Raw genomic sequence first — 56,162 nt, 5'->3', positions numbered from 1 at the left:
GCCATCGCCAGTGCTTCCCACGCTGCCAGGACGAACATCGTGAACAGGCTCGATATCAGCCAGGTCCGTTCGCGCGAGGCGCCCGGGAAGGATTGCCTGCGCATCAGTTGCGCGGCCATGCTGCCCGACGTGCTCATCGCCCGGCCTCCGCCATCGCGGGCGTGCTCCGCGCCGACTCGCGGCGCAGCACTTCCCACAGGTGCGAACGATATTCGAGAATGCGCGGATCGGCCTTGGTTTCCGACGAACGCGGCCGGGCGAGCTCGATGGCGCAATCCTCGACCACGCGTCCGGGCGAGGCCCCCATCACGACCACCCGGTCGCCCAGGAAAATGGCCTCGTTGATGTCGTGCGTGATGAAGACCACCGTCAGGCCCGAGGCCTGCCACAGCCGGGTCAGTTCCTCCTGCATGACCTCGCGCGTCTGCGCGTCGAGCGCGCCGAAGGGCTCGTCCATCAGCAGCACGCTGGGCTCCATCGCCAGCGTCCGCGCCAGCGCCGCGCGCTGGCGCATGCCGCCGGACAGTTCGCCGGGATAGGCATTGCCGAACCGCGCCAGGCCGACCCTGGCCAACAGTTCGTCGGCCCGCGCATGCGCCTCGCGCCTGGGCGTGCCGGCCACCTGCAGCGGCCAGGCCACGTTGGCCCGCACCGTGCGCCACGGGAACAGCATGGCCTCCTGGAAGACCATGCCGCGATCACGGCCGGGACCGGTAATGGGCCGGCCCTCGATCTCGACACTGCCCTCGGTCGGGAACTCGAAGCCCCCCAGCATGTGCAGCAAGGTCGTCTTGCCGCACCCGCTGGGACCCAATATGGTCAGGAACTCGCCCTTGCGAACCGTCAGGTCCACCGCGCTCAGCGCATTGACGACGTGCTTGCCGCGACGAAACGTCTTCGTCACCTTTTTGACTTCTAACAAAAGAACTCCTCGAGCGAAAACACCCACACAACCTGAATGCCCCAGGGCACGGCGGATCTGGCTTTGCCAGTCCGCCCGTGCCGCCCCCTTGAGGGGGCCCGCGCAGCGGGTAGGGGGTGAGCCTATTTCCTGGTCAAGGAATAGCCCGGCATCACCAGCTTGGCGGCGGGCTGCACCATGGACGGCGGCAGGAAGCGGGAAGTCGCCATGTCCTTCATCGTGGCGTCGAACTCGGCCAGCGAAACCGCGCCGTCGGGACTGCGTCCGCCGTCGGCACCGGCCTTGGCCGAGAACGGCGTCACGTACTTGGCGGCGATCAGCTTCGGATAGGCCGCCTCGCGGTTGGCCGACCAGTTGGCCAGGGCCTGCTGGTAATCCTTGCGCCACGCGCAATAGGCCTGAGGATGGGCCTTGATGAACCTGGGCGAGAAGAAGATCAGCAGGCTGGGCTGGCTGGCTCCGCCCGTGGCCTGGAACGGCGTCATGATGGTTTCCACGCCGCCCGCGGACTTCGCCTTGAACAGGAACTGGCGGGCCAGCCAGGCCACGTCTATCTGGCCGTTGCGCAAGGCCTGCTCCTGGGCGGGCGGCGGCAGCGATACGAACGAGACGTCGTTCGGCTTCATGCCCGCGCGCCGCAGCGCGCTCTTGACCCAGTATTCACTGATGGTATTCGGCCCGTAGTAGCCGACCTTCTTGCCCTTGAAATCCTTGATGTCGCGGATGCCGCCGCTGGACAACGATGCGAACGCGCCTTCGTTGTCGGCCTCGTTGACCTGGACCAGCGAGGCGACCGCCCGCGCGTCGATGCCCACGTGCACCGCCGTCACCAGCGAGGGAAAGCTGATCGTGCCGGCGTCGATCTGCCCGGCCTGGAAGGCCGTCATGCGGTCCGTGGACGTGAACTCCGTGACCTGCATGGTGTAGAACTTGCCATTGCCGGGATAGCTGGCCTGGTCCGCCCACAGCAGCGCCAACGGCTCCTCGCCGCCGCCGGTCGTGCCGTAGCGGATGGCGACCGGCGAGGACTTGGCCCCGGACAGGTCCACCGCCGCGCAGGCATCGCCTTCGGCGGCAAGCGCGGGCAAGGCACCGGCCGACAGCGCCAGGATCAACACTCCTCGCGCGGCGGTGATCGATGAAGGAAAAGCACCAAGGGATAAAACCGGCATCGCAGGGCTCCTGGATCGAATGGAACGCAACAGGAGGCATTCTGCGATTTTTTATTTGATATAGTCAAACATAAAAGCGCTGGAGTTTTCCCTAACACCACCTCCAGCCAACCCTATGAATTTCGTTATTTCCCGTTAAATCAAGGACTTCACGAAAAACAGCAAACCCTTAAGCCTCTGCACAATTAAATGAATAAGTCATACTTCAAGGCTTGAACCGTCAGTCCACCAACTGCCGGGCCCGGGCAATGAAGCCATCCAGGCGGGCATAGACGACGGCAAGCTCGCTTTCCGGCAGGTCCCCGACCACGTGCCGATTGCGGGCCGCCGCCGCGTCCGCCAGGCGCCGGCGCATCTCCTCGCCTTCCCCGGTCAGCGTCAGCACGGTCTCGCGGCTGTCTTCCTCGCTGCGCCGGCGTTCGACGAATCCGCGCTCGACCAGCCCGGACACCGTCCGGCTCATCTGGCCGGCATCCAGCATCGCGTGGTAGGCCAGTTCGCCGATGGAGACCGGCTCGAACGCCCCCAGCAGCGTGACCGCCAGCCATTCGACCTGCGAAAGCCCGTACTCCGCCTTGGCGAACTGCACCGCGCTGCGGGTCAGCACCCGGCTGAGCGCATTGACGCGCGGCGCCAGCAGGCCGAAGCGATGGAACGAAAACTCCTTGAGATGGGACACGCCGCGGCCGCCGGCCGCCGGCTCAGCTCCGGACGTCTCGGCGCGCAGCCACAGGAATTCGCGCACCTCGTCGGGGGTCGGCCGACGCCCCGCCAGCGTGGGCAGCAGCCTTTCGTAGTAACGCAGGCGGGCCGCATGATCCCGGCGCGCCCCACCTTGAGCCGCCACCAGGCTGCGCCCGGCGAAACGCCCGAAGCGCCGCATCTCGCGCACCAGGAATTCCGCGATCCGCAGCAACTCGGGCTCATGGACCGCATCAAAACCGGCAAACCGCAGCTCCGCGGGCCGGCGCGCACCCCGCCCGCGCCGCTGCGCGCCTTCGCCGCCCAGCACCTGTGCCCGCTGGGCCTCGGAAAAATCCTCGAACGCGGACTCGAACACTTCCCACATTTCGAGCACCGACAGCACGAAGCGAGCGTCGTCCGGCGATGCCGACGAGGACGCCGGACTGTACAGCCCGCCCATCTCCAGATCAGCGGCCCAGTGATTGCCGGTCGCGAATCCCCGGCATACGGCATCCACCCGCTCCGCCGGCGCGCCCAGGTGGCGAAACAGGTCGCCCATGAAGGCCATCAGGGTCTTCTCGCCGTCGCTGAACCGGGGACCGCCGGCAGGCGCGCCCGCCAGGCCGCGCTCGATCAGCGCCCGGACCGCCTGCGCCCGCGATGCGCCCGCCATGTGCGCGTCGCGCCAGGCGTCGATGGCGGCCCCGGACGACTCGTCCAGGCGCATTTCGAATCGTTCGGTCTTGGCCATGCCGACTATCTCCGTAATTTGTACGGCATTCTACCGTATTCCTTACGGGAACCACCGGGAGAGAACATGGAGGCCGAATTAAGACTCGCCTAAGCCGGCGGCCGCAGCATGATCCCGTCATCGAGCGTTTCCTCAATCAAGGCTTGCGACTTTTTGCCTGTGCCCGGCGCACGAGGAGATTCACCATGAAGACGACCGCATTGCTCCAAACCCCTGCCGAACGCAACACGCGCGGCGGATGGATGCACGGTCCCCGCCGCTGACGAGACGGGCCCGGCGTCAGGCGGCGTCGATGCGCACCTTGCCCGAGCGGACCAGGTCGGACACCGCCTTGACCTCGGCCAGCAGGCTTTTTTCAAGGTCCGCGGGCGCGCCGCCCACGGGAATGAAACCCTGCTCGATCAGCTTGCCGCGCACCTCCGCATCGGTCAGCGCCTGGTTGATCGCCCGGTTCAGGCCGCCTATCGCCGCCGCCGCGGTGCCCGCCGCGACATAGGTGCCGAAGGCGATCTCGGCCACGAAGTCCGGGATGCCCGCCTCCGCCACGGTGGGCACGTCGGGCAGGCGATCCAGCCGGTCGGCGCTGGTCACCGCCAGCGCGCGCAGGCGGCCGGACTTCACGTGCTGCTCGGCCGCCGCCACCGTCGCGAACACCAGCTGGATCTGGCCGCCCAGCAGGTCGGTCATCATCGGCCCCGTGCCGCGATACGGCACGTGCAGGATGTCGATGCCAACCTGCGAACGGAAACGCTCCGTCGCCAGGTGCTGCGGCGTGGCATTGCCCGGCGAACCGAAAGTCAGCGTGCCGGGCTTGCTCCTGGCCAGCTGCACGAACTCGCCCAGCGTCTTCGCCGGCACGCCGGGATTGACCGCGACCAGATAGGGCGAACGGGCGATCATGCACACCGGCGCCAGTTCCGCGCCGATCTGCGACAGCGGACGGCTGTAGTAGCGCACGGACGGCACCAGCCCCGAGAACAGCAGCGTGTTGCCATCGCGATCGGACTTGGCCACGTATTCGGCGCCGACGATGCCGCTGGCCCCGGGCTTGTTCTCGACCACGACCGGCCGGCCCAGCAGTTTTTCCAGCCGGTAGCCGATGGCCCGCCCCAGCACGTCCGTGCCGCCGCCGGGCGGGAACGGCACCACCACGTGCAGCGGGACGTTGCCGCCCGCGCCTTGCGCGTGCCCCTTCCCCAGGTAGGCCGAGGACGCCAGCGCGGCCATCGCGCCCAGCATGTGTCTGCGTTGCATGTCTTGTCTCCTTGCTTGGTATGGGTGCGGGCCGCTCAGGCGGCCCTTCGCGTACCGCCGGGCCCCAGGAAGTCCCTGAGCGCCGCCGCGGCAGCCATCACGCCCTCGACGGGCAACATGTGCTTCTGTCCCGGCACGATCCGCAGCGCGGCGTCGGGAATGGACCGCGCCAACTCCTCGGCCATGCGGGGCGTGGACCCGGTATCCTGGTCGCCCGTCAGCACCAAGGCCGGACAGCGGATCTGCGGCGCCGCCTCGGGCAGAACGCCATCCGCGCCGGCGAAGATGCGATAGGCCGCCAGGAAATCCTGACGCCGGTTGGCCAGCAGCCGCTGCCGGATCGCCTCGACACGGCCCGGCGCCGCCTGGATGAAGGCGGGCGAGAACCAGCGCTCGACGGATGCCTGCGCGCCCGCCACCTCGTCCCCGTCCTCGGCCTGCTCCAGCCTGGCCCGCACGGCGTGGCGCTCGGCTTCGGTACGGCGAAAGACCGTGCTCATCAGCACCAGCTTCCCCACGTCGCCAGGATGGCGCGCGGCAAAACGCCCGGCCACCAGCCCCCCCATCGAATATCCCACCACGCAGGGCTGGCGCAAGCCCTCCGCGCACAGCACCTCGCCCAATTGCGCCACGTACCGGTCCAGCTCCGCCTCGCCCGCCGGCAGGGGCGTGCCGCCGTGCCCCAGCATGTCATAGCGGATCAGTTCGAACTCCCCGTCCAGCGCCCGCGCCAGTTCGTCCCACATGCCCAGGTCCAGGCCGACGCCATGGATCAGGACGACGGGGGCCCCCGCGCCGCTGCGGACCACGCGGGTCGGCCAGATCACGAGGCCTCCTTCCCGGACGGGTCCAGGCCCATCTCGCGCATGTCCTGGTAACGGTCGCCGATGCGGTGGTGCGGCCGGCCGCCCACGCTGGCGCCCAGCGCGACGACGACTTCATCCGCCGCCGGCGCGTCGGCGATGGTCGCCTGCACCGTCAGGTAATGGGACCGCATCCCCTCGTCGTTCTTGTGCATCATCGGCACGACGATGGGGCAGCCCATCGCGCCCCGCGAGTTGGTGAAACTCAGATAGCTCGTGCCGCCCACCGCGTTCCGGTACGTGTTCCCGAAGCGCAGCGTATGGATCAGCGCCGAGGCGTGCTCGACCTCGCCGTCGGCCCCGACCACGGCGGCCTTGCCATAGCCTTCCACGCGCTCGCCGGATCCCGTGTGCTTCAGGATTTCCCCGACCAGCAGATCGCCCAGCGGCGGCGCGATGCGCAGGATCTCCGGGCGCAGGTCCTCGGTGTATGGCTTTCCCGCCCACGGATTCTTCAGGACCGCGGCGCTCAGCACCATCAATAGGGGCCGCCCGGCCTTCCTGCCCCCTTCCACCCGCGTTTCCTCGACATACGAAACGACCTTGCGCACTTCCAGCGTCATGCGACCTCCTTCTTGTCCTGGGGACATGGTCGCCACGGCTCCAGATTTTGCCAAGGCAAATTTGTGGAAATAAAATTCGGAAAACCTGAATTTCCGGAACCCGCATGGACCCATTCAAGATCCAGCACCTGCGGCAATTCGTGGCCGCCGTCGACAGCGGCAGCTTCCTCGCGGCGGCCCAGGCCACCTTCCGTTCGCAGGCCGCCGTCTCCGCCGCCATGGACGACCTGCAACGCCAGGTGGGCGCCGCCCTGTTCGAACCCGGCAAACGGGCCCGCCCCACGCCGCTGGGCTGGAGCCTGCTGCCCCTGTTCCGCGAACTGCTGGCGATCCACGACCGCGTCCGGCTGGAAGCCAACGAACTGGCGCAGGCGCGCCACGGCTCGGTGTCGCTGGCGGTCATGCCTTCGCTGGCGGACGAATGGCTGCCCGACATCCTGGACCGCTACACCCGCCGGTTTCCCCAGGTCCGCCTGCGGGCCATCGACATGCCTTCGCAGGCCGTGCGCCAGCTGGTGCTGAGCGGCGAAGTCGACATCGGCATCGCCGGCCTCCTGGCCGACGAACCCCGGCTGGACTTCCTGCCCATCGCGCGCGACGAATTCGGCATCATCTGCCCGCCCTCGCATCGCCTGGCCGGACGGCGCAAGCCCGTGGACTGGAACGAACTCCAGGGCGAACGCCTGATCGCCAACGCCACCTTCGAAGCCCTGCGCCACCCCGACATCCCGCCATGGGTGGCCACGCCCAGCATGACCGTCACCAACCGGACCTCGCTCATCGCCAGCGTGCGCTCGGGCCTGGGCATCACCATCCTTCCCACCCTGGCCCGCCCGGCACGCCGCCACAAACTGGCCTTCGTCCGCCTGCACCGCCCCGTCATCGCCCGCACCGTCGGCCTGGTCACCCGCCCCGGCCAAAGCCTCTCCCCCGCCGCCCGCCACATGCACGAGCTGCTGGTCGAACTGATGCGCGAGCTCGCCGCCGACAAAGGCGGTGAACTCCTCTCCTGACTGGCAAAAGAAAAACCCCCACGCAAGCGTGAGGGTTCAAGACCCAGGATGCGGTGGATCCGGCTTTGCCGGTCCACCCGCATCGCCCCCTGGGGGGCGCGCGCAAGCGCGTAGGGGGGGGTTCTAGTTCTTGCTCTGATCGACCAGCTTGTTCTTGCGGATCCAGGGCATCATGTCGCGCAGCTTGCCGCCAACCACCTCGATATCGTGCTCGGCGTTCAAACGACGGCGCGACTTCAACGTCGGGGCGCCGGCCATGTTCTCCAGCAGGAAGCTCTTGGCATATTCGCCGGTCTGGATGTCCTTCAGGACGGCGCGCATGGCGTTCTTGGTGTCTTCGTTCACGATGCGCGGGCCGGTGACGTACTCGCCGTATTCCGCGTTGTTCGAGATCGAGTAGTTCATGTTCGCGATGCCGCCTTCGTAGATCAGGTCGACGATCAGCTTGAGCTCGTGCAGGCACTCGAAGTAGGCCATCTCGGGCGCGTAGCCGGCTTCCACCAGCGTCTCGAAGCCAGCCTTGATCAGCTCGACGGTACCGCCGCACAGCACGGCTTGTTCGCCGAACAGGTCCGTTTCGGTTTCTTCGCGGAAGTTGGTCTCGATGATGCCGGCACGGCCGCCGCCGTTGGCCATGGCGTACGACAGGGCGATGTCGCGGGCGGCGCCGGACTTGTCCTGATGCACGGCCACCAGGTGGGGCACGCCGCCGCCCTGGGTGTACGTGCCGCGCACGGTATGGCCGGGGGCCTTGGGAGCGACCATGATGACGTCGATGTCTTCGCGGGGCACGACGGCGCCGTAGTGGACGTTGAAGCCATGGGCGAAGGCCAGCACGGCGCCCTTCTTCATGTTGGGGCCGACGTTCTCGGCGTAGACCTTGGCGATGTTCTCGTCGGGCAGCAGGATCATGACGACGTCGGCATCCTTCACCGCCTCGTTCACTTCCTTGACCGTCAGGCCGGCGTTGGCGGCCTTGTCCCACGACGCGCCACCCTTGCGCAGGCCGACCACGACCTTGACGCCGGAGTCGTTCAGGTTCTGGGCATGGGCATGGCCTTGCGAACCGTAGCCGATGATGGCGACGGTCTTGCCCTTGATCAGCGACAGATCACAATCTTTATCGTAGAAAACTTTCATGAGATTCTCCGGAATCAATTCAAAACTCAAGATTCAAAATTCAAAAAAACACAACCGCCCCCACCCCAACCCCGAAGTAAAAAACCTCCGGAACCCAGGGCACAGCGGATCCGGCTCCGCCGGTCCGCCAGTGCCGCCCCCTGGGGGGCGCGCGTAAGCGCGTAGGGGGGGTCAGATTTTCAATACCCGTTCGCCACGACCCACGCCGCAGCTGCCGGTGCGCACCGTTTCAAGAATGCTGGCACGATCGAGCGCCTCGATGAAGGCGTCCAGCTTGCCCTTGTCGCCGGTCAGTTCGACGGTATAGCTCTTGTCGGTCACGTCGACGATATGGCCGCGGAAAATATCGACCATCCGCTTCATTTCCTCGCGCTCCTTGCCCACCGCGCGAACCTTGATCAGCATCAGTTCGCGCTCGATGTGCGGCGCCTCGGTCAGGTCCACCACCTTGACCACCTCGACCAGGCGGTTCAGGTGCTTGGTGATCTGCTCGATGACGTCGTCGGAGCCCGAGGTGACGATGGTCATGCGCGAAAGCGTGGCATCCTCGGTCGGGGCGACGGTCAGGGTCTCGATGTTGTAGCCGCGGGCCGAGAAAAGCCCAACCACCCGGGAAAGTGCGCCGGCTTCGTTCTCCAGGAGCACGGATATGGCATGTCTCATGTGCGCTCCTTAAAGGTCTTCGGAACCGAGCAGCATCTCGGTCAGGCCCTTGCCGGCCTTCACCATGGGCCACACGTTTTCCGTGCGGTCCGTGATGATATCCAGGAACACCAGGCGTTTCTTGTGCGTGGTGAAGGCTTCGCGCAGCGCGCCCTCGACGTCGCGCGGGCTTTCGATGCGCATGCCGACGTGGCCGTAGGCCTCGACCAGCTTGACGAAGTCAGGCAGCGAATCCATGTACGACTCGGCATAGCGCGAACCGTAGTCGATCTGCTGCCACTGGCGCACCATGCCCAGGTACCGGTTGTTCAGGCACAGGATCTTGGGGCTGAGATGGTACTGCTGGCAGGTCGACAGCTCCTGGATGTTCATCTGGATCGAGCCTTCGCCGGTGATGACGGCGATGTCGGCATCCGGATGCAGCATCTGCACGCCCATGGCGTACGGCAGGCCGACGCCCATGGTGCCCAGGCCACCGGAATTGACCCAGCGGCGCGGCTTGTTGAAGCGGTAGTACTGCGCGGCCCACATCTGGTGCTGGCCCACGTCCGAGGTCACGAAGGCTTCGCCGCGGGTGATCTCGCACAGCTTCTCGATCACGAACTGCGGCTTGATGACTTCGTCGGAGGACTTGTACTTCAGGCACTCGCGCTCGCGCCAGGCACCGATCTGCTTCCACCATCCGGCGATCTGCTCGGGATTGCGCCGGGTTTCCTTGAGCGAGGCCTCGACCTGCGCCAGGAAGTCCAGCAGCACGTCCTTGACGTCGCCCACGATGGGCACGTCGACCTTCACGCGCTTGGAGATCGACGACGGGTCGATGTCGATGTGGACGATCTTGCGGGCGTTCTGCGCGAAATGCTTGGGATTGCCGATGACGCGGTCGTCGAAGCGGGCGCCGATGGCCACCAGCACGTCGCAGTGCTGCATCGCCATGTTGGCTTCGTAGGTGCCGTGCATGCCTGGCATGCCCACGAAGCGGCGGTCATCCGCGGGGAACGCGCCCAGGCCCATCAGCGTGTTGGTGCAGGGCATGTCCAGCATCTGCACGAGCTTGGTCAGCTCGGGCGCGGCGTCGGACAGGATCACGCCGCCGCCGGTGTAGATCATGGGGCGCTCGGCCTGCAGCAGCAGCTGGACCGCCTTCTTGATCTGGCCCTGGTGTCCCTTCACGACGGGCGAGTAGGAACGCATCTTGATCTCGCCCGTGGGCGGGGTGTATTTCCCGCGAGCGATCGTGATGTCCTTGGGAATGTCGACCAGCACGGGACCGGGACGGCCGGTGCGGGCGATGTAGAAGGCCTTGCGGATGACGTCCGCGAGGTCCTTGACGTCCTTGACCAGGAAGTTGTGCTTGACGCACGGCCGGGTGATGCCGACCGTGTCAGCTTCCTGGAATGCATCCTGGCCGATGGCCGAGGTGGGCACCTGGCCGGTCAGCACCACCATGGGAATCGAATCCATGTAGGCGGTGGCGATGCCGGTGACCGCGTTGGTCACGCCGGGACCGCTGGTGACCAGCGCCACGCCGACGCGGTTCGATACGCGCGAATACGCGTCCGCGGCGTGCACGGCTGCCTGCTCGTGACGCACCAGGATGTGCTTGAATCTGTCTTGCTTGAAGATCTCGTCGTAGATGTACAAGACCGAGCCGCCCGGATAGCCGAACACATGTTCGACACCTTCGTCGGCCAGGGCGCGCACGACGATCTCTGCGCCTGTGAGTTCCATTGGATTTTCGTCCATTCAAGTTCGCGCTGACGCCCCGGGCGGTACTGCCATCGGCAGGGAAACCAAACCTGCGCGGGCACCGGCAACATGCGGCGACGCTTCACGGTTCACGGAACCGTTCCACTCGCCCACCCTGCCGACCTCGCGCACGTTCACCGGAACGAGCACTGAAGGTTGAAACGGAAGGCCGGGACCGGACTGCCTTCGCCCCTGGGGCTAAGGCCGCCACAACGCTTTTGGCGCGGGCCAGGCTTGGTTGACTGCACTGCATGGCGCGCAGGGGTGCCTGGCGCCAGATGAAGCTCTCTGCCGTTGGCTTTTGTAACGCTTTCGGCGAGCCCGCTAGGCTATCAGGAATGTTGCGGTGCGGTCAAGGCTCGCCGCAGCGACTGGGACTTTCCCCCGGGTCGCGGGCGCGGCCGGGCGTAGCCGGCCGCGCTCGGGTTATCGTAGCGCCCCATGAACGACACCCCATCCGCTTCCCCCGCCCCCCAGGCCGCGCCGGGCCGCTGGCGCCGGTTCGCCTGCATGATGTACGAAGCCATCCTGCTGTTCGGGGTGGTGTTCGTGGCCGACTACCTGTTCGACACCCTGACCCAGAGCCGGCACGCGCTCATGCTGCGGCACGAACGCCAGGCGTGGCTGTTCTGCGTCATCGGCGTCTATTTCGTGCTGTGCTGGCGGCTGGGCGGTCAGACCCTGCCGATGAAGACCTGGCACATCCGGCTGGTCGACGCCAACGGCGGCCGCCCCCCAGTCTGGAAGGCCGTGCTGCGCTACGTCCTGGCCTGGCCCTTCACCCTGACCGGCCTGGGTTTCGTCTGGACCTTCTTCGACCGCGACCGCCAGTTCCCGCACGACCGCCTAGTCGGCACCCGTCTCGTCTCCACCCGTTGACCCATCCCTCATCAGGCGCCGCAAATCCGGCGCCTGATGTTGCATTTTTCCCGAAATCCCCTGCCGGCCAGTCGATGTTCAGCTTTCTGTAAGCCGACGACGCCTATCTTCCCTGGTCATCGAAGAATGCGAATCATTCTTCGTTAGAGTTTCATCTCATTTCATCGAGGGTGGGGGCCAGGCACCCCGCCCCGCATTCATGACGGGCCTCGCGCCCAGCTTTGGGGGATTTCACGGTGATACCTACGAACCAGTTCAGGTTCAATACCTTGGCGGCCGCCATCAGCGCGCTCACGTTCGTGCCGGCCGTCCAGGCCCAGGCGCAGAACACCACCTCGGCCGACGCGCCCCGCACCAGCGGCCAGCTCGCGCCCATCACGGTGCGCGGCGAAGCCGAATCGGCGTACAAGGCCGACCAGTCGGCCTCGCAGAAATTCACCGCGCCGCTGCTGGACACGCCCAAGAGCGTCACCGTCATCCCCCAGGAAATCATCGAGAACACGGCGTCCACCACCCTGACCGAAGCGCTGCGCCTGACACCCGGCATCTCGTTCGGGGCCGGCGAAGGCGGCAACCCGCTGGGCGACCGGCCGTTCATCCGTGGCTACGACGCGCAATCGAGCACGTACGTCGATGGCATGCGCGATATCGGCGCCGTGACGCGTGAAGTCTTCAACCTCGAACAGATCGAGGTCATCAAGGGTCCGGACGGGGCCTACGGCGGCCGCGGTGGCGCGGGCGGCAGCATCAACCTGATCACCAAGACGCCCAAGGCCGAGAAGTTCACCAATGCCACGCTGGGCCTGGGCACGGACAACTACAAGCGCGCCACGGTCGACGGCAACTGGTTGCTGGGCGACAACATGGCCTTCCGCCTGAACGCGATGGCGCACGATGCCGACGTGGCGGGCCGCAACGGCGTGGACGTGTCCCGCTGGGGTATCGCCCCCTCGTTCACCTGGGGCCTGAATACGCCCACCCGCGTCACCCTCAGCTATTCGCACATCCAGACCGACGATACGCCGGACTCCGGCATCCCGTTCATGTACGGCAACAAGGTTCCGGCCGGCGTCACCGCGATCCGCCCCGTCACCGTCAACATGGACAACTTCTACGGCCTGAAAAGCGACTTCTACAAGACCCGCTCGGACGTCGCCACCGCCCGCGTCGAACACGACATCAGCAGCAATCTCACGGTGCGCAACACGCTGCGCTACACGTCCGTGGACCAGCGCTATGTGTGGACCAATCCCGATGACAGCCAGGGCAACGTGAACGACGGCCGCGTCTGGCGCAACGCGAAGTCCCGCACCGGCGGCGTGCACACCATCGCCAACCAGACCGAACTGTTCGGCCAGGCCAACCTGGGCGGCTACGAGCACAGCTTCAACACCGGCATCGAGATCTCCCGCGAGAAATCGGATACCGGCTCGTACACCGTGGCACGCACGCTGCCGAGCCCCAACAACACCGGAGCCGCGACTTGCGCGGCGGGTGTCGGCGCGCCGTCCGGCTACAACTGCACGGACCTCTACAATCCCAATCCCAACGATCCGTGGAACGGCTCGACGGTCGAAGGCGAGCGCAACAACCACTTCAAGGCCACCACCTTCTCGGTCTACGGCTTCGACACCATCAAGCTGAGCGAGAAGTGGCTGACCAACCTCGGCGCGCGCGTGGACAACTACAAGACCGGCCTGGTCAGCCCGACCGCCGACGTGGGCCGCAGCGATACGCTGTTCAACTACCAGCTCGGCCTGATCTACAAGCCGGCCAAGAACGGCAGCGTCTACGTGTCGTACGGCACGTCGTCGACGCCGGCGAACTCCACCCTGGGCCAGGGCTCGGAATCCCAGGGCATTGTCCCGGGGCGTGGCGGCGTGGGCGTCAACGCCAAGGACATGGCTCCGGAAAAGAACCGTTCGCTGGAAATCGGCACCAAGTGGAACGTGCTGGACAACCGCCTGGCGCTGTCCGGGGCGATCTTCCGCATCGACACCACGAACGCCCGCGTAACCCAGCCCGACGGCACCTACGCCATGGCCGGCAACCGCCGCATCAACGGCTTCGAAGTCGGCGCCTCGGGCAGCATCACCAAGGCCTGGCAAGTGTTCGGCGGCTACACGTTCCTGGACAGCGAAGTCCGCGACCTGGGCCGTGACACCGCGGCCGCCAGCGGCCAGGCGTTCCCCAACACGCCCAAGCACACGGCCACGCTGTGGACCACGTACGCCATCAATAGCGACTTCTCGATCGGCGGTGGCGTGTTCATCTCCAGCAAGCAATACGGCTCGAACGCGGCGGTGCGCCGTTACATCCCCGGCTACACCCGCTTCGACGCGATGGCGGCCTATCGGATCAACCGCAACGTCAGCCTGCAGCTGAATCTGATGAACCTGACCGACAAGCGCTACTTCACCACGACCTACTCGACGCACTACGCGTCGGTCGGCGCGGGCCGCGCCGCGATCCTGAACCTCAACTTAAAATATTGACCCCCCCTACGCGCTTACGCGCGCCCCCCAGGGGGCGATGCGGGTGGACCGGCAAAGCCGGATCCACCGCATCCCTGGAAACTACCGGGCTGGCGGGGGGCGGCTATTCTGCGTGTCCTGGTTTGTCTGTGGGAGGTGCCTTGCGTAAGCAAGGCGCCTCTTTTCTTTTCCGCCCTACCCCGCTCCATGTGAGCCACGCTTCGCGACGTTGCAGGCCGTGTCCGGGGGCGCGGGGCCGCATGGGGCGCATTGGAGCCGCCGGCGTTCAGGTGCTTGGCGGGGAAGCAAGGGCGCAGCTGTTTGAGGGCGGCAGTAGGCACAGTCCGGGGGACTGTGCCCGCCCGAGTTCTGCGCCCGCCCCGCCAAGTGCCTGAACGCCGGGAAGTCCCGGCCAAAGGCCGGGACCGGCTCCGTTGCGCCCCATGCGGCCCCGCGCCCCCGGACACGGCCGTGTTTGGAACCCAAGTTCTTTGATGCACAATCCCATGAGTCCCATCAACACCCCCAAAACCATGGAGCCCATCTCTCCACAGCAACTGAACGCCGCCACCGCCGACGACCTGGCCGAGATCCTTCGCGGCCCGCGCGAGCGCGCCGCGGCGTGGGTACGGGCCGCGGCCGAGGGGGGCGTCGTCGAGGCCCAGGCGGTGTTCGGACAGATGCTGCTGGACGGCCAGGGCCTGCCCGTCGATCGGGAACAGGCCGTGTACTGGTTCAAGCGCGCCGCCGACGCCGACCATCCCATGGCCATGAACATGCTCGGCCAATGCCACCACCACGGCTGGGGCGTGCCGGTGAACCTCGTGCTGGCGACCTACTGGTACCGGCTGGCCGCGCAGCAGGGACTGGACTGGGGCATGTACAACTACGCCACCGCCCTGGCGCTGGGCGAAGGCGTTTCCACCGACCGGCCCCAGGCGCTGGCATGGTTCGAAAAAGCGGCGGCGCTGGGCCATGCGAAATCGATCAACATCATCGGCGGCTTCCACGAAGACGGCTGGGAAGTCCCGGTCGACAAACAGCAGGCCCTCGAACACTACCGCCGCGCGGCCGAGGGAGGCGACTTCCGCGGACAGTTCAACTACGCGCGCCTCTTGATCGAGCGCGGCGACATCGACACCGCACTGCCCTGGCTCGACCGCCTGCCCGCAACCGCCACCCCGGCCTTTCTCGCCAAGGCCCGCGCCTTCCTGGAACAGGTCGCCGACGCACGCGTGCGCGCCAAGGCCGCCGAACTGGCCGTACGCCCGGCCACGCGAGGCCCCGCCGCATGATGGCTTGGGCCATGCGCGGGTTCACGCTCGGCGTGGCGCTCCTGGTGGCGCTGACCTCCTGGGCCCTGTCGGCCTGGCTGCCCTGGCCCGCCGCCCTGCTGGCCGCGCTCTTGCTGGCCGTCGTCATCCACGCGGCGGTCGTCGCCCTGGGCTTCGCGCTGGCCAGGCTGCTGACCGACCGCGGCGGCCCCGCCGGCCCGCCCGGCTGGCTGGCCGCCATGCCCAAGGAAATCTACCTTTCCCTGCGCAACATGTACCTCGACATCCCGTGGCGGCACCGCTGGCCCATCCGCATGCCGGCCCATGCGCGCGGCGCCGTGCTGCTGGTGCACGGCTACGGCTGCAACCGCGGCGTCTGGCGCGACTTCGATACCTGGCTGGCCGCGCGCGGCTGGATCGTCGCCGCGCTGGACCTGGAACCGCCCCGGGCCGGCATAGACGGATTCGGCAAGCAGGTGGCCGCCGAGGCCGCCGCCCTGGCGCTGCGCACGGGCCACGAGCGAGTGACCGTGATCGCGCACAGCATGGGCGGCCTCGCGACGCGGGCCGCGCTGCGCCTCGCGCCCGACGCGCCCATCGGCCACGTCATCACCCTGGGCACGCCGCACCGGGGTACCTGGCACGCACGCTTCGGGCGCGGGGAATGCGCGGCCCAGATGCTGCCCGACAGTCCCTGGCTGTGCGACTTGCAGACCGCCGAGACCCCGGCGGTGGCCGGCCGGTGCACCTGCATCGCCTCGCACCACGACAACATCGTCTGCCCCGTCGATCGCGCCCTGCTGCCGGGCGCCGCGGCCCGCCTCGTGGTGGCCCGTGTGGGACACATGGCCCTGGCCCACGATGCCGGCGTGCGGGCTTTCATCGAACAACGCCTGTCGGCCCTGCACGCCCTGGAAACGGCGGAAAGCGACGCGGCCTGACAACGGTCCGGGACCGTCACAAACACGTCATCGCGGCATGTTTCCATTCATTCCATGGAAACATCCTCCCGGCCAGCGTGACGACATCGCTCCCTACCCAATGGCGCACCATCTGGATCTCGGATCTGCATCTGGGAACCGCCGGCTGCAACGCCAGCCACCTGCTGGATTTCCTCAAGCACAACGAGGCCGAGACCCTTTACCTGGTCGGCGACATCATCGACGGCTGGCAGCTCCGCAAGAGCTGGACCTGGCCCCAGGCCCACAACGACGTGGTGCAGAAGGTATTGCGCAAGGCGCGCAAGGGGACGCGCGTCGTATTCATTCCCGGCAACCACGATGAATTCGCCCGGCAGTTCATCGGCTATGCCTTCGGCGACATCCAGGTCCAGGAAGACGCCGTCCACGTCACGGCCGACGGCAAGCGCTTGTGGGTCACCCACGGCGACCAGTTCGACGGCGTGATCCAGCACAGCAAGTGGCTGGCCCACCTGGGCGACACGCTATACACCTTCGCGCTGTGGCTGAACCTGCACTTCAACCGCGTGCGCCGCCGCCTGGGACTGCACTACTGGTCGCTGTCCCAGTACCTGAAGCACAAGGTGAAGAACGCCGTGTCCTTCATCACCAACTTCGAGGACGTGCTGGTCAACGAGGCCAGGCGCCAGGGCTACGACGGCGTCGTGTGCGGCCACATCCACAAGCCGGAGATCCGGCATGTGGATGGGGTGCTGTACTGCAATGACGGGGATTGGGTGGAAAGCCTGTCGGCCCTGGTCGAGGACGAGCACGGCCAGCTGCAGCTGGTGTACTGGACCCATCTGACCGACGCGGGCGAGCCGGCGGCGGTCAAGTCCAGGCGGCGCCGGCCGCTGGAACTGCCCGCCCTGCCCTCGGCCTTGGCGCCCCGCCCCGCGCCCCAGCCGGCCCGCGAAAGCTCGCAGACCGAAACGGCCGACGTCTGACCCGCCCGAAGGCGGCGATCAGCGCCTGCGTCCCAGCACGATCACCGCGGCGCCGACCACGATGGCGGCCACGCCGGCCCAGGTGGGAATGGGAACCGTCTTCCGGGTATCGGCGGTGGCCTCGACCGGACCGACCTTGAGCAGCGTTTCTTCCGACGTGTACGAAAAGCCCTTGTAGCCCAGCGCGACCACGCCCAGCACGATCAGCAGCAGGCCGACGATGACGGATGCCTTCATATCTCCCCCTTTTTGGTGATGTGACGGCATCAAGATAACCGATGCCCGGCCGCCACGGTGGAGCAGCTAGCAATTCCTTACCTCTGGCACTGCCCTTGCCGATATGGCGGCTATTCGCCCCGGATCGGTGCAAAACTTTTATAATTAGTAATCGTTTTCATTTTCTTCTACCGAACGAGCACATGGCCATCCGCCTCTCCGAGCTACCTTACGGCCATGACGCCGCCGTCAACGCCGTCGAAGACGCCGCCCCGGCGGACCCCATTGCCGTGCGCCTGCGCGATCTCGGATTCGTGGCGGGCGAGCGCGTGCGCATCGTGGCGCGCGGCCCGATCGGAGCCGACCCCCTGCTGATACAGATCGGTTTCACCCGTTTCGCCCTGCGCCGCTCCGAAGCCGCGCGGGTCCTGGTCGAACCGCTCGCTTCCTGAATCCCGATGTCCACCACTACCTTGTCCAATCTGCGCGTTGCCCTGGTCGGCAACCCGAACTGCGGAAAAACCGCCCTGTTCAACCTGCTGACGGGCAGCCGCCAGAAGGTGGCCAACTATGCCGGCGTCACCGTCGAGCGCAAGGAGGGCCGGCTGGTCACGCCCTCGGGCCTGCAGGTCAGCGTGCTGGACCTTCCCGGCGCCTACAGCCTGCACGCCACCAGCCCGGACGAAGCCATCACCCGCGACGTCTGCATGGGCAACTTCGCCGGCGAGCGTCGGCCGGACCTGCTGGTGGCCGTGGTGGACGCGACCAACCTGCGCCTGCACCTGCACTTCGTGCTGGAACTGCAGCGGCTGGGGCTGCCCATGGTCCTGGCGCTCAACATGGTGGACGCCGCGGCCAAGCGCGGCATCCAGATCGATCGCGACAAGCTGCAGCAGGCGCTGGGCATTCCCATCGTGGAAACCGTCGCGATCAAGCGCGACGGCGCGGCGCAGTTGCTGGCGCGCATCGATGGCGACATCTCCGCCGTGCCAGCGGCGCAGCCGGCCGACGCCGACCTGCACCAGGTGGTCAACGGGCTGCTGCGCGAGGCCGTGTCGATGCCGCGGCGCACCGCCGCCATCGACGACGCCATCGACCGCTGGGTCCTGCATCCCGTGCTGGGGCTCGTCACGCTGGCCGTCGTCATGTTCCTGATGTTCCAGGCGGTGTTCTCGTGGGCCGAACCGCTCATGGACCTGATCGAGACCTCGGTCTCGTCCCTGGGTGCCTGGGTGGGCGGAACGCTGCCCGAGGGCATGCTCAACAGCCTGCTGGTCGACGGCATCATCGCGGGCGCCGGCAGCGTACTGGTGTTCCTGCCGCAGATCCTGTTCCTGTTCTTCTTCATCCTGCTGCTGGAAGAGTCGGGCTACCTGCCGCGCGCCGCCTTCCTGCTGGACCGCATGATGGTGGGCGCCGGCCTGACCGGGCGTTCGTTCATCCCGCTGCTGTCGAGCTTCGCCTGCGCGATCCCCGGCATCATGGCCACGCGCACCATCCAGGACCCGCGCGATCGGCTGGCCACCATCCTGGTCGCGCCGCTGATGACCTGCTCGGCGCGCCTGCCGGTCTACACGCTGCTGATCGGCGCCTTCATTCCCAGCCGCACGGTGCTGGGCATCTTCAACCTGCAGGGCGTCACGCTGTTCGCGCTGTACGTGGCCGGCATCGTCAGCGCGCTGGCGGTGTCCTGGGTCATGAAGCTGCTGCGCCGGGACACGACCGAACATTCGCTGCTGCTGGAACTGCCCTCCTACCGCATCCCCAACCTGCGCGACGTGGCCACCGGCCTGGTCGAGCGGGCCCGCATCTTCCTGGCGCGCGTGGGTGGCATCATCATGGCGCTGACCGTGCTGATCTGGTTCCTGTCCAGCTTCCCCGGCCCGCCCGAGGGGGCCACCGGCCCGGCCATCGAGTACAGCTTCGCCGGCCGCATCGGGGAAGCCCTGCAGACCGTGTTCGCGCCCATCGGCTTCAACTGGCAGATTTCGATCGCGCTGATTCCCGGCCTGGCCGCGCGCGAAGTCGCTGTGGGTGCGCTGGCCACGGTGTACGCGCTGTCGGCCGCCGACGACGACGCGGCCTCGACCATGCTGACGCCGCTGATCGCCGCCCAATGGCCGCTGGCGACCGCGTTCTCGCTGCTGGCCTGGTTCATCTTCGCGCCGCAGTGCCTGTCGACGCTGGCCGTGATCCGGCGCGAAACGAATTCCTGGAAGGTGGTCGCGCTAACCGCCGGCTACCTGTTCGGGCTGGCTTACATCGCATCCTTCATCACCTATCAGGTGACGAGGATGCTGACCTGACACCTGGGAGGCTTCCATGAGCGCCTATTCCCTGTTCGAGTTCTCGGTGGTAGCCCTGATCGTGGCCGCCTGCGCCATCCGGGCCTTCGGCCGCTTCGCGCCCAAGACGCGCATGCGCATGCAATCGTGGCTGGCGCTCCGCCTGGACCGCCCGGGCCAGGCCGCCTGGCTGCGAAAACTGGGCAGGAAACTGGGCGCCGCCGCGCCCGACGCGGGATGCGGCAGCGGCTGCGGGACATGCGGAACCTGCGGCCCTGGCGAAACCAAGACCGTCCAGGTCCACGCAAGAAAGTAGAAAGGAAACCGGGCTGGCTGTCAGCCCCGCGCTGCCCCGGGCGTCAGGTCGAACAGGCTCGTGGCGGTCAATTCCAGGACCTCCTTCCCATCCTGGTTCAACAGATGCCAGCGCCAGCGCAGCACGCCCAGCTCGGGCCGGCTGCGCGAGGTCCGCACTTCCAGCACCTCGGCACGCAAACGCAATTCGTCTCCCGCCATGACCGGATGGGGCCAGCGCACCTGTTCGACGCCTGGCGACGCGAACGACTCGGAGTCGTGCAGCACCGCCCTGACGGCCAGGTCCATCGCAATGCCGCAGGTCTGCCATCCGCTGGCGATCAGCGCGCCGAACCGCCCCTTGCCCGCGGCCTTGCCGTCCACGTGGAACCACTGCGGATCGTAGCTGCGGGCGAAGGCCAGCATCTCCGCCTCCTCGATCCGCCGGGGGCCGGCTTCGATGATCATGCCCGGGTGGAAATCGGCAAACTTCATTGCGTCGTTCTCCTTGTTGTTGACGCCCTGCTCCAGCCGCCGCTCATCCGCCGAAACGCGGCGGACGCTTCTCGCTCAAGGCCGCCAACCCTTCGCGCGCATCGGCTCCGGCGAATCCCATGACCTCCATCGCCAGGGAATGCTCGAAGGCCGGCCAGGCGGCGAGTTCGGCCACGCCATCGTCGCCAAGGTCGATGCGGAAATCCTGGGTATCCACGGCCAGGGAACGAGACATCGGGAAACTCTGCTGGGTGGGTGTCATCGGATCCAGGCCGCGGGCCGCTTGGCCAGGAAGGCCGCGAAACCCTCGCGCGCCTCGTCGGTACCGCGCACGCGGCTGATCGTGCGGGCGGTCAGCTCGCGCACCTCGGGGGTGATGGAGCCGACTTCCAGTTGTCCGAACAAGCCCTTGATCTCGGCCAGCGCCCGCGGGCCGTTGGCCAGCAGTTCAGCCACGATCGCCTCGACCGCGGCATCCAGGTCGGCGATGTCGACCACCTGCTGCACCATGCCCATGTGCAGCGCCGCCTGCGCGTCGATGCGCGAGGCGGTCAGCGCCAGGCGCTGCGCATGGCGCTTGCCCACGGCATTGACCAGATAGGGACTGATGACGGCGGGCAGGATGCCGAAACGGGCCTCGCTGGCGGCGAAACGGGCATCGCTGCTGGCCACCGCCATGTCGCACGCGCAGGCCAGCCCCACGCCGCCGCCCAGCGCCACGCCGTGGACGCGGGCGATCGTCGGCTTGGGACAGGACGCGATGGCGTCCAGCATGGCGGCGAAGCGCCGGGCGTCCTCCAGATTCCATTCCACGCTGGCCTGGCTGGCGCGCTGCATCCACTGCAGGTCCGCCCCCGCGCTGAAGGCCTTGCCTTCCCCGGAAAGCACGATCACCCGCGCGGCCTCGTCCCGGCCCAACTCGGCGAAGACCGTGGTCAGTTCTTCGATCATCCGTTCGTCGAAGGCGTTGAAGACCTCGGGCCGCGCCATGCGCACGTCGACCACGCCCGATTCGTTCCTGGTTATCCGAAGAGTGTCCATGGGCTTTAGTAGGTCTCGAGGTGCAGGCGGCCTTCGCGCTTGAGCGCAGCGGAAATGGCCTCCCAGTTCAGCCCGGCCTGCAAGGCCACGTCGCGCAGGGCGATGACGACGCCCTCTTCCATGCTCTTGAGCCCGCAGACATAGAAATGCGTATTGGCATCCTGCAGCAGTCCGGCCAGGTCGGCGGCGCGCTCGCGCATCAGGTCCTGGACGTAGCGCTTGGGCGTGCCCGGCGCGCGCGAGAACGCCAGGTTGATGTCGATGAAATCCTTGGGCAGGCTCATCAGGGGACCGAAGTAAGGCAGCTCTTCCTTGGTCCGGGCGCCGAAGAACAACATCAGCTTGCCGCCCTCGAACCTTCCCTTTCCGCGCAGCCGCCGCCGCCATTCGGTCATGGCCCGCATGGGCGCGCTGCCCGTCCCGGTACAGATCATCACGATGTGCGAGCGCGGATGATTGGGCATCAGGAACGAGGCGCCGAAGGGGCCGATGACCTGGACCTTGTCCCCGACCTTCAGGTCGCATACATAGTTCGAACAGAGGCCTTGCACCGGATTGCCCTGGTGGTCGGCCGTCACGCGCTTGACCGTCAGTGAAATGTTGTTGTAGCCGGGCCGCTCGCCATTGCGGGGACTGGCGATGGAGTACTGCCGCGCATGATGCGCCCTGCCCTGGACGTCGGCCCCGGGCGGCACGATGCCGATGGACTGGCCCTCCAGCACCGGGAATGGCAGCGAGCCGAAATCCAGCACGATGTGATGGGTCTCGTTCTGCGTGCCCGGCTCGTTGACGCGCACATTGCCGACCACGGTAGCCGTGATCGGACTGCGTGGGCCATACAGGTTGGTGTAGGCATGGGCGGCCGACCACGGAGGCGTGGTGGCGCCATGGGCACCCGAATTGAACGCCGCCTCGCCGGCGGCGGAGGCGGCCGGCTGCGGCGCCGCTTCCTGGACCGCCTCTTCCTCGACCGCTTCCGCGCCCGCCGCCGCCAATTGGTCGGGAGTCAGTTCGCCGGGAAGTTCATCCCAGGTGAACTGATCCTCGATGCTATAGGCGGCGGATTTCGGAACGGCACGCCAGTTGTCGATCGCCCCCGTGGGGCACGGCGGCACACAGGCCATGCAACTATTGCACACATCGGCCCGCACGACGTAGTTGTTGTCGTCGTGGGTGATGGCGTCGACGGGACACGTCGCTTCGCAGGTGTTGCAGCGTATGCAGATTTCCGGGTCGATCAGGTGCTGCTTGATGACGACCGTCTGGACTGGCGTATCCATGATGAGGGCTTGCTCAGTTGAAGCGGATGTACTCGAAATCCACCGGCTGGCGATTGATGCCCATGACCGGCGGCGCGATCCAGTTGGCGAACTTGCCCGGTTCGACCACGCGCCCCATCAGCGAGGCGACGAAGGCGCGGTCGTCCGGCGTGGCCAGCCACTGGTCCTTCTTGGCGTCCCATTCGGCCTGCGACACGACCTGGCCCTCGGGCGAGATGCGCACGCCCGACAGCGAGCCGATCTGGCGATTGAACGCCTTGTGCGGCACGGTCAGCCGCACGGGTATGCCGGCCTTCTCGATCACCTTGTTCCAGCGGCCCACGCCCGCCATCGAATCCTTGATGTAGTCGTCGCGCAGGACTTCGTTCAGGCCGTTCAGCATCGGAACCTCCTTCTCGACCAGCCTGCCGTCGCGCACTTCCAGCACCTTGTAGTTCTCGTTGCGCAGCCTGTGGTCGTCGGTGCGCTTGCCTTCCTCGTATCGCCCCTTCAGGCCCGAGCTGTAGAACGCCGCGGCGTTCGAGGACTCGTCGGCGCCGAACAGGTCGATCGTCACGCTGTAGTGGAAATTCAGGTAGCGCTGGATGGTGCCGAAATCGATCACGCCGGCCGCGCGGATGCGGGCGGGGTCGTCGGTCTTGAGCTGGTTCATGACCTCGCAGGTGCGCTGGATCACGCGCGAGACGCCCGACTCGCCCACGAACATGTGGTGCGCTTCCTCGGTCAGCATGAACTTGGTCGTACGGGCCAGCGGATCGAAGCCCGATTCGGCCAGCGCGCTCAACTGGAACTTGCCGTCGCGGTCGGTGAAATACGTGAACATGAAGAAAGACAGCCAATCCGGCGTGCGCTCGTTGAAGGCGCCCAGGATGCGGGGATTGTCCTGGTCGCCCGAGCGGCGGTCCAGCAGCGCCTCGGCCTCCTCGCGGCCGTCACGGCCGAAATAGCGGTGCAGCAGGTACACCATGGCCCACAGGTGGCGGCCTTCCTCGACGTTGACCTGGAACAGGTTGCGCAGGTCGTACATGGACGGCGCGGTCAGGCCCAGGTGGCGCTGCTGCTCGACCGAGGCCGGCTCGGTGTCGCCCTGCGTGACGATGATGCGGCGCAGGTTGGCGCGGTGTTCGCCCGGGACGTCCTGCCACGCGGCCTCGCCCATGTGGTCGCCGAAATGGATCTTGCGTTCCTTCTCGGCCGGGTTCAGGAAGATGCCCCAGCGGTAATCCGGCATCTTGACGTGGCCGAACTGGGCCCAGCCCTGCGGATCAACGCTGATGGCCGTGCGCAAATAGACGTCGTAGTTCGTGCTTCCTTCCGGCCCCACGTCGCCCCACCAGCTCAGGAAGTTCGGCTGCCATTGTTCCAGCGCGCGTTGCAGCGTGCGGTCCTCCGACAGATTGACGTTGTTGGGAATCTTCTCGCTGTAGTTGATGCTGGACATGTCTCGACTCCGTTGGTCCGGACTGCGGATGGTTACACTCGATTCAGATCGAAGGCCGCTTTCTCGCCCTTGCCGTACACCTTCAGGGCACCCTTTTCCCCCACCGCGTTCGGCCGGTTGAAGATCCAGTTCTGCCACGCGCTCAGGCGGCCGAAGATCCGCGTTTCCATGGTTTCCTGGCTGGCGAAGCGCAGATTGGCCTCCAGCCCGGTCAGCGCATCCGGCGACATGGCGGCGCGCTCCTCGATGGCGATGCGGATCTCGTCGGCCCAGTCGATGTCGTCCGGCGCCGCGGTCACCAGCCCCAGGGCGTAGGCGGCGTCCGCGTCCAGCGCCTTGCCGATCTGCGCCCGGGCGGCGGCCAGCGGCTCGGCTTCCTCGTAGAACCGGCGGTCCAGGCGCGACTGGCCGTTGACCATCGGATAAGCGCCGAAATTCAGTTCCGACAGCGTCAGCTGCGGCGCGCGACCGGGTTCGTCGGGCAGCGCCAGCATATAGGCGCGGTCGGCGGCGAAAGCCAGTTCGGCCAGCGTACCGGCGAAGCACGAATCCGGCTCGATCAGCGCGAACAGCGAACGCGACGAGACGTCCAGCCGCGCCAGCGTGCGGCGCAGAAGGCCCGTGACCTCGCGCACGAACCAGTGGCCGGCGTGGCGCTGGAGCGTGGCGTCGCAGGCCAGCACCCGGGCGGCATCGCCCTGGGTCTTGAGCAGCCAGGTGCCGATGTCCAGTTCATTGGTGCGCATGTGCAGGATGGCGTCGTCCAGTTCACGCGCCATCGCCATCGGCCACCATGCCGTGCCGGCTGCCACGATGCCGCCCACGTCCTCGGGCTGCGCCGCATCCGGCGCCTTCACGGTGAACACGGCGCTGCGATTGGCGCGGTCTATCCGCACGTCCACGTAGCGGTAGCGCAGCGCATCGGCCTCTTCGGTGCGCTCGACGCGGACCAGGGCCACGCCCTTCGCGCCGGCCGGCCGGTCGCTGGCCTCGGCCAGTCGCTGCGCGCGCTCCTGCACCACCTGGGCGAACTGCGAAGGCTTGGGCGCACAGTCCACCAGCCGCCAGTCCACCGCCCGCTGGCCGCGCACGCCTTCGCTGGTCGTGCAGAAAATGTCGGCCAGGTCATGGCGCACGTGACGCTTGTCCGTGACGCGGGTCAGTCCGCCGGTGCCGGGCAGCACGCCCAGCAGCGGCACCTCGGGCAGCGACACCGACGAGGACTTGTCGTCGATCAGCACCAGATCGTCGCAGGCCAGCGCCAGTTCATAGCCGCCGCCGGCGCAGGCGCCGTTGATGGCGGCCAGGAACTTCAGCCCCGAATGGCGGCTGGAGTCCTCGATGCCGTTGCGGGTCTCGTTGGTGAACTTGCAGAAATTCACCTTCCAGGCGTGGGTCGACAGCCCCAGCATGAAGATGTTGGCGCCGGAGCAGAAGATCCGGTCCTTCAGGCTGGTGACCACCACCGTGCGCACTTCCGGATGCTCGAAGCGGATGCGGTTCAGCGCATCGTGCAGTTCGATGTCCACGCCCAGATCATAGGAATTGAGCTTGAGCCGATACCCCGGCCGCAACCCGCCGTCCTCGGCGATATCCAGGCCCAGCGTCGCCACCTGCCCCTCGAAACTCAGCTTCCAGTGCCGGTACCGGGACGGATCCGTACGGTAGTCCACCTTCCCGGAAGCCTGATCGGCCTGAACGACATTGCTCATGACATCTCCTCGACGTTTATGCATCTTAGTGCATCAACTAGCAGTTGAATGAAAGATAGTTCATGCATCCAAGCGCGTCAAGCCTCCGCCAACTAGGATCAACCCTGACGATTCAGAACCCCCCCCCCCAACCCCAGACAACCGCCCCAGCCCCAGGAAACCGCGGATCCGGCTTCGCCGGTCCGCCGGTTTCGCCCCCTGGGGGGCGCGCGTCAGCGCGTAGGGGGGGGCCTACTACATACTCCAGTCCACCATGCCCGCCGCGTTGCGCACCAGCGAACGCAGGCCGGCGAAAGCCTCTTCCAGCGAATGTCCGCTGGTGTTGTAGCGGGCATCGGCCTTGGCATAGAACGCGGCCCGGCCGGCCAGGATGCGCTTGAGGTCTTCCATGGCCTCGCGGCTGCCCGACATGGGGCGGAAGTCGCCCTGGGCCACGACCCGGCGCATATGGTCCTCGGGGTCGGCCTGCAGCCAGACCGTATAGCAATGCGACAGCAGCAGATTGAAGGTCGAGACGTCCGACACCAGGCCGCCCGGCGTGGCGATGACGACCTCGGGATGAATCTGCACGGTTTCTTCCAGCGCCCGCCGCTCGTAGCGGCGATAGGCGTTGGCGCCGTACAGCGCATGGATCTCGACGATGCTGCAGCCGGCCACCTTCTCGATCTCCCTGCTGAGCTCGATGAAGGTATAGCCCAGGTCCTCGGCCAGCATCCGGCCCAGCGTGGACTTGCCCGCCCCCCTCAGCCCGACCAGGGCGATGCGGGACAGGCGGGAATGGTTGTTCTCGCGCGAGCCGAACATTTCCGTCAGCGTATTGCGGGCGCGATGCAGGTCGGCCTCGGACCGCCCTTCGAGCAGCTCGCGGATCAGCAGCCACTCCGGACTGGTGGTGGTGACGTCGCCCAGTATCTCGGCCAGCGAACATTGCAGGGCCTGGGAAACCTGCAGCAGGATCAGGATGGAGGCGTTGCCCGTCCCCAGTTCCAGGTTGGCAAGGTGCCGCTCCGAGATCCCGGCGGCCGAAGCCGTGGCCTTGCGGGTCACGCCCCGGCGGGCCCGCAGCGTCCGTATTCGTTCTCCCAGCGTCACCAGAAAAGGTTCCTTGGCCGGCGCGTCGTTGGCCGCGGCCTGCCCCGCCTCGGAAACTGCCTCTTCTTTCATCGGACCTCACCCGCTAGATGGTAGGCACCCCTGGGACTTACCCGCAGGATGCAGATTCTTTTTGACACGACCCAAGCAGGCCGCGTATTGTCTCGACACACGGACATGCACGATACTTCATGATTCAACGTGCGGTGACATGAAGTCCAGTATGCCTGAGGAGACGAGTTCATGCGCGATTCATTTGAATCCCTGGTAAAGACGATAACCCGGTCCATAGGCGGACGCCCCGTGGACGCCGCGCTCGAGGACTACCTCAACCGCCACCACGGCCCGGATTCGGACTGGTTCCGCGACATGACCCGCGCCTGTGAAACCGGCGTGAGCGAGGGCTGGCTGTGCAACCGCGAGGCCGGCGGCGTGCGCTACGGCCGCGTGCTCAAGCCCGGTCCCGACTCCGCCGGCTTCTCGGTGGACGTGGTCGACATGGTCGATCTGGCCGGCCCCCACCATATCCATCCCAACGGCGAAATCGACATGGTCATGCCCCAGACCCCCGGCGCCCGCTTCGACGGCACGCCCGCGGGCTGGAAGGTCTACCCGCCCCGCAGCGCCCACCGCCCCACCGTCGCGGGCGGCCGCGCGCTGGTCCTGTACCTGCTGCCCGACGGCGCCATCGAGTTCACGAAGCCATGACCGAACTGCTCCCCAATCATCTGGCGGGCCGCTGGCAGGCCGGCGGCGGCCCCGGCACGCCGCTGTTCGATCCCGTGCTGGGCACGGAACTGGTCCGCGTCTCGAACGCGGGGCTGGACCTGGAGGCCGGCTATGCCTATGCCCGCGACAACGGCGGCCCGGCGCTGCGCGCGCTGACCTACGCGCAGCGCGCCGGCCTGCTGTCCGCGATCGTGGACGTGCTCAAGGCCAACCGCGACCGCTATTTCGATATCGCGCTGGCCAACTCCGGCACCACGAAGCAGGACTCGGCGGTCGACATCGACGGCGCCATCTTCACGCTGGGCCAGTACGCCCGCTGGGGCGCGTCGCTGGGCGCCACGCGCTGGCTGCCGGACGGCGAAACGGTCCCCCTGGCCAAGGACGGCGCGTTCCGCAGCCGCCACGTGCAGGTGCCGACGCGCGGCCTGGCCCTATTCATCAACGCCTTCAATTTCCCCGCCTGGGGATTGTGGGAAAAAGCCGCCCCCGCGCTGCTCTCCGGCGTTCCGGTGGTCGCCAAGCCGGCCACCGCCACCGCCTGGCTGACGCAGGCCATGGTCGCCGATGTGATCGCCGCGGGTATCCTGCCGGCCGGCGCTCTGTCCGTCGTCTGCGGCAGCGCCCAAGGATTGTTGTCGCCCCTGCAGCCCTTCGACGTGGTGTCGTTCACCGGCTCGGCCGATACCGCCGCCGCCATCCGCTCGCACGACGCCGTCGTGCGCCGCTCGGTGCGCGTCAACATCGAGGCCGACAGCCTGAACAGCGCGCTGCTGCTGCCCGACGCGCAGCCCGGCTCCGAGGCCTTCGATCTGCTGGTGCGCGAAGTGGTGCGTGAAATGACGGTCAAGTCGGGGCAGAAATGCACGGCCATCCGCCGCATATTCGTTCCCGCGTCCTGTTACGCGGCGGCCGGCGAGGCCATCGCCGCGAAACTGTCGCGCATCACCGTGGGCAACCCGCGCAACGAGACGGTCCGCATGGGCGCGCTGGCCAGCCGCCAGCAATGGGAAAGCGTGCAGTCGGGTACCGCGGCCCTGCGCCGCCACGCCGACGTGCTGCACGACGGTTCGGCGGTCCCGCTGGTGGATGCCGATCCGTCCGTGGCGGCCTGCGCCGGCCCCACGCTGCTGGGCGCCGCGCGCCGCGAGGGCGCCGGCATCGTGCACGACACCGAGGTATTCGGCCCGGTGGCCACGCTGCTGCCTTATGAAGGCTTGCCCAACGCGCTGGACCAGATACGCCTGGGACAGGGGTCGCTGGTGGCCTCGCTCTACACCGCCGACGCCGCGCTGGCCGCCGACGCTGCCCTGGCGCTGGCCGACAGCCACGGACGCCTGCACGTCGTGACGCCCGAGGTCGCCGCCGTCCACACGGGCCACGGCAACGTCATGCCCATGTCGCTGCACGGCGGCCCGGGCAGGGCCGGCGGGGGCGAGGAACTGGGCGGCTTGCGGGCGCTTGGCTTCTACCATCGCCGTGCCGCCGTCCAGGCTGCCGGCGCCGTGACGGACCTCCTGGGCGGCGCCGAGCCGCGGCGGAGCGCCCCGGGACATTGACACAGGACGCCGCCGGCGCCAGGCCCGACCAGAGGCCGCCGGAGGTTTCACACCTTCGCATACACGAGGAGACCATCATGCCTGCCGATTGCTCCGCCCCGCCGCCCGACTTCAATTTCGCCGGCCACCTGCTGGCGATCAATGCCGAGCGCGCCGCCAAGACCGCCTACATCGACGACCGCGGCGCGCTGACCTACGGCGAGCTGGACAAGAAAGTGCGCCGCGCCGCCAGCGCCCTGCTGGGCCTGGGCATCCGGCCCGAGGACCGCGTCCTGCTGCTGATGAACGACTGCACCGACTGGCCCGTCACCTTCCTGGGCGCGCTGTATGCCGGCATCGTGCCGGTGGCGGTCAACACGCTGCTCACGCCGGCGGACTACGCCTACATGCTGGAGCACAGCCGCGCCCGCGCCGCGCTGGTCTCGCGCGCCCTGCTGCCCAAGCTTTCCGCCGCGCTGGGCGCGTGCCGGCACGGCGTGCGCCAAGTCGTCGTCTCGCGCGACGGCTCCGATGCCGAGGTGGGCGGCACGCTGGACTTCGACGACTGGCTGGCCGCGCACGAGCCGCTGGCGGCGCCCGCCCCCACGCTGGCCGACGAGCCCGCGTTCTGGCTGTATTCGTCCGGATCCACCGGCAAGCCCAAAGGCACGGTGCACACGCACGGCAACCCCTACTGGACGGCCGAGCTCTACGCCAAGCCGGTGCTGGGCATGCGCGAGGACGACATCGTGTTCTCGGCCGCCAAGCTGTTCTTCGCCTATGGCCTGGGAAATGCCCTGACCTTCCCGCTCAGCGTGGGCGCCTCGGTGGTCCTGATGGCCGAACGCCCCACGCCCGAGGCCTGTTTCGAGCGGCTGAGCCGGCTGCGGCCCACCATCTTCTGCGGCGCGCCCACCGGCTATGCCGGCATGCTGGCCAGCGCCGCGCTGCCGCCGCGCGCCCAGGTCGCCCTGCGCCTGTGCTCGTCGGCCGGCGAAGCCCTGCCCCAGGACATCGGCGAACGCTTCACCTCGCATTTCGGCTGCGAGATCATCGACGGCATCGGCTCGACCGAGATGCTGCACATCTTCATTTCCAACCGCTCGGGCGACGTGCGCTATGGCACCACGGGCAAGCCGGTCGACGGCTACGAGGTGGAGCTGCGCGGCGAGGACGGCAAGCCGGTGGCGACCGGCGAGATCGGCGACCTCTACATACGCGGCCCCAGCTCGGCCCTGATGTACTGGAACAATCGCGAGAAAAGCCGCGAGACCTTCCTGGGTGCCTGGACCAAGAGCGGCGACAAGTACAGCCGCGACGCCGACGGCTACTACACCTATGCGGGCCGCAGCGACGACATGCTCAAGGTCAGCGGCCAATACGTCTCGCCCTTCGAGGTCGAGGCCACGCTGGTACAGCACCCGGCCGTGCTGGAAGCCGCCGTCATCGGCATCGCCGACGCCGAAGGCCTGACCAAGACCAAAGCCTACGTGGTGCTCAAGCCCGGCCAGCAGGCCTGCGATGCGCTGGCCGCCGACCTGAAGGCATTCGTGAAGTCGCGCCTGGCGCCGCACAAGTATCCCCGCCAGATCGAATTCGTGGGCGACCTGCCCAAGACCGCCACCGGCAAGATCCAGCGTTTCCGCCTGCGCGAGCAGGAGGCCGCGTCGCAGGGGGTCCCTGCATGAACTCGCGCGCCCCCCTGAACACCGCCCCGGCCGGCATCGCCGACGGACTGCCCGTGCGCTTCGCCAACGTATCCTGGGATGGCATGCGGCACGACATCGAATACGTGCTCATCGCTCCCCAGCGCGCCCGGCAGCCCCTGCTCGTGTTCCTGCACGAAGGCCTGGGATCGGTCACGATGTGGAAGGACTTCCCCTACGCGCTGTGCGAGGCCGCCGGCTGCCGGGGCCTGGTCCTGTCGCGCTGGGGCTATGGCCAGTCCAGCCCCCGCCCCGGACACGAGAAATGGCCGGTCGATTTCATGCACCGCCAGGCGCGCGATTTCCTGCCGGCCTTCTTCGAGGCGATCGGCCATGACACCCGGGCCGACCCGCCCTGGCTGTACGGACACAGCGACGGCGGATCGATCGCGCTGCTGCATGCGGCGGCCTGCCCCGACCGCGTGGGCGGGCTGATCGTGGCCGCGCCCCACCTGTTCGTCGAACCCGTCACGCTGGCCAGCATCCAGCAGGCGCGCGACGGCTACGTCACGACCGACCTGCGCAGCAAGCTCGCGCGCTACCACGCCGACCCGGACTCGGCCTTCTGGGGCTGGAACGACGTCTGGCTGAACCCGGAATTCAAGCACTGGAACATCCAGGCGCTGCTGTCCACCATACGCTGTCCGGTACTGGCGGTGCAGGGCCACGACGACGAGTACGGCTCCATGGCGCAGATAGACGGCATCGCCCGGGAGGTTCCCCACGCCGAATTGCTCAAGCTGGACGACTGCGGCCACTCGCCGCATCGCGACCAGCCGGCCCGGCTGATCGAGGCAAGCGTGGCGTTCATGCGGCGCCACCATACGTAGCACCCTGTCCGGCTTGCCGGACGCCCACGACGATGCGCATCCGCATGGCGCATCGGATTTTTCCACCAAGAACAGGGCCGCCGACCACGCAGCATGGCCGCCCACCAGGAGACTCGCGATGAACGCTTCCCAACGCAAATTCACCGTCCTCGCCGCTGCCTTGATGGCCGCGTCGTGCCTGGCGGTGCCCGCCGGCGCCCAGGCTCCCGGCAAGGTCAAGGTCGGCCTGATGCTGCCCTACACCGGCACCTACTCCGCCCTGGGCACCGCCATCGAGAACGGCTTCCGGCTTTACGTGCAGGAACAGGGCGGCAAGCTGGCCGGGCGCGAGATCGAGTACTTCAAGGTGGACGACGAGTCCGATCCGGCCAAGGGCTCGGACAACGCCAACAAGCTGGTCAAGCGCGACCAGGTCGACGTGCTGGTGGGTACCGTTCACTCCGGCGTCGCGATGGCCATGGCCAAGGTCGCCAAGGACAACAAGACGCTGCTCATCATCCCCAACGCCGGTGCCGACGACGTCACGGGACCGCTGTGCGCGCCCAACATATTCCGCTCGTCGTTCAGCAACTGGCAGCCGGCCTACGCCATGGGCCTGGTCGCCGCCACCCAGCTCAAGCACAAGACCGCCGTCACCCTGAGCTGGAAGTACGCGGCGGGCGACGAGTCCACCAACGGCTTCAAGGAAGGTTTCGAATCCAAGGGCGGCAAGGTCATCAAGCAATTGAACCTGCCCTTCCCCAACGTCGAGTTCCAGGCGCTGCTGACCGAGATCGCCGCGCTCAAGCCCGACGCGGTCTACGTGTTCTTCGCGGGCGGCGGCGCGGTCAAGTTCGTCAAGGACTACGCGGCGGCGGGCTTGAAGGACAAGATCCCGCTGTACGGCGCCGGCTTCCTGACCGACGGTACGCTGGAGGCGCAGGGCGCCGCGGCCGACGGCCTGCTGACCACGCTGCACTACGCCGACGGCCTGACCCTGCCCAAGGACAAGGCCTTCCGCGCCGACTACGCCAAGACCTACAAGCTGCAACCCGACGTCTACGCCGTGCAGGGCTATGACGCCGCCCAGCTGCTGGCGGCCGGCCTGAAGGCCGCGGGCGGCGACATCAGCAAGCGCGACGCCGTCGTCAAGGGCATGGAACAGGCCAAGATCGACAGCCCGCGCGGCCCGTTCACGATGTCCAAGGCCCACAACCCGATCCAGGACATCTACCTGCGCAAGGTCGAGAACAAGACCAACCACCTGGTAAGCGTGGCGGTGAAGGCGCTGGCCGATCCCGCTCGGGGCTGCAGGATGTAACCCCCCCCTACGCGCTGACGCGCGCCCCCCAGGGGGCGATGCGGGTGGACCGGCAGAGCCGGATCCACCGCATCCTGGGTCTAGTGCCGTTATCCTGGATTGTGGCAGTCGTGCTTCGCTGGCAGGCTGCGGTAGCAACGGTGTGGCGTATCAAGAAACGGGAACTAGACCCAGGGCGCCGCGGATCCGGCTTTGCCGGTCCGCCAGTGCCGCCCCCTTGAGGGGGCGCCCGAAGGGCGTAGGGGGTGGGTTCTATACGGAGTGTGGGATGGATTTGACGACGTTTCTTATTCAGTGCCTGAACAGCGTGCAGTATGGGTTGTTGCTGTTCCTGATCGCCAGCGGGCTGACGCTGATCTTCGGGATCATGGGGGTCATCAACCTGGCGCATGGCAGTTTCTACATGATCGGCGCCTACATGGCGTTCTCGCTGTCGTCGCTGACCGGTAATTTCGTGCTGGCGCTGGCGCTGGGCGTGGTGCTGGCGGTGGCGTTCGGGTATGTGCTGGAGTGGTGTTTCTTCAGCTTCCTGTATGAACGCGAACACCTGCAGCAGGTGTTGATGACCTACGGGCTGATCCTGGTGTTCGAGGAAATGCGCAGCATCCTGGTGGGCGACGACGTCCATGGGGTGCCGGTGCCGGGCTGGCTGGAGGGCGGCATCGCCATCGGCAACGACATGACTTATCCGGTCTACCGGCTGTTCATCTCGGGCGTATGCGTGCTGCTGGCCGTGGCGATGTACGCCGCGCTGAAGAAGACCCGGCTCGGCATGATGGTGCGCGCCGGGGCGACCAACCGCGAGATGGTGCAGTCGCTCGGCATCAACATTTCGCTGCTGTACCGCATCGTCTTCGCCGTGGGCGTGGCCATCGCGGTGCTGGCCGGCATGATCGCGGCGCCGGTGTCCTCGGTGTATCCGGGCATGGGCGGATCGGTGCTGATCATCTGTTTCGTCGTCGTGGTCATCGGCGGCATCGGCTCGATCAAGGGCGCGCTGGTCGCCTCGCTGCTGATCGGCTTCGTCGACACCTTCGGCAAGGTGTTCTGGCAACAGGCCGCCGGCGCGCTGATCTACGTTTTGATGGCCGCCATCCTGCTGTGGAAACCGGAAGGCCTCTTCAAACAAGGGACTTAGCCCCCCCTACGCGCTTCGCGCGCCCCCCAGGGGGCGATGCGGGTGGACCGGCAAAGCCGGATCCACCGCATCCTGGGTCTAGTGCCTTTATTTTGGGTTGTGGCAGCGGCGCTTCGATGGCTGCCAGCGGTAACAACGGTGAATATGGAATGAAAGCTTCTTCTCTTCTTGCCTGGATCGTGGCGCTGGCGGTGCTGGCCTTGCTGCCGGTGCTGCCCGAGCCGATCGGCACGCCGTTCCACGTCGAGCTCGGCGCCAAGGTGCTGATCATGGCGATCTTCGCGCTAAGCCTGCAGCTGCTGGTGGGCCATACGGGGCTCGTCAGCCTGGGGCACGCGGCCTATTTCGGCGCGGCGGCGTATGCGGTGGCGATGTTCACGCCGCGCTACGAAGCCGGCAACGGCTGGCTGCTGCTGGTGGCGGCGGTGGGCTGCGCGGCTTTGCTTGCGCTGGCGATCGGCCTTCTGGTGATGCGCACGCGCGGCATCTACTTCATCATGGTCACGCTGGCCTTCGGCCAACTGGTGTACTTCGTGTTCCACGACGTCGAGGCCTTCGGCGGCAGCGACGGCACCTACATCTACAACAAACCGGCCTTCACGCTGGCCGGCCGCGGCCTGGTCGACCTGGACCAGGCGCCGCAGTTCTACTGGTTCACGCTGGCGGGACTGGCGCTGACGCTGGCCGTGCTGGGCCTGGTGCTGCGTTCGCGCCTGGGCCATGCGCTGGTGGGCATCAAGCACAATGAACCGCGCATGCGGGCGGCCGGCTACAACACCCTGGCCTACAAGCTCGCCAGCTTCACCTTGGGCGGCGCGCTGGCGGGCCTGGCGGGCTTTCTGTATGCCACGCAGCACGGCTACGTCAACCCGGAACTGGTGTCCTGGCACCAGTCCGGCAACGCGCTGCTGATGATCATCCTGGGCGGACTGGGCAGCCTGGCCGGCGCGGTGATCGGCGCCTTCGCCTTCGTCCTGCTGGCCGAATGGTTCCAGGATCTGACCAAGCACTGGCAACTGCTGATGGGCGGCTTCATCATTCTGGCCGTCGCCTGGATGCCCCAGGGCCTGGCGGGCGGTTTCTCGCGTCTGCGCCTGCCGCGCCGCGGCCGCCCCCAGCCGCTGGCGCCGCCCGAGGCGGCCGCTCGCGGCGACGCCTCCTCCACTCCCTCCTCGGCCACGGAACAGACGATATGACGGCAGTGCTCCAAGCCCAGGGCCTGAGCCGCCACTTCGGCGCGCTCAGGGCCATCGACAACGTCTCGCTGTCGCTCGCACCCGACCGCATCCATGCCGTGATCGGCACCAACGGCGCGGGCAAGTCGACCCTCATCCACCTGCTGTCGGGCGAACTGCCGCCCACGGCCGGCCGCGTCCGCCTGCATGGCCGCGACATCACCGGCTGGTCGCAGCCTCGCCGCGCGCAGGCCGGCATAGGGCGCAGCTACCAGCGCAACACGATCTTCCTGCCGCTGACGGTGCGCGAGAACTGCCGGCTGGCCGCGCAGGCGCGCACGCAGCGCCCCTGGCAATTCTGGCAACCGGCCCAGGGCTGCCGCGCCAGCCGCGAACGCGCCGATGAAGTGATGGAGCGCGCCGGCCTGACCGCGGTGGCGGACAAGACCGCCGCCAACCTGTCGCACGGCCAGAAGCGCCAGTTGGAAGTGGCGATGTGCCTGGCCACCTCGCCCACGGTGCTGCTGCTGGACGAACCGCTGGCCGGCATGGGCGCCGAGGAATCCGAACGCATGCTGGAACTGCTGCGGCGGCTGCGGCAAGGCCATGCCATCCTGCTGGTCGAACACGACATGGACGCGGTGTTCGCGGTGGCGGACGACATCACCGTGATGGTCAACGGCAGTCCCATCGCCAGCGGGCTGCCGGCCGACGTGCGCAACAACCCGGACGTCCAGGAAGCCTACCTGGGCTCGGCCCACTGACCCCGGCGCCGGAGAAAAGGAAGACAGATGGAAGCGCTCATCGACGCCAGCCAGGTGCACGCCTGGTACGGCAGCAGCCATATCCTGCACGGGGTGGATTTCCGCCTGGGCCGCGGGGAAACCGTCGGCCTGCTGGGACGCAACGGCATGGGGAAATCCACCCTGATCCGCACCCTGCTGGGCCATGTCAAGCAGCGCGACGGACGCATCTCGATCGGCGGCCGCGACCTGTCGCGCGGCAAGCCCTATGAAGCCGCCAAGGCCGGCATCGCCTACGTGCCCGAGGGCCGGGGCATCTTTCCCAACCTGACGGTGAAGGAAAACCTGGTGATGGCGGCGCGGCGCGGCAGCGGCGGCCAGGCCGACTGGACGCTGGAACGCGTGCTGGCCACGTTTCCGCGGCTGACCGAACGCATGAGCAACCTGGGCTGGCAGCTCTCGGGCGGCGAACAGCAGATGCTGTCCATCGGCCGCGCGCTGATGACCAATCCCAGCGCCATCATCCTGGATGAAGCCACCGAAGGGCTGGCGCCGCTGATCGTGGCCGAGATCTGGCGGGTGATCGGCGACATCCGGCGCAGCGGCCTGGCCACCCTGGTGGTGGACCGCAACTACCGGATGGTCATGGCCAATTCCGACCGGCTGGTGGTCATGGAAAAAGGCCGCATGGTGCTGGAAGGCCAGGCGCAGGACCTCGCGCACCGGCCCGAGGCGCTCAGCCGCTACCTGGGGGTGTAGGGCGCCGCCCCTCAGTCGTCGGCGGTCTCGCCCACCTGCTCGGGCGGGATCTCGAACACCTGCCGCAGGTACGCCAGGTAGGCCTTGTCCTCGCACATGGTCTTCTCCGGCGTGTCGGACACCTTGGCCACCGGCTGGCCATTGCACTTGACCATCTTCATCACCACCTGCAGGGGCTGGTAGCTCAGGTCGTTGGTCAGGTTGGTGCCGATGCCGAAGGCGGTGATGCAGCGCCCCGCGAAATGCTTGGCCAGGCTGATCGCCAGCGGGAAGGTCAGGCCGTCCGAGAACACCAGTATCTTGGTGCGGGGGTCCACGCGGTTCTGCTTGTAGTGCTCCAGCAGGCGCTCGCCCCAGGTGAAGGGGTCGCCCGAATCGTGCCGCGCGCCGTCGAACAGCTTGCAGAAATACATGTCGAAGTCGCGCAGGAAGGCGCTCATGCCGTAGACGTCGGACAGCGCGATGCCCAGGTCGCCGCGGTATTCGCGCGCCCAGACCTCGAAGCCATAGATTTGCGAGTCGCGCAGGCGCGGCCCCAGGCCCTGGCAGGCCTGCAGGTATTCGTGCGCCATGGTGCCCAGCGGCGTCAGCCCGTGCTTCATCGCGAAATACACGTTGCTGGTGCCCGAGAAATGCTCGCGCATCTGATCCTTGAGCGTGATGATCACTTCCTCGTGCCAGGCCTTGGAGAAACGGCGGCGAGTGCCATAGTCGGCGATGTGGAAATCGCTCAGGGCGGGGTCGCCGCGGACCAGTTCCACCTTGCTCATCAGGCGCTGGCGGCCTTCGGCATAGGCCGGCACCAGGTGGTTGTTGCGGAAATAGACCTCGTTGACGATGGCCAGCACCGGGATCTCGAACAGGATGGTGTGCAGCCACGGCCCCTGAACGGTGATGTCGAGCTCTCCCGGCGACTGCGACCTGGACACCGAGATGCAGCGCCTGGGCAGATGGAACAGCCTCAGGAAGTCGACGAAATCGCTCTTGATGAAGCGCATGCCGCCGAGGTAGTCCAGTTCCTCCTGGGTGAAGCGCAGTTCGCACAGCGCATCGATTTCTTCGCGGATCTCGTCCACATAGGGATGCAAGTCTATCCCCGGGGTCCGGCACTTGTACTTGTACTCGACCTGCGCCGCCGGGAACTGATGCAGGACGACCTGCATCATCGTGAACTTGTAGAGGTCGGTATCCAGCAAAGACGTGATGATCATGGCTACGAACCGCTCTGGTTGCCGTAGGGAGTGCCGATGTTGCCGGCGGTCATGCCGTAGACGTGCTCCGCGCCGGGAAAGGCGCCGGTCTCGACTTCCTGGGCATAGCGCCGGAAGGCCTGCAGGACCGCATCGCCTCCTGCGGGCGCCCCGACCATGTAGTTCTTAACGAACTTGGCGGGCGTGGCCGTCAGCCCGAGCATGTCGTGCAGGACCAGCACCTGGCCCGAGCACGCCACCGAGGCGCCGATGCCGATGGTGATCAGTTGCACCGCTTCGCACACCTGGCGGGCGACGGGATCGGGAACGGCCTCGATCACCATCATGGCGGCGCCGGCCGCCTCGACCGCCCGGGCGTCGGCCACGATGCGGCGCGCCTCGGCGTCTTCCTTGCCCTGCACGCGATAGCCGCCCAGCGCGTGCACGTGGGACGGCAGGAGGCCGATGTGGCCGCAGACGGGAATGCCGCTGCGGGTCAGGAGTTCGATGGTGGGCGCCAGCTCGGCCCCGCCCTCGATCTTGACCATCTGCGCGCCCGCCTGCATCAGCGTCACGGCGTTGCGCAGGGCCTGCTGGGGGCTTTCCTGGTAAGTCCCGAAGGGCATGTCGGCCAACAGGAAGGGGCGGCGAGTGCCGCGCGCCACGCAGGAGACGTGGTAGGCGATGTCCTGCAACAGCACCGGCAGCGTCGAATCCCTGCCCTGCACGAGCATGCCCAGCGTGTCGCCCACCAGGATGCAATCGACCTCGGCATCCTCCATGACCTTGGCGAAACCGGCGTCATAGCACGTCAGCATGGAAATCTTCCGCCCCGCGGCAAGCTTCTTGCGCAGGACGTTCAGGGTGGATCGCATCGTACGGTCTCCAGTGATGCCTGTTGTGTAACCAAGGAAAATAGCACAGGAGAGGACTCATCCCCGCCCAAGGCCCCCTTCCCACGCCACACTCCCATGGCCCTCCAAGGGGAATGGCCTGCCGAACCGCGCGAGTCCGGTAAAATCATGGGCTGACCTGAAACTTTTATCCAGCATCGTCCTGGAGCCGCCTATGACTCACGTCGTCACCGAGAACTGCATCAAGTGCAAATACACCGATTGCGTGGATGTCTGCCCGGTCGACTGCTTTCGCGAAGGCCCGAACTTCCTGGTGATCGACCCTGACGAGTGCATCGACTGCGCCGTCTGTATCCCCGAATGCCCGGCCAATGCCATCCTGGCCGAGGAAGACGTTCCCGCCAACCAGATGCATTTCGTCCAGATCAACGCCGACCTGTCGCAAAGCTGGCCCAGCATCACGCGCACCAAGCCGCCCCTGCCCGACGCCGACGAGTGGAAGGACAAGGAAGGCAAGCTGGATCTCCTAGAGAGGTAGAGTCCCCCCCTACGCGCTGACGCGCGCCCCCCAGGGGGCGGCACTGGCGGACCGGCGGAGCCGGATCCGCTGTGCCCTGGGGCAACCCGCCGCCCGGAATTAATGGATTGATGTCGGATAAGTACACCGTCGAGACGGTTACCTGGGTCAAGACCTGGGTGCCGCACAAGCTTTTCTCGTTCCGCACGACGCGGTCGCCCGGCTTCCGGTTCGTGCCGGGGCAGTTCGCGCGTCTGGGCGTCGAGCGGCCGGACCCGGATGCCGAAGACGGATCGGGGCGCCGCATCGTGTGGCGGGCGTATTCGATCGTGTCGGCGCCCTATGACGATTTCCTGGAGTTCTTCTCCATCGTCGTGCCCGACGGCGAGTTCACCAGCGCGCTCGAGCACCTGCGCGAAGGCGACAAGCTGTACGTCGACAAGACCAATTTCGGCTTCCTGACCACGGCCGCCTTTCCCAGCGGCAAGGACCTGTGGATGCTGGCCTCGGGCACCGGCCTGGCCCCGTTCGTCTCCGTCCTGCAGGACCTGGACGTCTGGGAAACCTACGATCACCTGATCGTCGTCCACAGTGTGCGCACGGCCGAGGAACTGGTCTACCGGGACACCATAGAGGGCTTGCGCGACCACGAGGTCTTCGGCGAATTCTGCCGGGAACAGCCGGGCAAGCTGATCTACCTGCCCTCGGTCACGCGCGAGCGGGTCGAGGGCGCCCTGGACGCCCGCATCACGACGCTGATCGCCAGCGGCGAGCTGGAGCGCCGGGCCGGCGTCACGCTGGATCCGTCGCGTTCGCGCATCATGTTGTGCGGCAACCCCGAAATGGTGTCTGATTTGCGCAAATTGCTGGCGGAGCGCGGTTTTGGGGCCTCCCGCCGGGGTAAACCAGGCAATCTGGCCGTGGAAAACTATTGGTGACACCGAGTTGCGCGGCCGGCGCGATACACCGATTGTGCAATGCAATATAATCGGTTTACTGGTGAATCGATTGCCCACCCGTGGTCTGGAGCAAGGATGCTGTATCAATTACATGAATGGCAGCGCGCCCTGTTGACGCCTTTTGCCCACTTCGCCGACGCCTCGGCGCAGTTGTTCTCGAATCCCTATAGCCCGCTTGCCTACACCCCGCTGTCGCGGCGGCTGGCGGCCGGCTACGAGCTGCTGTACCGGCTGGGCAAGGACTACGAGAAACCGGCCTGGGACCTGCCCACCACCACACTCGATGGCGCCGAGGCCACCGTCACGGAACAGATCGCGGCCGCCCGGCCCTTCTGTAACCTGGTGCATTTCGTGCGCACCCCGATGTCGCCACGCAAGGCCGCGGCCCGGCGCAAGCCCGATCCCACCGTGCTGCTGGTGGCGCCGCTGTCCGGCCACCACGCCACGCTGCTGCGCGACACCGTGCGCGCGCTGCTGCCCGAGCACGACGTCTACGTCACCGACTGGATCGATGCCCGCATGGTGCCGCAGTCGGCCGGCCCCTTCCACCTGGCCGACTACGTCGGCTACATCCGCGACTTCATCCGCCAGCTGGGTCCGGAGGTCCACGTGATCTCGGTGTGCCAGCCCACGGTGCCGGTGCTGGCCGCGGTCTCGCTGATGGCCTCGGACAACGATCCCAAGCTGCCGCGCAGCATGATCATGATGGGCGGCCCCATCGACCCGCGCAAATCGCCCACGCAGGTCAACAATCTCGCCAAGACCAAGTCCTATTCCTGGTTCGAGAACACCCTGATCCACCGCGTGCCGCCGCGCTTCCCCGGCTCGGGCCGCAAGGTCTATCCCGGCTTCCTGCAGCACGCCGGCTTCGTCAGCATGAACCCCGACCGCCACCTGAAGTCGCACTACGACTTCTACCTGGACCTGGTGCGCGGCGACGATGACGACGCCGAAGCGCACCGCCGCTTCTACGACGAATACAACGCCGTCCTGGACATGCCCGCCGAATACTACCTGGACACCATACGCACGGTATTCCAGGACTTCGAGCTGCCGCGCGGCGTCTGGAAGGTAAACGGCCAACTGGTCAAGCCTTCGGACATCCGCTCGGTGGCGCTGTTCACGATCGAAGGCGAGCTGGACGACATCTCGGGCTCCGGCCAGACCGAGGCCGCGCAGGACCTGTGCAGCGGCATCCCGGCGGACCGCAAGCGCCATTTCACCGCCCCGCGCTGCGGACACTACGGTATTTTCTCGGGCCGGCGCTGGCGCGAAGTCATCTGTCCCCAGATCGCCGAGTTCATTCGCCAGCACCAGGACGCGGCTTGACCGGGCGCCAGCCGTGAACCGGATCGACCTCGTCGATGCGCAACTGCCGCAGACCCAGTGCACCAAATGCGGCTATGACGGCTGCCGGCCCTATGCCCGGGCGCTGGTCGAAGGCGACGTGCCGATCAACCGCTGCCCGCCCGGCGGCGACCTCGGCATCGCCCGGCTGGCCGCGGTGCTGGGCAGGCCCATCCTGCCCCTGGACGAGACGCGCGGCCAGCATGTCCCCCTGCACGTGGCGCGTATCGACGAGCAGCATTGCATAGGCTGCACGCTTTGCATCCAGGCCTGCCCCGTGGATGCCATCGTGGGCGCCAACAAGGCCATGCACACCGTGCTGACGGCCCTGTGCACGGGCTGCGATCTGTGCGTGGCCCCCTGTCCCGTCGATTGCATCACCATGGAGCCCGCCCTGCCAGCGCGCGCCTGGACCGACGACGATGCCTCCGCGGCCCGCTTGCGCCATCAGCGGCGCGCCACGCGCCTGGCCCGCGAAAGCCGCGAGGACCAGGAACGCCTGCGCGCGCGGTCGGCCATGCGGGAGCAGGCTTCCCCGGCCCTGTCGGCCGCCGCCACGGCCGCGGGCACCGACGAAGCCGCCGAACGCAAGCGTGCCATACTAGAGGCCGCCCTCGCCCGGGCCCGCTCCCGGCGCGCGCACTGACCCCGTCCCGTCATCACAACAACGGCCCGAGCCGTGTCCGCATGAACGCCGCCAAACGACTAGCGATCTTCGAGCGCCTGCGCGCCGCCAATCCCTCCCCCCGAACCGAACTCGAATACGGGTCGACCTTCCAGCTGCTGATCGCCGTGCTGCTGTCGGCGCAGGCCACCGACAAGTCGGTCAACCTGGCCACGCGCCGCTTCTTTCCCGAGCACGGCACGCCCGAGGGGCTGCTGGCCCTGGGCGAGGAAGGCCTCAGCCAGTACATACGCACCATCGGCCTGTACAAGACCAAGGCCAAGAATGCGATCGCTACCTGTCGCATCCTGCTCGAGCAGTATGGCGGCGAGGTGCCCGCCGACCGCGAGGCCCTGGAAGCGCTGCCGGGCGTGGGCCGCAAGACCGCCAACGTGGTGCTCAATACCGCATTCCGGCAAGTGGCCATGGCGGTCGACACGCATATCTTCCGCGTCGCCAACCGTACCGGCATCGCGCCGGGCAAGACCGTCCGCCAGGTCGAGGACAAGCTGCTCAAATTCGTGCCCAAGGAGTTCCTGCTGGACGCCCACCACTGGCTGATCCTGCATGGACGCTACATCTGCGTGGCGCGCAAGCCCAAGTGCCCGCAATGCGGCATCGCCGACCTGTGCGAATACAAGGACAAGACGCCTGCCGCCTAGGGCCGGCCGCCGGGTACGCGGTTTGCGTGGTGCAGGCTTGAGCGGGAAGGTCGCGCGGCGCGACAATTCCCTTGCCAGGCTTGTGAAAAGGAGCACGCCATGTCCAACAGTACCTTGCTAGGCACGGGCGAAAGCCTGCCTGAAGACAGCGGCAAGAGCGGCAAGCTCGGCCCCAGCGACACCTCGGATTCCGGCAGCGACCTGGCCGGCCTGCCCGACGACGAGGCCGGCACCGACTCGAGCAAGACGGGAGAGCGGCTTTCGGTCGACCCCGACGAGGAAGAACGCACGGGGGCCGACGTCCTGCCGGACGAAGTCGTGGACGAGGAACGCCTGGCCCGCTCGCACCCGGGCGACGACGAGGACGACGCAACCCGCCCCCGCTGAATCGGCCGGGTGCCCGGGCCGTTCAGTGCTGCATGGCGCGGGACTCCCGCCCGTCCATGGCGTCCGACGGCCTGGCCTGTACCTTGTCGCTCAGGACGGGCGGGGCCACGGGATCGAAATCCACCCAGTCGCCCTCGCGCCACCGGCCCTCGGCCTTTTCCACGTCCTTGCCGCCGCACCCCCTGAGCACCTGGGCGGCGGCGGCCTCGGTCGCGACGGTGACATGGACAGCGGTCAGCACGCCGGCACGGCGCATTCCCGTGCTGTGGCCGGCCCGATAGGCGCGCGTCGCGCTGCGGGTGGCGACCAGCGCGCCCCCCAGCGAACCGATGTAGGCGCCGACGCCCACCGCGATGATCAGGGCCAGCACGGATCCGGCCGCATACAACCAGACGATGGAACCGATCACGGCTCCCACCAGGCCCAGCAAGGCAGCGCCGGCTATCGCGCCGTGCTTGGTCTTGCGCGACCCGGGGTCGGCGGCCTGGTCGCCGCCCAGGGGATAGCGGTCGTGCTGGCCGGCGGGATTGACGAAGAAGATGGAGACGTCCTCCTGGGCGAAACCGGCGGCGAACAGCTTGCGGCCGGCTTCCTCGGCCTCGGGAAAGGAGTCGAAACGGGCAGCGACGATGAGCGACACGGCAATCTCCTCGAATCACGGACGAGGTATCGCCAGCACGTATCGTGCCGCGCCTCATTCGCCCGGCGGCGTGGGAGGCGGCGGCGGCAGTTCGGGGTCGATGGGATCGGGCTGCTGGGCCGGCGGAACCGGCGGATCCCCCACCGGCTGGTTGGGCGGATCGCCCACCGGCGGCGGATCCTTGACAGGGGGATCGGGGGGAACCGAGTGCGCGTACAACCGGGACATGGTCAGTGATCTCCGTAGCAGCAGGCGCGCTCAGGAAACCGGCACGTCCTGCATGTCCGCCTCGCGGGCGTCGTCTGCGGCGTAATCCTCCAGCCGGTTGTAGAGCGTCTTCAGGCTGATGCCCAACACTTCGGCCGCGTGCTTCTTGACGCCCCCGCAGTGCTGCAGGGTGGCGAAGATCAGCCGCCTGTCGGCCTCAGCAAGCGACGTACCCACCTGAATGGTGACGATGGGTTCGCTTTCCGCCTTGCCGGCGGGCGCCAGCTGGATGGGGGCCGCCACCGTGTCGATCAGGCCGCCATCGGTCATGATGTAGGCGCGGTGCACATAGTTCTTCAGTTCCCGCACGTTGCCGGGCCAGGCATGCAACGCCATGTCGGCCAGCATGGCGGGCGAGAAAACCTTGGCCGACTTGTGGGTCTCGTTCAAGAGGTCCAGGAAGCTCTGGGCCAGGAGTTCGACGTCCTTGGCCCGTTCCCGCAGCGGCGGCAGATGGATGGGAAAGACGTTCAGGCGGTGGTAGAGATCCTCGCGCAGCTTGCCCTCGGCCACCGCCTCCTGCGGATTGCGGTTGGTGGCGGCGATGATGCGGACGTCGCACTCGGTTTCCTGGTTGGTGCCGACCCGCATGAACAACCCGGTCTCGAGCACCCGCAGCAGCTTCACCTGGAGTTCGATCGGCATCTCGGTGATCTCGTCCAGGAACAGCGTGCCGCCGTGCGAACGCTCGAAATAGCCCTTGTGCTGGCGTTCGGCGCCGGTAAAGCTGCCGCGCTCGTGCCCGAACATCTCGCTTTCGATCAGGTTCGGCGAAATGGCGCCGCAGTTCACCGCCAGGAAGGGCCGCTTGCGCCTCAGGCTCAGGTCGTGCAGCGTCTGCGCCGCCAGTTCCTTGCCGGTGCCGCTTTCACCGATCAAGAGCACGGTTGCCTCGGTGGGCGCGACCTTGCCGATCTGGTCGTACAGGTCCTGCATGGAGGGCGAGCCGCCCAGCATGCGGCCGAAGCGGCCGAAGCGGCGCAGCTCGCCGCGCAGCGAGCCGATTTCGGCCTTCAGGTCACCCGCCCGCGGGATGCGGTCAAGGATGGCCTTGAGCCGCTGCATGTTGATCGGCTTGATGAGATAGTCGGCCGCGCCCAGGCGCAAGGCGTCCACCGCGCTCTCCACGCTGGCGTGGCCGGTGATCAGGATGACCTCGACCGGAATGGACGGATCCAGCTCCTTGAACAGATCCATGCCGCTGCCATCCGGCAGCTTCAGGTCGGTCAGCACGACGTCCGGACTCTGGCGCACGATCTGAATGCGGGCTTCCCGGAGGTCGCCCGCAACGGCGGTGGTAAGCCCCTCGGCGCCGACGATTTCCGCCAGGGCCGCCCGGGTGTTCGGTTCGTCGTCCACGATCAGGACATGCGGCATGCAGTGTGGCTCCTCGATGCGATGATGATCGGAATGGCCGGACGAAGGCGGCGGCTAGCGCCTGGGCGCTAGCAGGCCGATGACCACGCCCACCGCGATGGCGATGCCCACCGCCCGCCAGGGATTGTCGTGCACGTAGGCATCGGTCTGGGCCGACGCCTGCCGGTAGGACTCGGCGGCGCCGCGGCGCACGTCGTGGTACAGGTCCTGGGCGCGATCCAGCTGGTCGCGCAGCCGCGCCCGCGCCGTGTCCAGTTCGTGGCCCGCCTGGCCGGCCGTGTTCCGCAGGAGCGCCTCGGCGTCCTCGACCAGGCTCCGGACCTGGCCGATGGCGCCTTCCACGTCACGCAGTCCCGCAACCCGATGCTTGCCCATAGTGGCTCCTCGTCAAGGTGGTGAATAAGCAATTACGAAGAAAATGGCCGGCCGTCGCAACATTGCTTACTCCTTGTATAGACTGCCTCCGTTCCCGGCCCAAGTGCAAGCAATAGGTAAGAATTACATGAAATCTTGTAAATTCCCCTGACCCGCGCGCGGGGCTTGCCACAGCCCGTTACCATCCCCCCCGCGACCGGCTTCCGGCATGCGGGGCTCCCTGCTTAGAATGAGGCGTCCGCCCTGCCTTGGGCACTCCCGCCCTTGGCACACCCTGGAGATTCATGCGGAAGGAACAGGCAATGCGCCCTGAGGAAGGCTTGGTACCGATACTGGAAAGCGATGTGCCCGACACGGCCGGCGGCCACTCGGCGCCGCTCGCGGCCGAACCCGTTCGCCCGGCTCCCCCGCCCCAGCACTACGGGCTGCTGTATGGCAGCGCCGTGCCCATGCGGGAGCTGTACCAGCAGATCGAGAAGGTGGCCCCCACCGCGCTGACGGTGCTGATCGTGGGCGAAAGCGGCACCGGCAAGGAGCTGGTCGCGCGCACCCTGCACGAGAAGAGCCCGCGCCACGGCGGCCCCTTCATCCCGGTCAACTGCGGCGCCATCCCCGCGACGCTGATCGAGGGAGAACTGTTCGGACACGAGAAAGGCAGCTTCACCGGCGCCATCCAGCAGCACGTGGGGTATTTCGAACGCGCCGCCGGCGGCACCATTTTCCTGGACGAGATCACGGAAATGGCCCCGGAGATGCAGATCAAGCTGCTGCGCGTGCTCGAGACCTCCACCTTCCACCGGGTCGGGGGAACCGAACAGCTCTCCACCGACGTCCGGGTCATCGCCGCGACCAACCGCGATCCCCAGGTGGCGGTCCAGGAAGGACGCTTCCGGGAAGACCTGCTGTACCGCCTGGCGGTGTTCCCGCTGCGGGTACCGCCGCTGCGCGAACGGCCCGCCGACATCGATCTGCTGGCGCAGCGTTTCCTGGACCAGCTCAACGCGACCGAGAAGACCCGCAAGCGCTTCGCCCGGGCCACCCTGGACGGCCTGCGCCAGTACCACTGGCCGGGCAACGTACGGGAACTGAAGAACGCCGTGCATCGGGCGTTCATCCTGGCCGACGACGAGGTCGAGGTGCAGAATCCCGAGCCCGCCCCGCGCAACCGCAAGGTGGTCCGGCGCGAGGGCAGCCTGGAACTGGCGGTGGGCATCCCGCTGCCGGACGCCCAGCGGGAACTCATACTCGCAACACTGGCGCATTACGGCGGAGACAAGCGGCAGACCGCCAGCACGCTGGGCATCAGCCTCAAGACGCTCTATAACCGGCTGGACACCTACAAGCACGGCGGCGGCGACGCCTAGGACCGCCGCTACAGCCAGCGCTCCAGCAGGCGCGACATGAACTCCTTGAACCTGGCCGTCAGCGGCCGCTTCTTCCATTGTTCGAGCACCACCGGTACGGACGCCTGCCTGTCGCGTTCGAACAGGGCCTCCATCTGGGTGCCGAAGTCGGCGCCCAGGATCACGGCGTTGATCTCGTGGTTCAGGGTGAAGCTGCGCCAATCGAGGTTGCTGGAGCCCGCCGTGGACCAGACACCGTCCACCACGGCCGTCTTGGCGTGCAGCAGCACGTCCTTGCGTTCGTAGATCTTCACGCCGGCTTCGAGCAGTTCCTCGTAGTGGGAACGGCCGGCATGCAGCACGATCGAGAAATCGCTGAACCCCGGCAGCAGCAGCGTCACGTCGACGCCGCGGCGGGCGGCATCGCCCAGGGCCGCGATGAAACCCGGATCGGGCACGAAGTAGGCCATGGTGATGTGCACCGACCGCTGCGAACTGTTGATGGCGGACAGCAGCGTCAGGTAGATGGCGTGGTTGTCCGCCGAACCCGGGCGGTTGACCAGGATGCGCACCACATGCGGCCCCCGCCGGGGTTGCTGCGGCAGGAAGTCGATATCGCCCAGCGGCGGCCCGCCCTGGCTGCGCCAGCCCTCCAGGAACACGCGCTCGACGTCGGGCACCGCGGGGCCGCGGATGCTGATGTGCGTGTCCCGCCAGGGCGCGTCCTGCCGGCCCTCGGCCTCGTGGGCCCGGGCCGACGATCCGGCCACCGGCCGTGACGCGTAGACGTCGCTCAGATTGATCCCGCCGATGAAGGCGATCTCGCCGTCCACCACCAGGATCTTGCGATGGCTGCGCTCGTTGAGGGACCAGTTGCCCCGGCTCTTGAGCGGATTGACGGGATTGAAGAAGACCACCTGCACGCCGGCCTGCCGCATGCGATCGAAGAGATCGGGCGGAACGGACAAGGTGCCGATGTCGTCGACCATGACGGCCACGGCGACGCCCTGCGCGCGCTTGGCGATCAGCATTTCGGCCACGAGATTGCCGATCCGGTCGTCCTCGAAGATGTAGCTTTCCAGATGGATGAAGCGGCGCGCGGCGCCGATGGCTTCCTCCATCGCGCGATAGGTGCTGGGACCGTCGCCGAAGAGCCGCACCTCGTTGCCGACGACCAGCGGCGCATCGGTCACCGCCTCCTCGACCTGCAGGTGCCGCGCCAGGAAATCGCCCGCCTGGCCCCGGGCGTCCAGTTGCTGGATGATGCGGCGGCTTTCGCGGTAGGTCAGCAGGCCGGTTTCGCTGGAGATGCGGACCTTGCGCCGGGGCTCGGTGCCGCTGGCCGGATCGGGAAGCGGGCTGGCGCAGTGGCACAGCACCACCGCGCACAGGCCGTACAGAAGAACGCGCAGGAAGCTTCGCATGTTTTTCTCATTCTGTTACGAGACAGACCCGTTCCGTCGAACTTAACCCCTGTCCAGCCGGCCTTTGCACCGGTAAAACTTACCGAAGCGGCAAGAGCTGCACGCTATTTTCCACTGTCCTGCGCATCATGCCTACGGCTTCGCATTGGCACGAAGCTTGCAAGTAAGGGGATTGCGACATTCAACGGCCATGGTCCGGCCAAGCATGGGAGACGGCATTGGTTCAAGCTACTTACGACATGCGTGTGCGGCAGCAACTGTCCTTGACGCCCAGGCTCCAGCAGTCCGTCAAGCTGTTGCAGATGTCCGCGCTCGAGTTCACACAGGAGCTGCAGCAAGCCATCGCGAACAACCCCTTCCTGGAGGAAGACGACCAGGACGCCTCGGCCGCGGCGCAGGCCAGCGAATCGGTCCTTCCGGTGGATCGCAATGCCACCGGCCAGGCTGAAGCCGACGACGCCCCCGAGCCCCCTCCCCCCGCCTTCGACCCGGAGCCCTACGGCGGCAGCTACGCCGGTAGCCGGACCCGCGACGACGACGGCGAGGAGCGGCCCGACATCGGACAATGGACGCACAGCTCCATGGGGCTGCACGACCACCTTCACCAGCAGTTGTGCGGCTACCGGCTGGGAGACCGCGACCGGCTGCTGGCCGAGATCATCATCGAGGCGCTGGACGAGGACGGCTACCTGCGCCAGGACTTCGACGAACTGGCCGACACGCTGTCCGTGCAGCCCGCGCCGTCCCACGACGAGTGGATGGTCGCGCTGACCCTGGTCCAGCACCTGGACACGCCGGGACTCGCGGCCCGCAGCCTGGGAGAATGCCTGCGCCTGCAACTGGCGGCCCAGCGCGAGGCCACGCCGGGGCGCGCGCTGGCGATGGCGATCGCCGACCAGTACCTGGACCTGATGGCGCGCCGCGAGACGGCGGAACTGCGCCGCCGGCTGGGCTGCAACGACGAGGAACTGGCGGTGGCCTGCCGGCTCATACGCAGCCTGACGCCGCGGCCCGGATTCGCCTTCTCGGAAGAAGGCACCGACCACATCGTGCCCGACGTGATCGTGCGCAAGATCCGGAACAAGTGGGTGATCTCCACCAACCCGGCAGTCATGCCCAAGGCCCGCCTGCACCAGGCCTACGCCAACCTGTTCCGCAAGGCGCGCTGCGACGACCGGGCTCCGCTGGCGCAAGAGTTGCAGGAGGCGCGCTGGCTGATACGCAACGTCGAACAGCGCTTCACCACCATCCAGCGGGTGGCCGAGGCCATCGTCGCGCACCAGCGCACCTTCTTCGACTACGGCGAGATCGCGCTCAAGCCGCTGGTGCTGCGCAAGGTGGCCGAGGAACTGGACCTGCACGAGTCCACGGTCTCGCGCGCCACGAACAACAAGTACATGGCCACGCCGCGCGGCGTGTTCGAGTTCAAGCACTTCTTCTCGCGCGAACTGGCCACCGAAACGGGCGGCCGCTGTTCGGCCGCGGCGGTGCGCGCCCTGATCCGCGACATGATCGCCGCCGAGAACCGCCGCGATCCCCTGTCCGACGTCTCGCTGACCAGGATGCTGGCGGAACAGGGCGTGGTGGTGGCTCGGCGCACCGTCACCAAATACCGCGACCTGATGAAACTGCCACCTGCGGAATTGCGCAAACAGCCCTGAGCCATTAAAACGCGGGGATGGGAGCGTGCCTCTTTCCGCGAAATCTGCCGATGCGAACAAAAAGAATCCTTGCCGCCGTCCTTGGACTCATCATCCTCCTGGTTGCCGCCGCGCTGCTGACCGACTGGCGCTTCCTGCGGGGACCGGTGGAACGGCTGGCCACCGAAAAGCTCGGACGGCAGGTGGTGCTCGAGGACTTCCGCATGCGGCTGCGGCCCGTCACCCGCATCCGGCTGCACGGGCTGGCCCTGGACAACATTCCCGACACCAAGCCCGAGCGCATGCTGCAAGCCGAATCCATCGAGGTCCGGGTCCGGCTGCTGCCCCTGCTGCGGCGCGCCGTCGTGCTGGACCTGCTGTCGGTGGACGGCGCCCAGGCCCATCTGGCCCGCGATGCGTCGGGCGCCAACAACTGGACCCTGGCCAGACAGGACGATGGCGGACCGCCCCCCGACGTGGTGGTACGCGCGCTGTCCTTGAACCGCGTGAAGGTGAACTACGACGACCGCGTGCTGAAGGCCGACGCGCACCTGCAGGCCGACAGCATCGAGGCGCCCGCTTCGGGACCGGCCTATGGCATGAAGCTGGAATTCGGCGGCCACTACCATGACGCCGCGTTCGGCGGCGTGGCGCGTACCGGCGGCATCCTGACACTGCGCGATTCGGGCACGCCCTTTCCCTTCTTCATCGACGCCAAGGGCGGCCCCACCCACGTCCGGGCCGAGGGCCAGGTGGGCGATCCGTTCGGCGATGCCACCGTGGACGTGGCGCTGGACATCGCCGGGCCGACCCTGTCCACGCTGTATCCGTACATCAACCTGCCCCTGCCCACCACCCCACCCTACCGCATCAAGGGCCGCTTGAAACGCGACGGCATGAACTTCGACCTGACGGGCATGGACGGCAGGATAGGCTCGACCGACATTTCCGGCGACGCCAGCTACGAGATGCGCCGCGACAAGCCCATGCTGCGCGCCAAGCTCAAGAGCCGCGTGCTGGACATGAAGGATCTCGGCCCCCTGATCGGCGTGCGCGACGATGCCCCCGCGCAGAAGGCGCAGGCCGCGCCGCAGCCGGCGGCCGACCGCCGCATCCTGCCCGACGCCGAGTTCAGGCTGGAGCGGCTCAACGCCATCAATGCCGACGTCACGCTGGACGCGGGCGACGTGCGCGTGCGCGGTCCCTGGGCCTTCGACGACTTCTCCGCCCACCTCATCCTGCAGGACGGCGTGCTCAAGCTGGTGCCGCTGAACTTCGGCTACGCGGGCGGCGAACTGCGCTCGGACATCACGCTGGACGCGCGCCAGCCGGTGATACGCACCGACGCCCGCATCGGCGTGCAGCGGGCGCGCCTGAACCGGCTGTTCCCCGACGTGAAACTGATGCAGAAAAGCGAGGGCACGCTGGGCGCCGACCTGAAGCTCAAGACGGCGGGCAACTCGATACGGGCCATGCTGGGGCGTGCCGACGGCACGGTGGGCATGGCCGTGACGGGCGGCGAGATCTCGAACCTGCTGGTCGAGGCCATCGGCCTGGACGCCACCCAGGCGCTGGGCTTCCTGATCGGCGGAGACAAGGAAACACGGCTGCGCTGCGCGGTCGCCACCTTCGCGGTCAAGGACGGCATCGCCACCTCGCAGGCCCTGGTCATCGACACCGACGACACCCGCGTCGACGGCCACGGCACCATAGACCTGCGCAACGAGCGCCTGGCCCTGCGCTTCGAGCCCCGTCCCAAGGACAAGAGCATCCTCGTGGCGCGCTCGCCCATCGATATCGTCGGCACTTTCGGGGCGCCCGACTTCAAGATCGACAAGGCTTCGCTGTTCGCGCGGGCCGGCGCCTCCATCGCGCTGGCCTTCATCAATCCCCTGGCGGCGCTGATCCCGCTGATCGAGACCGGCCCGGGCACCGATGCCGACTGCCAGGGCCTGCTGTCGAACCTGCGCGAGGCGCGCCGCAACGCCGACACGCCCGCCCCCAAGGGCAACAAGGGCAAGGCCCGCTGAACGCGGCCGCGCGGCTCAGTCTTCGTTGCGCGGCACGCCGGGGATGCGCCGGCCGCCGCTGGAACGAAGATCGGTGTCTTCCTGGCCCGACTGCACATCCTCGTAGGCCTGCTCGATCACCTTGCGTGGCGCGCTTTCCTGGCTGTCGTGCGATTCGTCGTGCTCATGAGGCAGCCGCGGCTCGCCCTGTCCCTTGTCGTCCTGGGTACGGGTGCGCTCCGGCCGCCGCTTCTCGGGTTCCTTCATGCGAGGCTCCTCAGCGCGCCAGTCTCAGGCCGGCATACTGCCAGCGCGAGCCCGGCACGAAGAAATTGCGGTACGTGGCACGGATGTGGCTGCGCGGCGTGGCGCAGGACCCGCCCCGCAGCACCATCTGGTTGATCATGAACTTGCCGTTGTATTCCCCCACCGCGCCGGCAGCCGGACGAAAGCCCGGATACGGCAGGTAGGCGCTCTGCGTCCATTCCCACACCCCGCCCAGGAAATCCGTCGCCTCGGCGCGCAGGCGCCTCGGATGCAGCAGCCCCGACTCGGCGAAGTCTCCTTCGGCCAGCAGGGTGGAGCCCTCGGCCATTGCCTGCGTCGCAGCCCGCTCCCACTCCTGCTCCGTCGGCAGCCGGGCACCCGCCCAGCGCGCATAGGCGTCGGCCTCGTAGTAGCTCAGGTGGCAGACGGGTTCGGCCGGATCCACCGGGCGCGGGCCGGCCGCCGTGTGGCACGTCCACCGGCCGTCGTCCCGCATCCAGTACAGCGGCATGTCCCAGCCGCCCCGCACGCGCGCGTCCCAGCCGTCGGACAGCCACAGGTCCGGCCGGCCATAGCCGCCGTCCTCGATGAAGGCCAGGTATTCCGCATTCGAGACCGGACGCCGCGCCAGCTCGAACGCCTCCACCCACGCGCGGTGCCGGGGCGCTTCGTTGTCAAAGGCAAAACCGTCGCCCGCATGCCCCAGGTCCACCAATCCCGCGTCGTAGCGCTGGAACGCCGCCGGTCCTGGATCCACCGCGGTCGCTTCGGCCGGAGCCGGCCGCCATCCGGGCAACAGGGGGTTGTGCCAAAAGTGGTGCTTCAGGTCGGTCGCGATCAGCTCCTGATGCTGCTGCTCGTGATGCAGGCCGAGCTCGACCAGCGCCAGCGCCTGGGGCGGCGCGGCATCGTCCATCCATTCGAGCAGGCGCTCCAGCACCGACTGCTGGTAGGCCATGACCCGGTCCAGCGAAGGACGCGAGAGCAACCCCCGCTGCCCGCGCGGATGGCGCTCGCCCACGCCCACGTAGTAGGAGTTGAACAGTTCGCGGAAGGCGGGATCGAAGGGCCGGAAATCCGGCTGCCACGGCTCGAGCACGAAGGTCTCGAAGAACCACGCCACGTGGCCGACGTGCCACTTGGCCGGACTGGCCTCGGGCATGGACTGCAGCATGCAGTCCTCGGGCGTCAGCCCGTCCAGCAACGCCAGCGTGGCCTCGCGCACCCCCGCCACGCGGCGGGCCAGCAGTTCGGGAACGAACACATCGTCGCGCGCGTTCATCGCTGCGCCAGGAAAACGCCGAACCACGAACGCGGGTCGGTCCACATGTTGCGCACCGAGAACCCCGCCTGCGCCAGCATCGCATCGAACTGCGCCGGCGTGTACTTGTACGAATGCTCGGTCACGATGTCCTCGCCGGCCTCGAAGATCCGCTCCGACGATCCCCAGCGCACGCGCTGCCGCTGCCTGGCCCGCAACCGCATTTCGATGCGGCCATGGCCGTCGTCGAAACGCGATTCATGGTCGAATTCGGCGGGCTGGAAGTCGCTGCCCAGCACCCGGTTGCACACGCGCAGCACGTTCCGGTTGAATGCCGCCGTCACCCCCAGATCGTCGGCATAGGCGCGCTGCATCACGCGCCTGTCCTTGCGCAGGTCGGCGCTGATCAACAGGCTGCCTCGCGGGCCGGCCTGCCGGCAGATCGAGGCCATCAGCGCGACGGCCCGCTCGGGGTCGAAATTGCCGATGGACGATCCGGGGTAGAAGAATACCGGCGGCTGCTCCTGGGTGTCGGCCAGGTGCCGGCGCAGGTCCAGATCCCCCGAGAAATCCGCCTCCACCGCCACGCAGGCGACCTGCGGGAATTTGCGGCCCAGCGCCGCCACCTCGTGCCGCAGGCAGTCGGCGGCAATGTCCACGCCCAGGTACCGGCAGGCGTCCACGTGGGCGAGCCAGGCACGCGACTTCGCGCAATCCCCGCAGCCCAGGTCCACCCATTGGAGGCGGCGCGGCAGAGCACCGGCAATGGCCGCGCGATGGGCCTCGAAGATCGCCCGCTCGGTGCGCGTCGGGTAGTACTCCTCGAGTTCGCAGATGGCGTTGAACAGCACGCACCCTTGCGCGTCGTAAAGGAATTTCGGATCGATGCGGGCCTGTTCAGCCAGCAGCCCCGCGGCCAGTTCCGCCGCGCGATTGTCGAGCGGCGCGGTCTCGGCGCGCCGCCCGGGGGACGGCGCGCCTTCCATCGAAAAAGCGGTGTCGTTCCCGGCCATCCTGTGCGCGGGACCTCGAAGCATGGTTGTCAATATGGGCTCCTTGGGACAGCGGCAGAGTGTCCTTCCCCCGGCCGTAGCAAGCGCGATGCCTGCCCTGGCCGCCGGACATGGCCCCTATCTATACGCTTGTCGCTTCCCGGGGGACAGGAATGGGATGTAACCCTTGCCTACGACGCTGCAAAAAGGGGCGGTATTCGACCGTAAACCGAAACAAACTATGGCGGCCACCCCAGTTTTTCCCTCATGGGCCAGCCTCTAAGCTTGTAACGGTCGCGGCGGATCGCCTCCGCCCCCTCTCTCTCATCGTCAAGGAGCTTCCATGAATCTCGCCATCATCGGCGCCACCGGCAACGTCGGCAGCCGCCTCGTCAACGAAGCCCTGGCCCGCGGCCACCATGTCACCGCCATTGCACGCCATGCCTCCAGGCTGGCCGCGGACCCCGGACTGGACACGCTGGACATCGACCTGGCCGACGGCGCGAAACTGGCCTCGGCCCTGCGCGGCCAGGACGCGGTCGTCAGCAGCGTCCGCTTCGCCACCTCGCCCCTTGCCAGCGTCCTCGGCCCCGTCAGGCAGGCCGGCGTTCCGCGGCTGCTGGTGGTGGGCGGCGCCGGCAGCCTGGAAGTGGCCCCGGGCGCCGCGCTGGTGGATACGCCGGCGTTCCCGGCCGAATACAAGACCGAGGCATTGGCCGGCCGTGACTGGCTGGACGCCCTGCGAGCGGAAAAGGACCTGGATTGGACCTTCCTGTCGCCGTCGGCGCTGTTCGTGCCCGGCGAGCGCACGGGCACGTTCCGCCTGGGCGGCGATGCGCTGCTGACCGCCGCGGACGGCCGCAGCTGGATTTCCATGGAAGACTTCGCCATCGCGATGCTGGACGAAGT

56 protein-coding genes (2 of these 56 running past the window's edge) are annotated in these 56,162 nt (G+C 67.4%); 28 read left to right on the top strand and 28 right to left on the bottom strand.

What is annotated here, in order from left to right; translation table 11 throughout:
• The 7 genes from WKR98_RS24860 to WKR98_RS24830 form a co-directional block, all read right to left on the bottom strand.
• Nucleotides 1-137, bottom strand: partial view of an ABC transporter permease gene (locus WKR98_RS24860; protein ID WP_341434929.1) — the beginning only. Its footprint begins 691 nt before the window's first position; 137 of the gene's 828 nt are visible here — the first part of the coding sequence; it begins with the start codon at nt 135-137; its stop codon lies off the left edge, out of view.
• Nucleotides 134-904, bottom strand: coding sequence for an ABC transporter ATP-binding protein (locus tag WKR98_RS24855; protein WP_341434928.1), 771 nt, complete (start codon nt 902-904; stop codon nt 134-136). Before WKR98_RS24855 ends, WKR98_RS24860 begins: the two co-directional genes overlap by 4 nt.
• Before the next feature lie 140 nt (nt 905-1,044).
• Nucleotides 1,045-2,094: an ABC transporter substrate-binding protein gene (locus WKR98_RS24850; RefSeq protein WP_124690120.1), complete on the bottom strand. Its 1,050-nt coding sequence runs from the start codon at nt 2,092-2,094 to the stop codon at nt 1,045-1,047.
• Nucleotides 2,095-2,314: 220 nt separating this feature from the next.
• On the bottom strand, nt 2,315-3,529 hold the full coding sequence (locus WKR98_RS24845; protein WP_124690121.1) for a MarR family transcriptional regulator: 1,215 nt from the start codon (nt 3,527-3,529) through the stop codon (nt 2,315-2,317).
• A gap of 279 nt (nt 3,530-3,808) precedes the next feature.
• Nucleotides 3,809-4,783 carry a Bug family tripartite tricarboxylate transporter substrate binding protein gene (locus tag WKR98_RS24840; protein WP_341434927.1) on the bottom strand — a complete coding sequence of 325 codons (975 nt, stop codon included), beginning with the start codon at nt 4,781-4,783 and terminating at the stop codon, nt 3,809-3,811.
• Between the two features lie 35 nt (nt 4,784-4,818).
• Nucleotides 4,819-5,610 carry an alpha/beta fold hydrolase gene (locus tag WKR98_RS24835; RefSeq protein ID WP_341434926.1) on the bottom strand — a complete coding sequence of 264 codons (792 nt, stop codon included), beginning with the start codon at nt 5,608-5,610 and terminating at the stop codon, nt 4,819-4,821.
• On the bottom strand, nt 5,607-6,209 hold the full coding sequence (locus WKR98_RS24830; protein WP_341434925.1) for an amino acid synthesis family protein: 603 nt from the start codon (nt 6,207-6,209) through the stop codon (nt 5,607-5,609). The genes WKR98_RS24835 and WKR98_RS24830 overlap by 4 nt, the downstream gene beginning before the upstream one ends.
• Before the next feature lie 104 nt (nt 6,210-6,313).
• On the opposite strand from WKR98_RS24830, the gene WKR98_RS24825 reads away from it, so the two are divergent.
• Nucleotides 6,314-7,222 carry a LysR family transcriptional regulator gene (locus WKR98_RS24825; RefSeq protein ID WP_341434924.1) on the top strand — a complete coding sequence of 303 codons (909 nt, stop codon included), beginning with the start codon at nt 6,314-6,316 and terminating at the stop codon, nt 7,220-7,222.
• Between the two features lie 123 nt (nt 7,223-7,345).
• On the opposite strand, the gene ilvC is transcribed toward WKR98_RS24825, so the two are convergent.
• The 3 genes from ilvC to WKR98_RS24810 form a co-directional block, all read right to left on the bottom strand.
• Nucleotides 7,346-8,362: a ketol-acid reductoisomerase gene (gene ilvC, locus WKR98_RS24820; RefSeq protein WP_124690126.1), complete on the bottom strand. Its 1,017-nt coding sequence runs from the start codon at nt 8,360-8,362 to the stop codon at nt 7,346-7,348.
• Nucleotides 8,363-8,533: 171 nt separating this feature from the next.
• Nucleotides 8,534-9,025 carry an acetolactate synthase small subunit gene (gene ilvN, locus WKR98_RS24815; protein WP_087841377.1) on the bottom strand — a complete coding sequence of 164 codons (492 nt, stop codon included), beginning with the start codon at nt 9,023-9,025 and terminating at the stop codon, nt 8,534-8,536.
• Between the two features lie 9 nt (nt 9,026-9,034).
• Entirely contained in the window at nt 9,035-10,756 is a 1,722-nt protein-coding gene (locus tag WKR98_RS24810) for an acetolactate synthase 3 catalytic subunit (protein WP_341434923.1), read from the bottom strand.
• Between the two features lie 459 nt (nt 10,757-11,215).
• On the opposite strand from WKR98_RS24810, the gene WKR98_RS24805 reads away from it, so the two are divergent.
• The 5 genes from WKR98_RS24805 to WKR98_RS24785 all read left to right on the top strand — a co-directional run bounded on the left by WKR98_RS24805 (nt 11,216) and on the right by WKR98_RS24785 (nt 17,307).
• Nucleotides 11,216-11,653 carry an RDD family protein gene (locus WKR98_RS24805; protein ID WP_124690128.1) on the top strand — a complete coding sequence of 146 codons (438 nt, stop codon included), beginning with the start codon at nt 11,216-11,218 and terminating at the stop codon, nt 11,651-11,653.
• Between the two features lie 236 nt (nt 11,654-11,889).
• Nucleotides 11,890-14,148, top strand: coding sequence for a TonB-dependent receptor (locus WKR98_RS24800; RefSeq protein ID WP_341434922.1), 2,259 nt, complete (start codon nt 11,890-11,892; stop codon nt 14,146-14,148).
• A gap of 512 nt (nt 14,149-14,660) precedes the next feature.
• The gene (locus WKR98_RS24795) at nt 14,661-15,422 is read left to right on the top strand and encodes a tetratricopeptide repeat protein (protein WP_341434954.1); all 762 of its coding nucleotides are present in this window, start codon (nt 14,661-14,663) and stop codon (nt 15,420-15,422) included.
• Nucleotides 15,419-16,342: an alpha/beta fold hydrolase gene (locus WKR98_RS24790; protein WP_341434921.1), complete on the top strand. Its 924-nt coding sequence runs from the start codon at nt 15,419-15,421 to the stop codon at nt 16,340-16,342. Before WKR98_RS24795 ends, WKR98_RS24790 begins: the two co-directional genes overlap by 4 nt.
• Nucleotides 16,343-16,419: 77 nt before the next feature.
• Nucleotides 16,420-17,307, top strand: a complete 888-nt coding sequence (locus tag WKR98_RS24785) for a UDP-2,3-diacylglucosamine diphosphatase (protein WP_238160065.1) — start codon at nt 16,420-16,422, stop codon at nt 17,305-17,307.
• Nucleotides 17,308-17,325: 18 nt separating this feature from the next.
• On the opposite strand, the gene WKR98_RS24780 is transcribed toward WKR98_RS24785, so the two are convergent.
• Complete coding sequence (locus WKR98_RS24780; protein WP_124690131.1) at nt 17,326-17,544, bottom strand: hypothetical protein; 219 nt, start codon at nt 17,542-17,544, stop codon at nt 17,326-17,328.
• 188 nt (nt 17,545-17,732) lie between these two features.
• Between WKR98_RS24780 and WKR98_RS24775 the strand changes: the two genes are divergently transcribed.
• From WKR98_RS24775 to WKR98_RS24765, 3 genes are read left to right on the top strand one after another with little or no spacing between them, the layout of a single operon-like run.
• The gene (locus tag WKR98_RS24775) at nt 17,733-17,975 is read left to right on the top strand and encodes a FeoA family protein (RefSeq protein WP_087841524.1); all 243 of its coding nucleotides are present in this window, start codon (nt 17,733-17,735) and stop codon (nt 17,973-17,975) included.
• A 6-nt stretch (nt 17,976-17,981) separates the two neighbouring features.
• Complete coding sequence (gene feoB, locus WKR98_RS24770; protein WP_124690132.1) at nt 17,982-19,829, top strand: ferrous iron transport protein B; 1,848 nt, start codon at nt 17,982-17,984, stop codon at nt 19,827-19,829.
• 16 nt (nt 19,830-19,845) lie between these two features.
• A complete protein-coding gene (locus WKR98_RS24765) occupies nt 19,846-20,124 on the top strand; it encodes a DUF6587 family protein (RefSeq protein ID WP_341434920.1) in 279 nt (92 codons plus the stop codon).
• A 20-nt stretch (nt 20,125-20,144) separates the two neighbouring features.
• Here the strand turns inward: WKR98_RS24765 and WKR98_RS24760 are convergent, their stop codons facing one another.
• The 7 genes from WKR98_RS24760 to WKR98_RS24730 form a co-directional block, all read right to left on the bottom strand.
• Nucleotides 20,145-20,597: a MaoC family dehydratase gene (locus WKR98_RS24760; protein WP_341434919.1), complete on the bottom strand. Its 453-nt coding sequence runs from the start codon at nt 20,595-20,597 to the stop codon at nt 20,145-20,147.
• A gap of 43 nt (nt 20,598-20,640) precedes the next feature.
• Complete coding sequence (locus tag WKR98_RS29295; RefSeq protein WP_445936157.1) at nt 20,641-20,832, bottom strand: hypothetical protein; 192 nt, start codon at nt 20,830-20,832, stop codon at nt 20,641-20,643.
• A 23-nt stretch (nt 20,833-20,855) separates the two neighbouring features.
• Entirely contained in the window at nt 20,856-21,638 is a 783-nt protein-coding gene (locus WKR98_RS24750) for an enoyl-CoA hydratase-related protein (protein ID WP_341434918.1), read from the bottom strand.
• Between the two features lie 5 nt (nt 21,639-21,643).
• On the bottom strand, nt 21,644-22,918 hold the full coding sequence (gene boxA, locus WKR98_RS24745) for a benzoyl-CoA 2,3-epoxidase subunit BoxA (RefSeq protein WP_341434917.1): 1,275 nt from the start codon (nt 22,916-22,918) through the stop codon (nt 21,644-21,646).
• Nucleotides 22,919-22,931: 13 nt separating this feature from the next.
• Nucleotides 22,932-24,359 (bottom strand): benzoyl-CoA 2,3-epoxidase subunit BoxB, encoded by a 1,428-nt coding sequence (gene boxB / locus WKR98_RS24740; protein ID WP_341434916.1) that lies wholly within the window; start codon nt 24,357-24,359, stop codon nt 22,932-22,934.
• A gap of 32 nt (nt 24,360-24,391) precedes the next feature.
• Nucleotides 24,392-26,071, bottom strand: a complete 1,680-nt coding sequence (boxC, locus tag WKR98_RS24735; protein ID WP_341434915.1) for a 2,3-epoxybenzoyl-CoA dihydrolase — start codon at nt 26,069-26,071, stop codon at nt 24,392-24,394.
• A 234-nt stretch (nt 26,072-26,305) separates the two neighbouring features.
• Nucleotides 26,306-27,235, bottom strand: coding sequence for a helix-turn-helix transcriptional regulator (locus WKR98_RS24730; RefSeq protein ID WP_341434914.1), 930 nt, complete (start codon nt 27,233-27,235; stop codon nt 26,306-26,308).
• 171 nt (nt 27,236-27,406) lie between these two features.
• Between WKR98_RS24730 and WKR98_RS24725 the strand changes: the two genes are divergently transcribed.
• From WKR98_RS24725 to WKR98_RS24685, 9 genes are all read left to right on the top strand, one after another.
• Nucleotides 27,407-27,871 carry a 4-hydroxylaminobenzoate lyase gene (locus WKR98_RS24725; RefSeq protein WP_124690140.1) on the top strand — a complete coding sequence of 155 codons (465 nt, stop codon included), beginning with the start codon at nt 27,407-27,409 and terminating at the stop codon, nt 27,869-27,871.
• Nucleotides 27,868-29,448, top strand: coding sequence for a 3,4-dehydroadipyl-CoA semialdehyde dehydrogenase (locus tag WKR98_RS24720; RefSeq protein WP_124690141.1), 1,581 nt, complete (start codon nt 27,868-27,870; stop codon nt 29,446-29,448). The genes WKR98_RS24725 and WKR98_RS24720 overlap by 4 nt, the downstream gene beginning before the upstream one ends.
• A 77-nt stretch (nt 29,449-29,525) precedes the next feature.
• On the top strand, nt 29,526-31,115 hold the full coding sequence (locus WKR98_RS24715; RefSeq protein WP_124690142.1) for a benzoate-CoA ligase family protein: 1,590 nt from the start codon (nt 29,526-29,528) through the stop codon (nt 31,113-31,115).
• Nucleotides 31,112-31,963, top strand: coding sequence for an alpha/beta fold hydrolase (locus WKR98_RS24710; RefSeq protein WP_370282426.1), 852 nt, complete (start codon nt 31,112-31,114; stop codon nt 31,961-31,963). The genes WKR98_RS24715 and WKR98_RS24710 overlap by 4 nt, the downstream gene beginning before the upstream one ends.
• 118 nt (nt 31,964-32,081) lie before the next feature.
• Nucleotides 32,082-33,263 carry an ABC transporter substrate-binding protein gene (locus tag WKR98_RS24705; RefSeq protein ID WP_124690143.1) on the top strand — a complete coding sequence of 394 codons (1,182 nt, stop codon included), beginning with the start codon at nt 32,082-32,084 and terminating at the stop codon, nt 33,261-33,263.
• A 268-nt stretch (nt 33,264-33,531) separates the two neighbouring features.
• Nucleotides 33,532-34,401 carry a branched-chain amino acid ABC transporter permease gene (locus WKR98_RS24700; protein ID WP_124690144.1) on the top strand — a complete coding sequence of 290 codons (870 nt, stop codon included), beginning with the start codon at nt 33,532-33,534 and terminating at the stop codon, nt 34,399-34,401.
• 149 nt (nt 34,402-34,550) lie between these two features.
• On the top strand, nt 34,551-35,597 hold the full coding sequence (locus WKR98_RS24695; RefSeq protein WP_124690145.1) for a branched-chain amino acid ABC transporter permease: 1,047 nt from the start codon (nt 34,551-34,553) through the stop codon (nt 35,595-35,597).
• Nucleotides 35,594-36,340 (top strand): ABC transporter ATP-binding protein, encoded by a 747-nt coding sequence (locus tag WKR98_RS24690; RefSeq protein ID WP_124690146.1) that lies wholly within the window; start codon nt 35,594-35,596, stop codon nt 36,338-36,340. Before WKR98_RS24695 ends, WKR98_RS24690 begins: the two co-directional genes overlap by 4 nt.
• A 27-nt stretch (nt 36,341-36,367) precedes the next feature.
• Nucleotides 36,368-37,078: an ABC transporter ATP-binding protein gene (locus WKR98_RS24685; protein ID WP_124690147.1), complete on the top strand. Its 711-nt coding sequence runs from the start codon at nt 36,368-36,370 to the stop codon at nt 37,076-37,078.
• 11 nt (nt 37,079-37,089) lie between these two features.
• Here the strand turns inward: WKR98_RS24685 and pncB are convergent, their stop codons facing one another.
• Nucleotides 37,090-38,289, bottom strand: coding sequence for a nicotinate phosphoribosyltransferase (gene pncB, locus WKR98_RS24680; protein WP_124690148.1), 1,200 nt, complete (start codon nt 38,287-38,289; stop codon nt 37,090-37,092).
• A gap of 2 nt (nt 38,290-38,291) precedes the next feature.
• Nucleotides 38,292-39,143 (bottom strand): 3-methyl-2-oxobutanoate hydroxymethyltransferase, encoded by an 852-nt coding sequence (gene panB, locus WKR98_RS24675; RefSeq protein ID WP_124690149.1) that lies wholly within the window; start codon nt 39,141-39,143, stop codon nt 38,292-38,294.
• 193 nt (nt 39,144-39,336) lie between these two features.
• Here panB and fdxA point away from each other — a divergent pair, with 193 nt between their 5' ends.
• The 6 genes from fdxA to WKR98_RS24645 all read left to right on the top strand — a co-directional run bounded on the left by fdxA (nt 39,337) and on the right by WKR98_RS24645 (nt 43,658).
• Nucleotides 39,337-39,660: a ferredoxin FdxA gene (gene fdxA / locus WKR98_RS24670; RefSeq protein ID WP_124690150.1), complete on the top strand. Its 324-nt coding sequence runs from the start codon at nt 39,337-39,339 to the stop codon at nt 39,658-39,660.
• 110 nt (nt 39,661-39,770) lie between these two features.
• A complete protein-coding gene (locus tag WKR98_RS24665) occupies nt 39,771-40,577 on the top strand; it encodes a ferredoxin--NADP reductase (protein WP_124690151.1) in 807 nt (268 codons plus the stop codon).
• Nucleotides 40,578-40,673: 96 nt separating this feature from the next.
• Nucleotides 40,674-41,927 (top strand): polyhydroxyalkanoate depolymerase, encoded by a 1,254-nt coding sequence (locus WKR98_RS24660; protein ID WP_124690152.1) that lies wholly within the window; start codon nt 40,674-40,676, stop codon nt 41,925-41,927.
• A gap of 13 nt (nt 41,928-41,940) precedes the next feature.
• On the top strand, nt 41,941-42,591 hold the full coding sequence (gene rsxB / locus WKR98_RS24655; protein WP_238160067.1) for an electron transport complex subunit RsxB: 651 nt from the start codon (nt 41,941-41,943) through the stop codon (nt 42,589-42,591).
• A 41-nt stretch (nt 42,592-42,632) separates the two neighbouring features.
• Nucleotides 42,633-43,271, top strand: a complete 639-nt coding sequence (gene nth / locus WKR98_RS24650) for an endonuclease III (protein WP_124690154.1) — start codon at nt 42,633-42,635, stop codon at nt 43,269-43,271.
• 99 nt (nt 43,272-43,370) lie between these two features.
• The gene (locus WKR98_RS24645) at nt 43,371-43,658 is read left to right on the top strand and encodes a MatE family transporter (RefSeq protein WP_124690155.1); all 288 of its coding nucleotides are present in this window, start codon (nt 43,371-43,373) and stop codon (nt 43,656-43,658) included.
• A 22-nt stretch (nt 43,659-43,680) separates the two neighbouring features.
• Here the strand turns inward: WKR98_RS24645 and WKR98_RS24640 are convergent, their stop codons facing one another.
• The 4 genes from WKR98_RS24640 to WKR98_RS24625 are packed head-to-tail and all read right to left on the bottom strand — an operon-like array spanning nt 43,681 to nt 46,317.
• Entirely contained in the window at nt 43,681-44,298 is a 618-nt protein-coding gene (locus WKR98_RS24640) for a hypothetical protein (RefSeq protein ID WP_238160069.1), read from the bottom strand.
• Nucleotides 44,299-44,352: 54 nt separating this feature from the next.
• Entirely contained in the window at nt 44,353-44,526 is a 174-nt protein-coding gene (locus WKR98_RS24635) for a hypothetical protein (protein ID WP_161567855.1), read from the bottom strand.
• 30 nt (nt 44,527-44,556) lie between these two features.
• Nucleotides 44,557-45,942, bottom strand: a complete 1,386-nt coding sequence (locus tag WKR98_RS24630) for a sigma-54-dependent transcriptional regulator (protein ID WP_124690156.1) — start codon at nt 45,940-45,942, stop codon at nt 44,557-44,559.
• A 54-nt stretch (nt 45,943-45,996) separates the two neighbouring features.
• Entirely contained in the window at nt 45,997-46,317 is a 321-nt protein-coding gene (locus WKR98_RS24625; protein WP_124690157.1) for a DUF883 family protein, read from the bottom strand.
• Nucleotides 46,318-46,619: 302 nt separating this feature from the next.
• Between WKR98_RS24625 and WKR98_RS24620 the strand changes: the two genes are divergently transcribed.
• Complete coding sequence (locus WKR98_RS24620; protein ID WP_341434913.1) at nt 46,620-47,681, top strand: sigma-54 interaction domain-containing protein; 1,062 nt, start codon at nt 46,620-46,622, stop codon at nt 47,679-47,681.
• A gap of 8 nt (nt 47,682-47,689) precedes the next feature.
• Here the strand turns inward: WKR98_RS24620 and WKR98_RS24615 are convergent, their stop codons facing one another.
• Complete coding sequence (locus WKR98_RS24615; RefSeq protein ID WP_341434912.1) at nt 47,690-49,084, bottom strand: phospholipase D-like domain-containing protein; 1,395 nt, start codon at nt 49,082-49,084, stop codon at nt 47,690-47,692.
• Between the two features lie 218 nt (nt 49,085-49,302).
• On the opposite strand from WKR98_RS24615, the gene WKR98_RS24610 reads away from it, so the two are divergent.
• Both WKR98_RS24610 and WKR98_RS24605 read left to right on the top strand, forming a co-directional pair.
• On the top strand, nt 49,303-50,745 hold the full coding sequence (locus WKR98_RS24610; RefSeq protein ID WP_255465707.1) for an RNA polymerase factor sigma-54: 1,443 nt from the start codon (nt 49,303-49,305) through the stop codon (nt 50,743-50,745).
• Nucleotides 50,746-50,795: 50 nt separating this feature from the next.
• A complete protein-coding gene (locus WKR98_RS24605) occupies nt 50,796-52,754 on the top strand; it encodes an AsmA family protein (protein ID WP_341434911.1) in 1,959 nt (652 codons plus the stop codon).
• 15 nt (nt 52,755-52,769) lie between these two features.
• Here the strand turns inward: WKR98_RS24605 and WKR98_RS24600 are convergent, their stop codons facing one another.
• From WKR98_RS24600 to egtD, 3 genes are read right to left on the bottom strand one after another with little or no spacing between them, the layout of a single operon-like run.
• A complete protein-coding gene (locus tag WKR98_RS24600) occupies nt 52,770-53,000 on the bottom strand; it encodes a hypothetical protein (RefSeq protein ID WP_124690161.1) in 231 nt (76 codons plus the stop codon).
• Nucleotides 53,001-53,010: 10 nt separating this feature from the next.
• The gene (gene egtB / locus WKR98_RS24595; RefSeq protein WP_341434910.1) at nt 53,011-54,282 is read right to left on the bottom strand and encodes an ergothioneine biosynthesis protein EgtB; all 1,272 of its coding nucleotides are present in this window, start codon (nt 54,280-54,282) and stop codon (nt 53,011-53,013) included.
• Nucleotides 54,279-55,298, bottom strand: coding sequence for an L-histidine N(alpha)-methyltransferase (gene egtD / locus WKR98_RS24590; RefSeq protein WP_341434909.1), 1,020 nt, complete (start codon nt 55,296-55,298; stop codon nt 54,279-54,281). The genes egtB and egtD overlap by 4 nt, the downstream gene beginning before the upstream one ends.
• 298 nt (nt 55,299-55,596) lie before the next feature.
• Between egtD and WKR98_RS24585 the strand changes: the two genes are divergently transcribed.
• Nucleotides 55,597-56,162: the 5' portion of an NAD(P)-dependent oxidoreductase gene (locus WKR98_RS24585; RefSeq protein ID WP_341434908.1), read on the top strand. The gene runs 46 nt beyond the window's last position; 566 of the gene's 612 nt are visible here — the first part of the coding sequence; the start codon lies at nt 55,597-55,599; its stop codon lies beyond the right edge, outside the window.

The organism is Pigmentiphaga sp. YJ18 (assembly GCF_038066655.1).
Lineage (GTDB): Bacteria > Pseudomonadota > Gammaproteobacteria > Burkholderiales > Burkholderiaceae_B > Pigmentiphaga.
The sequence above is the reverse complement of the archived record's forward strand: the minus strand, read 5'-3'. Positions and strand labels throughout refer to the sequence as shown.

Bases quoted from the DNA above. Each gene is read 5' to 3' on its own strand.
- WKR98_RS24850 (WP_124690120.1), bottom strand. From the start codon at position 2,094: ATGCCGGTTTTATCCCTTGGTGCTTTTCCTTCATCGATCACCGCCGCG.
- WKR98_RS24845 (WP_124690121.1), bottom strand. From the start codon at position 3,529: ATGGCCAAGACCGAACGATTCGAAATGCGCCTGGACGAGTCGTCCGGG.
- WKR98_RS24840 (WP_341434927.1), bottom strand. From the start codon at position 4,783: ATGCAACGCAGACACATGCTGGGCGCGATGGCCGCGCTGGCGTCCTCG.
- WKR98_RS24830 (WP_341434925.1), bottom strand. From the start codon at position 6,209: ATGACGCTGGAAGTGCGCAAGGTCGTTTCGTATGTCGAGGAAACGCGG.
- WKR98_RS24825 (WP_341434924.1), top strand. From the start codon at position 6,314: ATGGACCCATTCAAGATCCAGCACCTGCGGCAATTCGTGGCCGCCGTC.
- ilvC (WP_124690126.1), bottom strand. From the start codon at position 8,362: ATGAAAGTTTTCTACGATAAAGATTGTGATCTGTCGCTGATCAAGGGC.
- ilvN (WP_087841377.1), bottom strand. From the start codon at position 9,025: ATGAGACATGCCATATCCGTGCTCCTGGAGAACGAAGCCGGCGCACTT.
- WKR98_RS24810 (WP_341434923.1), bottom strand. From the start codon at position 10,756: ATGGAACTCACAGGCGCAGAGATCGTCGTGCGCGCCCTGGCCGACGAA.
- WKR98_RS24805 (WP_124690128.1), top strand. From the start codon at position 11,216: ATGAACGACACCCCATCCGCTTCCCCCGCCCCCCAGGCCGCGCCGGGC.
- WKR98_RS24795 (WP_341434954.1), top strand. From the start codon at position 14,661: ATGGAGCCCATCTCTCCACAGCAACTGAACGCCGCCACCGCCGACGAC.
- WKR98_RS24790 (WP_341434921.1), top strand. From the start codon at position 15,419: ATGATGGCTTGGGCCATGCGCGGGTTCACGCTCGGCGTGGCGCTCCTG.
- WKR98_RS24780 (WP_124690131.1), bottom strand. From the start codon at position 17,544: ATGAAGGCATCCGTCATCGTCGGCCTGCTGCTGATCGTGCTGGGCGTG.
- feoB (WP_124690132.1), top strand. From the start codon at position 17,982: ATGTCCACCACTACCTTGTCCAATCTGCGCGTTGCCCTGGTCGGCAAC.
- WKR98_RS24765 (WP_341434920.1), top strand. From the start codon at position 19,846: ATGAGCGCCTATTCCCTGTTCGAGTTCTCGGTGGTAGCCCTGATCGTG.
- WKR98_RS24760 (WP_341434919.1), bottom strand. From the start codon at position 20,597: ATGAAGTTTGCCGATTTCCACCCGGGCATGATCATCGAAGCCGGCCCC.
- WKR98_RS29295 (WP_445936157.1), bottom strand. From the start codon at position 20,832: ATGTCTCGTTCCCTGGCCGTGGATACCCAGGATTTCCGCATCGACCTT.
- WKR98_RS24750 (WP_341434918.1), bottom strand. From the start codon at position 21,638: ATGGACACTCTTCGGATAACCAGGAACGAATCGGGCGTGGTCGACGTG.
- boxA (WP_341434917.1), bottom strand. From the start codon at position 22,918: ATGGATACGCCAGTCCAGACGGTCGTCATCAAGCAGCACCTGATCGAC.
- boxB (WP_341434916.1), bottom strand. From the start codon at position 24,359: ATGTCCAGCATCAACTACAGCGAGAAGATTCCCAACAACGTCAATCTG.
- boxC (WP_341434915.1), bottom strand. From the start codon at position 26,071: ATGAGCAATGTCGTTCAGGCCGATCAGGCTTCCGGGAAGGTGGACTAC.
- WKR98_RS24730 (WP_341434914.1), bottom strand. From the start codon at position 27,235: ATGAAAGAAGAGGCAGTTTCCGAGGCGGGGCAGGCCGCGGCCAACGAC.
- WKR98_RS24725 (WP_124690140.1), top strand. From the start codon at position 27,407: ATGCGCGATTCATTTGAATCCCTGGTAAAGACGATAACCCGGTCCATA.
- WKR98_RS24720 (WP_124690141.1), top strand. From the start codon at position 27,868: ATGACCGAACTGCTCCCCAATCATCTGGCGGGCCGCTGGCAGGCCGGC.
- WKR98_RS24715 (WP_124690142.1), top strand. From the start codon at position 29,526: ATGCCTGCCGATTGCTCCGCCCCGCCGCCCGACTTCAATTTCGCCGGC.
- WKR98_RS24710 (WP_370282426.1), top strand. From the start codon at position 31,112: ATGAACTCGCGCGCCCCCCTGAACACCGCCCCGGCCGGCATCGCCGAC.
- WKR98_RS24705 (WP_124690143.1), top strand. From the start codon at position 32,082: ATGAACGCTTCCCAACGCAAATTCACCGTCCTCGCCGCTGCCTTGATG.
- WKR98_RS24700 (WP_124690144.1), top strand. From the start codon at position 33,532: ATGGATTTGACGACGTTTCTTATTCAGTGCCTGAACAGCGTGCAGTAT.
- WKR98_RS24695 (WP_124690145.1), top strand. From the start codon at position 34,551: ATGAAAGCTTCTTCTCTTCTTGCCTGGATCGTGGCGCTGGCGGTGCTG.
- WKR98_RS24690 (WP_124690146.1), top strand. From the start codon at position 35,594: ATGACGGCAGTGCTCCAAGCCCAGGGCCTGAGCCGCCACTTCGGCGCG.
- WKR98_RS24685 (WP_124690147.1), top strand. From the start codon at position 36,368: ATGGAAGCGCTCATCGACGCCAGCCAGGTGCACGCCTGGTACGGCAGC.
- pncB (WP_124690148.1), bottom strand. From the start codon at position 38,289: ATGATCATCACGTCTTTGCTGGATACCGACCTCTACAAGTTCACGATG.
- panB (WP_124690149.1), bottom strand. From the start codon at position 39,143: ATGCGATCCACCCTGAACGTCCTGCGCAAGAAGCTTGCCGCGGGGCGG.
- fdxA (WP_124690150.1), top strand. From the start codon at position 39,337: ATGACTCACGTCGTCACCGAGAACTGCATCAAGTGCAAATACACCGAT.
- WKR98_RS24665 (WP_124690151.1), top strand. From the start codon at position 39,771: ATGTCGGATAAGTACACCGTCGAGACGGTTACCTGGGTCAAGACCTGG.
- WKR98_RS24660 (WP_124690152.1), top strand. From the start codon at position 40,674: ATGCTGTATCAATTACATGAATGGCAGCGCGCCCTGTTGACGCCTTTT.
- nth (WP_124690154.1), top strand. From the start codon at position 42,633: ATGAACGCCGCCAAACGACTAGCGATCTTCGAGCGCCTGCGCGCCGCC.
- WKR98_RS24645 (WP_124690155.1), top strand. From the start codon at position 43,371: ATGTCCAACAGTACCTTGCTAGGCACGGGCGAAAGCCTGCCTGAAGAC.
- WKR98_RS24635 (WP_161567855.1), bottom strand. From the start codon at position 44,526: ATGTCCCGGTTGTACGCGCACTCGGTTCCCCCCGATCCCCCTGTCAAG.
- WKR98_RS24630 (WP_124690156.1), bottom strand. From the start codon at position 45,942: ATGCCGCATGTCCTGATCGTGGACGACGAACCGAACACCCGGGCGGCC.
- WKR98_RS24625 (WP_124690157.1), bottom strand. From the start codon at position 46,317: ATGGGCAAGCATCGGGTTGCGGGACTGCGTGACGTGGAAGGCGCCATC.
- WKR98_RS24620 (WP_341434913.1), top strand. From the start codon at position 46,620: ATGCGCCCTGAGGAAGGCTTGGTACCGATACTGGAAAGCGATGTGCCC.
- WKR98_RS24615 (WP_341434912.1), bottom strand. From the start codon at position 49,084: ATGCGAAGCTTCCTGCGCGTTCTTCTGTACGGCCTGTGCGCGGTGGTG.
- WKR98_RS24605 (WP_341434911.1), top strand. From the start codon at position 50,796: ATGCGAACAAAAAGAATCCTTGCCGCCGTCCTTGGACTCATCATCCTC.
- WKR98_RS24600 (WP_124690161.1), bottom strand. From the start codon at position 53,000: ATGAAGGAACCCGAGAAGCGGCGGCCGGAGCGCACCCGTACCCAGGAC.
- egtB (WP_341434910.1), bottom strand. From the start codon at position 54,282: ATGAACGCGCGCGACGATGTGTTCGTTCCCGAACTGCTGGCCCGCCGC.
- egtD (WP_341434909.1), bottom strand. From the start codon at position 55,298: ATGCTTCGAGGTCCCGCGCACAGGATGGCCGGGAACGACACCGCTTTT.